Here is a 50,220-nt window from a genome sequence, read left to right as displayed (position 1 = left end):
ATCGATAAGATGAACCAGAAATCCTCCCTTATTCAAATCCTCAAATCTGTCCCAAGGGTGCTGACGTCAGACACCTCAAAGTTCCGGTTGGTCGATGAGGCAACGCGCTCGCCATCCATCGCAATGTCGTCGTTCATCGCCAGACACATCGAACAGCCCGCTTCGGGTCGCCACTCAAACCCTGCGGCCTCAAAAATGTCACGCAGGCCTTCCGCTTCGGCCTTGATACGTGTCATGGCAGATCCAGGCACAACGATTGCCTCGACGCCTGTCGCCACGTGTCGGCCTTTCAGTACTTTGGCGGCCTCCCGTAGATCTTCGATACGACTGTTTGTACAAGAGCCGATAAATGCCGTGTTGATTTTTATCGACCGTGCCGATTGCCCCTCAGACAACCCCATGTACTGCAATGAGCGTTCCAGCGCCGCTTTGGCCTTGGGAGAGGCATAGTCCAGCGTAGAAGGAACATTCCCAGTGATTGGGATTGACTGATCCGGGCTCGTGCCCCACGTGATCAAAGGTTCGATATCGGCCCCTGAAATGGTGAACTTTTTATCAAATACGGCATCCGGATCACTGACCCAGCTTTCACCTTTGAATGCAAATTGACCGCTATGGGGGTGGCCCTGCAAAGCCGCCTCAGTGATTTCATCTGCTGCAATCAAAGCCGCACGCGCGCCCAGCTCAACCGCCATATTGCAAACGGTCATCCGTCCGGCCATATCGAGGCCGCGAATGGCAGAGCCCGCAAACTCTACCGCATATCCATTGGCCCCACCTGCTCCAACGACTTGCACGACCTTCATGATAATGTCCTTTGCCGTCACGCCGGGTGCCGTGTCTCCGTCAACCATAACTCGTATGGTTTTCATGCGTTTGTAGCGCAGCGTCTGAGTTGCAAGGACATGTTCCACTTCTGAGGTGCCAATACCAAAGCCCAATGCGCCGTAAGCCCCATAGGTGGTGGTATGGCTGTCGCCGCAAGCGATCAGCATGCCGGGTGTGACCAGCCCCTGTTCCGGCACCACAACGTGTTCGATGCCCTGTCGCAGGTCGCCAAGGCCGTAAAAGGCGATGCCGTGTTTGGTGCAGTTTGCCTGCAAGTTGTCAATCAGCAGTTTGGACGCCGCATCATGCGGCTCACTGCTTCTGGTGGCGTTTACATGATCGATCACCGCCAGGTGCGCCTCGGGTCGCCAAACGCCCAACCCCTTTGTGTCGAGCCCCGAAAAGGCCTGCGGGCTGGTGTATTCATTCATGATGTGGAAATCGACGTAGATCAGAATGTCGCCATCGGGCAAATCGCACACCTTATGGGCGTCGACCAATTTGTCGTAAAGCGTCCGGCTCATTTGATTGTCTCCGCTTGGATAGGGTTGCGGGCAAAGAAATCGGACATGCGTGCGGCGATATCATCCGGGATTTCTTCGGCCATGTAATGGGTGGTATCGACTGCTTCGGCCTCAACCTGCATGGCCCGCTGACGCCAGAGGCCAAGCGCGTCAAAGCAGGTCTCGATCACGCCGCGTTTCGCCCAAAGCGTCAAGAGAGGCATGTCGAGTTTGCGACCCTGATCTGCGTCGTCATATTCGATGTCGATGTTGGCAGCAACACGGTAGTCTTCGCAGCTTGCATGAATGGCGTCCGGATCGGCAAAAGCGTTCAGGTATTCTGTCAAAGCGTCGGGCGAAAACGGGTTGTTGCCGCCTGCCTGATTAAAGCATTTCAGCTTCCAAAATCCTTCAGGATCAGCGCCGATCATTTGTTCGGGCAGTGGGCTTGGTTGGATCAGGAAAAACCAATGCCAATACGCACGCGCGAATGCAGTGCTGGTGCCAGCATACATTTCGCGGGTCGGTGCGATGTCGAGCAAAGCCATGGCCGCGACGCGATCCGGATGGTCTAGACCCATTCGATGCGCCACCCGTGCGCCCCGATCATGAGCACCAACCAGAAATCGGTCGTGCCCCAATCGCCGCATGACCGCGACGATGTCGTTGGCCATAGCGCGTTTTGAATAGGGCGCGTGGGACGCGTCTGACACTGGTTTGTCTGATCGACCATATCCGCGCAAATCTGGGCAGACGACCTGATACGAGCGTGCCAAAATTGGCGCCACACCGTGCCACATGGCTGACGTCTGCGGATACCCATGTAGAAGAACAAGCGGCGGCGCACCTGCGGATCCGGCGCGGCGAACGAACAAAGTTGCACTGTCGCCTTCAATACGCTCTTCCACGAATTCCTGGAACATTTCGAACTCCCTATGGAAATGAATTCTATCCAGTATCACAGATTAAATCGAAAGCTTTAATCGGAAAAGCTGATCAATAATGCCGGCCAATCCCAGTGGAAACCTCGATAGTCTTTGCCGACATAAGCCGCACCATTGAACCGCTTACTGTAAATTCGACACCTCATCCAAGCTGCCAGCCGAACCAATTACCGTTTTTCGCGCTGCTTGGCGGCATGGAGTTTTCCGCTCATGCCGCATCATTCGCGCTACGGGAGCTCGCAGAAAGGAATTACAATGACTGGATTGGGCTCTTTGCTTCCGTTAGCCGCGGAAGAAACGAAGGTCTGCTTCTTGGTTTGAGACCCCAATTCAGCAACGGTTTTAAATTGAATGATGGGTTTTGGCACCCATATGACACCCGGAGCACTTTTGATGCTTCATCAAGGCTTAAAGAATAGCCATCTAATATATTGATTTAATTAATTAAAAAGTGGTGCCCGGGGGCGGAATCGAACCACCGACACGAGGATTTTCAGTTCACGGTTATCGTTGAACATATCGAACCATACCCTCAACTTTATCGTTGCATTCTCATAGCTTTAGTTGATATTCATCCTCATAGCTGAACATAAGAAACCCTCCGTACACCCCATATTTTAGAGCCTATTGAGAGCCTAACGCAATGCCGAGAGTGAACCTAACCGACCTGACAGTGAAGACCCTGCCGCTACCGGAACGAGGTCAGGTAACCTATTGGGACGATAGCCTGAGCGGCTTTGGTGTTCGGGCTTCACAGGGCGGCTCAAAATCCTTCGTTTTGGTCCATGGTGTTAATCGTCAGAGGGAGACCATCGGGCGATATCCCACCATCAGCCTCAGACAAGCGAGAGACCAGGCAAAGAAGAAACAGGCTGAGATTACTCTGGGGATCGAGAAAAACCGATCTATTTCCTTCAAAAATGCCCGAGAACTCTTTCTGGAAGACTGTCGCTCCAAAAACAAAAAGAACACCGTGGATTATTACCGCAAACGGTTAGACATTCATTTTCGATTTGGACGGAAACGTTTAGATGAAATTTCCCGTACAGATATTCAGTCACGCATTCGCCGAAGCCAGGTTTCACCATCCGAGCAGCATCACGCGTTCGTAGCGATCCGCACTTTTCTCAATTGGGCATTAAGGGAGCAGTACATTGAAATCAGTCCTATCGCCGCGATGAAACCTCCGGGGCCCCCGAAGCCTCGTGAAAGGGTTTTGTCAGACGGCGAACTCAAAGAAGTTTTTGCTAAGTCCATGCAACAACCCTACCCTTTTGGCACCATCGTCTCGTTGTTGATCCTAACCGGGATGAGACGCAACGAGGTTGCGTCTCTCGAATGGGATTGGATCGATCAGAATGACCGCATGATCATCTTGCCGGCTAGCCTAACCAAAAACAATCGCACGCATGCCCAACCTTACGGCGACTTGGTCACTGATGTATTGGAGTTAATTCCCCGGACGTCCAACTACCTATTTCCGAGCCGTTCAGACAAAGGCACCGTATTCAATGGATGGGGAAAGTCTAAAGCCCAGATTGACGCCAAGCTCGAACAAGTTGATCCCTTCACTTTGCACGACCTCAGGCGCACTTTCGCAACCATTCATGCAAAAATTGGCACGCCAATTCATGTCGCTGAAAAGCTCTTAAACCATGTATCTGGAACGATCAGCGGCGTCGCGGCGGTTTACAATCGCCATTCGTATTTGGACGAAATGCGTGATGCAATTGATCAGTATGACGGCTATGTTTCCGGGCTAACCCAGATGCATCTTAGCTGACCCGCCGGTGCTGTCAGAAGAATGCGAACTAGTCTCTCTACAAGGGCAATGTAGCGTAACCGCCCGATTGGCACCGCCTGCCTAATTTTGGCGTGATGGTTTAAGACACGTGCATAGCGACGTCGTTAGTGACGTGTCTTATGCGGAGGATGTTATCAATGACTTGATGGCGCTTTGCCAAAGTGGCGGTGGTGTCAGACAAATGCAAACCAGTCTCTGCAAGGACAGTGAGGCTGTTCCTTATGCCGCACAGCCGCCCTGAATCTCACAGCCTCATGACTGACATCGATGCCGCGTTCCTGGAGCAAATCTTCCACATTGCGAAGCGACAGCGGGAAACGAACATACAGCATAACCGCCAAACGGATTATCTCTCGGCTCGTTTTGAAATAGCGAAATGGGTCAGTTTTGGTCATGGCTGAACGCTACGGGATCGCCATGTCCCGCTCAACCCAAGTTCTTCTGACAATTCCCTGCGAGGCGGTCGAAAAGGATCCAGCTCACAAATCGGCTACGGAAGTCGTGCGCCGGGCAATGTCCGATCCCACGAAAATACTCGACACGCTAGTGTTCCGAGTCCGACACTTCCTACCTGTTTCCGCGGATTTCATCCAGTGCGTCGAGTGCGCGGCGCTCTCGGATGAGGATGTCTTCTGCGCTCTTGGTCCACCTGAAGGGCTTTGGCTTCTCATTGTGCTGGGCGAGATAGCCGTAGATTGCGGTTTCCAGATCATCGGCGCTGGAATAGCTGCCGCGTCGGATGCGTTTTGATGTGATCTCGGCAAAGAAGCGCTCCACAAGGTTCAGCCATGATGCGCTGGTGGGCGTGAAATGCAGTTTGAAGCGCCGGTGCTTGTCCAGCCAGGCTTTCACCTTGGGCGTCTTGTGGGTGGCGTAGTAATCGAGCACCAGATGCACGTCGCGACGCGCGGGCACGGCCTTATCGATCTGTCGAAGGAATTTCAGAAATTCTTTCGCACGATGGCGCGGCATGCAATCGCCGGTGACCGCCCCCGATTTCACATCCAGCGCAGCGAAGAGCGTGGTCGTGCCGTGGCGTTTGTAATCATGGGTCATCGTGGCCGAGCGGCCCTTCTTCAGCGGCAACCCTGGCTAGGTGCGATCCAGCGCCTGTATCTGGGATTTCTCGTCAACACAGAGCACCACGGCTCGGTCAAGCGGTTCGAAGTAGAGGCCGACGATATCCGTGACCTTCTCCTCGAACATCGGGTCATTCGAGACCTTGAACCCCTTCGTGAGATGCGGCTTCAAGCCTGCTTCCGCCCAAATGCGACCAACGCTGGACGGCGAGATGCCCATGGCTTCGGCCATCAGCGCGCGGCTCCAGTGCGTGGCATTGGGCGGGGTTTCCTGCACCGTCTTGGCGATCACCTTCAGCCCTTGTTTCCATGGGCAACGGCGGCACGCGCGAGGGCCGCGTCTTGTCGCGCTTGAGCCCGGCCACGCCCTCATCGAGATACCGCTGCTGCCATCGCCAGACTGTGGGCTTCGACGTGCGCGCGCGCCGCATGATCTCGAAGGTGCCATGACCATCCGCCGTCGCCAGTATGATCTCGGCTCGCCAGACAAGCTTGCGCGACGTGTTGCGGTTGGTGATCAGAGCTTGAAGCTCGGCAAGGGCCGTGGTGCCAAGGTAAAGGCAGATGTCGGAGCGTCTCATGGGCGGACTATGGCACAGCAAGACGCGCCTGGGAATCCTGTGTCAGGCGTGGAACACTAGGAGCGCCAACAGAGCCTGGAACTAAACCCGCTGAATGACCCAGTCTGAGAGGGTGGGGATAAGGTTGTTCAGCACAGCCTGAAAGGAAGAGACAACCGACCTGACATTCTCGTTGGGAGTTGGTTGTGATTGCGAAAAGCTGCGTGTTGCGACGACGCGCTGATCTCGATCGTTGATAATGGTCAGTTCAATATCGACGTGCACCTCAAACGTATCATCAGCCAAGGCATTTACCTCGAAAGCATCCATTCGAACCAGCAGCGCCTTGTCAGGAACGGGGCCTGCATCGCTGCGCCCGACGTATGCAATGCGGTCAGTTGCGGAAATACTGCGGATCAGGAGGGACTGAAATACCAAGGGGAGTTCGTCGCTCCAACGGGCATCGGGCAGATAGGCGATTGACGCGCTGTCCGGCCTGATCATGATCCGGTCGGTTGCGAGCGCCGCTGAAGCCTGTGGACGTGCGATCAGCAGTGTGCGGGATGTTCGTCCGCCCTTTTTTGACCCCGTCACCGGGAGCAGATCGTAGGTATTCAGCGGCTCGGTTGCTGCGTTCAAAGCGTTTAGGGTGCCGCAGCCGCCAAGGACGCTAACCGCACCAAGTAGGGCAGTTCGACGGTTCAGAATGAGCGTTTGCATTGATCTATCTCCTGTATTCCGGGACACGCCCATCCAGCAAAAAGCGTGCCGGGTCACGTTCAATCCGGCGCACCAGATCGCTCAGCGTCGTGACCAGAACGCGTGCATCTGCGGCAAGCCTCGTCATTTCTGGCAGGCCTTTGCGTGCAAAATCGCTAATGCCGGGTGTGCTTTGCGCGACCCCTGTCTGGATCTGTTTGACCACTACATCACTGCGGGCGATCAGAGCCCGGAGTTCGGAGGTAATTTCGGGCATATCTTTGGACACATCGGCGACTGCCTGACTGATTTGAACAGAAGCCTCACGGATGTCTGTCATCATCGGCCCAATATCGGTATCCATTACGGTTGTGGCTGATGCAAATGCGGTTTGCGCTGATCCAAGTGCCCCATCGGCCACCTCAAGTGTCTTGCTCAACGCGTCCAGACTGCCTTGTGCTTTTTCAAACAACGCGTTGGCAGACGCGATGGCCTGTTGTGCTTCATCGGCCATAGGGTCAAACCGATCTGTCATGCCGGTTAGGTTTGCCGCCACATCTTCAACGGCTTTGCTGGCGGTTGCGACCCCTTGGCGGATGTCTGTCATGATGGCGGGGACATCGTCCAACACCACGGCTTCGATGGTTGCAATGGCGGCTTTTGCATCTGCAAGAACCACGCGGGCTTCGGCGACCAGCAATGTCCCGTCTCCCTCGACCAGCGTATCAAAACTGGTTGAGGCCTCAATGACAGCGACAAACGCATCATTGGCAAGCTTGAATGTCTGATCAAGTTCGGCCAGTCGCGCATTCAGCAGGTCTGAGGTCTGGGAAAAACCGTCCAGAGTTGCACCAGAGCGTTCCTGCAGGTCAGAAATGGCAGCGTTGGTCCGGGTTGCCGCTTCGGACACCTGCGCAAGTATGTCGGGCACTTGGTCACTGAGGATTTGCTTCGCCTGATCAAAGACCCCTTTCGCACTGTCGACAGCGTCGACAGATTGCAACAACGCCTTGTCCGCTGTTTCAAACGCGCCTTTTGCAGCGGTCAATGTGTCATCCGTCTGCTCCAGAGTCGCAGAAACAGATGCGCCAATAGCGTCGAGGCGTTCAGTGAACCGTGTGATCTGCGCCGTGGCCTCTCGGACGGTGACGGTGATATCGGAAAAGTCGCTGAGGGCCTGATCCAGATTTTCCGATGATGCATCAAGATTGCGCAGGATATTTCTGACAAATGTTTGATTTTCCGGGCCGGTCAACGTCTGAAACTGCTCCAACAACAATTTCGCTTCGTCCAAAAGATCGGGCGCGTCTTGAACCAGCGTCTGGACGGTTGATCGGCGCGACGGGATGATCAACCAGCCGTCTTCATTGGGGGTCAAAGGGGCGGCGGCGGGTGTGCCACCTGAAAGCGAGATATAGGCCACGCCTGTCACCCCCTGGGCCTGAAGCTGGGCAATGGTGTCAGCTCTGACGGGCGTTTCCGCATCAATCTCAATGGTGGTGAACACCTTTGACGGGTCTTCCGGAGCAATCTGAAAGCCGATGACTCTGCCAACAGAAATACCATTGAAAAAAACATCACCGGACGAGTCTAGGCCCGAAACATCGTCAAACAGAATGCCATATGTGGCGTACTGCCGATCTATCTGAACACTGGCGAGCCAAATGAAAAATCCCAGCGTACCCAGGATGGCCATCAGGGTGAAAACACCGATCAGAATATAGTTCGCACGGGTCTCCATCACACGTTTCCTTTCGGTGTGGCCGAGGCAGAGGCGGCGCGCGCGCGCGGCCCGTGAAAATATTCGCGCACCCAAGGATGATCGACTGCCAACATATCCTGCATCGTACCCACTGCCAGCACGCGCTGGTCTGCCAGCACTGCTATCCTGTCGCAGATTGCGTGCAGGCTATCAAGATCATGGGTCACCAGAAATACTGTCAGACCCAGCGCTGCCTGCAATTGCTTGATCAGTATATCAAAGGCTGCGGCACCAATCGGATCAAGTCCTGCCGTTGGTTCGTCAAGAAATACGATTTCGGGATCCATTGATATGGCCCGCGCAAAACCTGCCCGCTTGCGCATGCCACCTGAAAGCTCAGAAGGATACTTTGCCATTGCATTCTCAGGCAGGCCAACCATACGCACCTTGATGCCTGCCAGCGTCTCGCGCACGTCGTCATCAAGCGTGAGTTGCTCGCGCATGGGGGCTTCAACGTTCTGGCGCACGGTCAACGAAGAAAACAATGCACCATCCTGAAACATCACCCCCCAGCGTCGGCGCAGCGCGCGGTATTGTGCGTCTGAGGTCGAGCGCACGCTTTCACCAAAGACTTCGATCTGTCCTTCGTCAGGGTTTAGCAATCCTACGATGGCACGCAGCAAAACCGATTTGCCGGTGCCAGAGCCACCGACAACTCCGATGATCTCGCCCCGCCTGACATCAAGATCAAGACCGTCATGAACTGTGTGGGTCCCAAAACGCGTGACCAGATCGCGGACACGTATGATGGGGTCTTCTGATGTTTGCGTCATACCCCCACCACTGCGAAAAAGACTGAAAACAAGGCGTCCATCACGATGACCATAAAGATCGACAATACGACCGATGCAGACGTCAGGCGCCCGAGAGATTCTGCATTTCCGCCCACGATCATGCCCTCGTAACACCCGATAATTCCAATGATCAGCGCAAAGAAGGGGGCCTTGATCATGCCGACGCTGAAATGCCAGACGTCTGTGGTGCTGACCAGCCGAGCCTGAAAGACTGCTGGAGAAACGCCCAGATCGATCCATGACATCAGCGCCCCGCCCACCAGCCCGGATATGTCGGCAATAAACCCCAGTGCGGGCAACATGAGCATCAGCGCCAGAACGCGCGGCACAACGAGAATGGTCACCGGATCAAGACCGAGGGTGCGCATGGCGTCAATTTCCTCGCGCATTTTCATCGATCCGATTGCGGCTGTAAATGCCGATCCTGACCGTCCAGCAACGATGATTGCGGTCAAAAGGATGCCAAGTTCGCGCAGGATTGAGATGGCGATCAGATCGACGACGAACACTTCTGCCCCAAATTGACGCAGCTGCGCAGACCCCTGAAACGCAAGTACAACGCCAATCAGAAAAGACATAAGTGCGACAATGGGCACCGCACTGACCCCAATTTCCTGACAGTGGTGCACGACCGACGTCAGACGCAGCCGGCGTGGATGTACTATGATCCCGGCCAGTGTCGCGACCACCTGTCCCAGGAACGAAGTCAATTCGACCGCCATGCGCCATCCGCGCGCGACTTTCCTACCAAAGTTTTCCAACCGGTCGGCAAGTGTCAGAGCGGCTGCCGGCACATGATCAGCGGGTGGCATATTGCGCTGCACCGTCTTGATCAGTTGCGCTTGTGCGGGCGTGGCACCTTCGATATTCAGGGTCACGCCAGATTGTTCGGCCCGTTTCTGATGATCGACAAGAAACCACGCACCAGCCGTATCCATTTGGGACAAGGCCGAGATGTCGATGACCGAAATCGTCCCTGAGACAACGCGTTTTGCCTCATTGGTGATCTCGACCAAGGTATCTATCAACAACTTGCCCTGCAGCGTTAACCTATCGTCAACGATGGACAATGAGACGGCCTTTTCGTTGCTATGCCCTTCGTTGCTCATGCAGGGTCCCTGATCAAATGAGTCATCGGGCATGTGACCATTTAAGACTACGTCCGTGGTGATCAGTTGCCGACATACGTGATTTTCGCAGCGGCCAAATAGGGGTGTTATCTTGGGTCACTTCGGTTCCGTTGCTTTGGGAGTGTTGCTGGCATGTATTCTTAGACTATGTACCTGGCCGTAATTATCGTTGATGCAGATCAATACGTCCATCACCCACATGTGCAACTCTTCTCAAATGGCGCATGACCTGTTGATGAACCAAGCGCCCGCAAACCGGTTACCGACCCCATGGCGGAATTTAAAGCATGCAAGCCCCTTTAGGTATCGTTGCGACCCTGTGCGCGGCCCTGCTTTTGGGCTGCAACGGAGGTATTCCTGACGCGCGTGCAGATGTTGAGAGTGGGCGCGCGATTTATGCCAAAGAATGCGCGCAATGTCATGGCATAAACGGCGATGGAGCCGGGGCCGCTTCGCTAGGGCTTGGCGTGGTACCGCCGGATCTGGTCGGCTTAACCGGCCGAAATGATGGTGTTTTCCCAAGAGAATTTGTGCGGCGGTTTGTTCTGGGTCTTCTTGAGAAAGAAGATCCTGACGCTGCCATGCCCGAGTTTGGAACAGTGGGGTTGCAGCATGTCTATCCCGATGGCGGGGCTGGGGCCGAAGTGTTACACACGGATATCGCCGCCCTGCTCGATTATCTCGAGACAATACAGCAATAATCCCCTGCCCTTCGTTTGCCGATCAGGAAACCATGCCAAACGCGGCTATTGGCTGCCCGTCGCACACCTCTTGCACAAAGGTGCATAAAGGACAGCATTCAGGCGTTCTTCAGAGATCGGTTCGGCGCATTTCTGGCAGATGCCATAGGAGCCGTCCGCAATCCGACCCAACGCAAGCTGCAGCAGTGATACTTCCTTTTGCGCGACAGCACCAAGGCTCTCGAGCACTTCATCATCTTCAAGGTCGATCGCTTGTTCATTCAGGTCAGCGGACTTTGGTTCACCAAGTTCATCATCAATCTCGTGAATGCGGGCCCCAAGTTCCTTGAGGCGATCAGCAATGAGTTTTCCGTAATGCGTCAGGTCAGGCATGTTATGTCCTTTGTCTGTAGGTGGGGAAATGACTAGCAGCGCAGTCGCCGACAGTGTTGACCAAGATCAATGTCCCTGGGCGCGTGTTCGAAGTGCGGCACGGTCCAGTGCCGTCCGTGTGATCAGCATGCCGGCGATCAGCGCCGCAACGAAAATAGCCACGCGGGTATCCAGCGTGCCCAATGCGGGCAAAGCCCCCCCTGGGCAAAAGCCAGCAATCCCCCAACCAACGCCGAAAACACCGGCACCGATCAGCAGCCGGGCATCAAGCTGGCGGTTGGTTGGTACATCAAATGTGGGTTCATACACCGGTGCAGATCTGCTGAAAACCAAGCGGTAGCCGATGAACGTGACGATAACGGCCCCGCCCATCACAAAGGCAAGGCTGGGATCCCATGTTCCGGCAACGTCAAAGAAGTTTATCACCTTTGCAGGGTTTGCCATGCCCGACATTGCGATGCCGGTACCAAAAATGCTGCCGATGAAAAATGTCAGAAGATTGCGCATGATTTATGCCCCCAGGATGTGTCGAATGACATAGACGGTCAGGCCTGTTGTCAGCATGAAAGTCGCGGTTGCGGCGAATGATCTGGGTGACAACCGTGCGATGCCGCAAACCCCGTGACCTGAGGTGCAGCCGCTTCCCAGTGTGACGCCAATACCGACCAGAAAACCGCCTATCAGCAGCAGCGGCGTTGCTGCAGGAACCTGGATATCAGGCAGCTGTCCGGAGATCGCCAAAAAGACCCAAGGTCCGGTAAACATGCCGGCCAGCATCATGACACGCCAGACCCAATCATACCTGCTCGCCGGCAAAAGCACCCCGGCCAGAATGCCGGTGGCCCCCAAGATTCGACCTCGCAAGAGCATCAGAAGAACCGCTGCGAGCCCAATGAGAGCGCCACCGGCCAATGACGCGATTGGTGTGAAAGCTGTTTCCATTGATCAGATCCTGCAGCTCGAGATGCCAAAAATTCTGTAAAGTGGGCAGAACCGAAAAAGGGCAGTGCCAACCAAGACCAACCCGACGACGATGCTGGCATAGAAAAGTGGTGTTGATGACCAGACGGCCGGTAGATTGAAAAGTGGTGAGAGAATGAGCGCCAAGCCAATGATGGCTCTTAGCACACGATCTGTGTTGCCCAGATTGATTGTCATATCCGAATCCTCCTTTAGGTGTTCCGTTTCGCTAAGCGTAGATCAATGGCGGCGGCAGATCAGTGATAATGTCACACGCGATTATCCTTATGGTGCCTCAGCAAGCCGCGCGATCGCGGCGGCATCGCGCAACTCAATCTCACCCCGGCTCAGCCGAAGCCAACCGCGCCGCTCAAATTCCTTGAGTTGGCGGGAAATCACCTCGCGCGCCGTGCCAAGTTCAATCGCAAGCTGCTGATGGGTCAGGTGCAAAACACTTTCTGCATCCTTCAGTTCAAGCAGTTTCTGTGCCACACGGATGTCCATCCGTTTGAAGGCAATTTCTTCGATGACAAGAAACAGATCAGTGATCCGTTTCGAATAGGCCTCAAAGACAAAAGCGCGGAATTCCTTTGACGCAGCCATCAACTCATCAAATGTGTTGCGCGGAATAAGGATCGCTTCGACATCGGTTTCTGCGATGCCTTCTGCGGAGTAATCCTCAAAGGCAAGAAGACAGGCCGTGGTCAAAACACAGCTTTCACCAGCGTGGACCCGGTAAAGGACAATCTCTCTGCCGGCTTCTGATAATTGCTGGACCCGCACCGTTCCCGATACCAACAGCAACAGGTTTTCGGCCGGGTTGCCAGGGCCAAAAATCAGCGATCCCTGCTTGATCTCAACGGAACGCGCCTGCTTATCAAGCAGGCTGGAAACCGTTTCTGAAAGCTCCGCAAGACCTGGAAATTTGTCCCGCCACGGTAGTCTATCTAACATAACATTCACCTTATTTGCTTATTTGCTACCGCGAAATTAACCTTTGCAATTTGATATTAATCAACGCGCTGCCCTGTCCTTTCAAGGCACCTTGTGCTCCGGTTGAAACTGTTATTGCCGATAATAGTCATGGTTCCTGACCAGAATTGAGATCGATCAATTCTGTCTCGCCCTGGATCCTTTATGCGTAACGTCAGCAGGAGAGGTCCGTGGCTGACATCATATTCAAAACTCAAGGCATCACAAAAGTATATGACACCGGTGAGGTGAAGGTTTTCGCTTTGGACGGAGTGGATCTTGAGCTTTACAAGGGTGAATTGACCGTTCTGCTTGGGCCCTCGGGCAGCGGGAAATCAACGCTTCTTAATATTCTCGGCGGTCTTGATCATGCCACCGACGGACGCGTTTGGTTTGACAATATAGAGCTGACTAACATGGCTGACCGGGGCCTCACAAAATACCGGCGTGATCACGTTGGATTTGTGTTCCAGTTCTACAATCTGGTGCCCAGCCTGACGGCACGCGAGAACGTACAGCTTGTCACAGATGTCGCACCCGACCCGATGCCCGCCGAAGAAGCACTTGAATTGGTGGGGCTCGGCAAGCGCATGGATCACTTTCCCTCAGAAATGTCGGGAGGTGAGCAACAGCGTGTTGCCATCGCACGGGCCATCGCAAAACGACCCGAAATTTTGCTGTGCGATGAACCAACCGGCGCACTGGACAGCACCACGGGCGTCCAAGTGCTCGAAGTGCTGCGTGATATCAACGAAAGGTTCGGCACCACGACCGTTGTGATCACTCATAACGCTGAAATTCAACGCATGGCGCACCGGGTGATCTTTTTTCAGGACGGTAAGATCAGCGAAATTCGGACCAACGACAAGCGGCTGGCCCCGTCTGAGATTGCGTGGTGACGGGCATGCAGGCAATTGACATCAAACTGCTGCGTGACTTTAAAAGGCTTTGGTTGCAAGCCGTTGCAATATCATTGGTGCTGGCTTGTGGCGTTGCAATCCTGCTGACGTCGGTCGGGATGTACAAGGCACTTTCCGAGACACGAACAGCATATTATGAACGCAACCGCTTTGCAGATGTCTTTGCCCATACCACCCGTGCCCCATTGTCATTGCTCGCTGAAATTGCCCGCATAGATGGCGTCGTCGGTGTAGAGGCCCGCATTGCTGGGGATGCCACTTTGGATATTCCGGGGCGCACAAGAACGGCGGTTGGTCATATCCTGTCGTATCCTGAAACCGCCATTCCGGTTTTGAATGTCCCATTGCTGGTGACTGGCAGGTTTCCAGATCCTCTCAGCACCGATGAAGTTGTCGTCAACGCACCCTTTGCAAAAGCGAACAAATTTACGACAGGTGACAGTTTCAGTGCCAACCTCAGAGGGCGAAAGCGCAATCTGACGATTGTTGGCACAGTGCTGTCGCCTGAGTTTATCTATACAATCGGCCCCGGTGCCTTGATGCCGGACAATGCATCTTTTGGTATCATCTGGATGTCCGAACGCGCTGCAGCGGCGGCATTCGATATGACCGGCGCGTTCAACGATGTGTCACTGGCGCTGGCCACAGGGACGTCGACGGCGACAGTTATTGACGCGCTGGACACGTTGTTGGAACCCTTTGGGGGCCTTGGTGCCTATGATCGTACCACGCATCAGTCCAATGCTTTTCTGGATGCAGAGATCAGTCAGCTTAAGGGAATGGCCGCCATTCTGCCGCCAATCTTCTTTGGCATTTCGGGTTTTCTGGTCAGCATGGTGATGAGCAGGATCATCACACTGGAACGCAGTGAAATTGGTCTTCTTAAAGCCATCGGATATTCCGATATGGAAATCAGCCTGCATTATTTGATGTTGGCGGCAATGATCGCAGTGGTCGGTGTGGGGGTGGGTTGGATAGCCGGGACGGTGCTGGCGCGGGTCACAGCCGCGCAATATGCGGAATTCTTTAATTTCCCTTATGTGATCTTTCGCGTTTCATACTGGGTTTACGCCCTCACTGGCCTTGCGGGACTGGCCACGACCAGCCTTGGGGCCGCTCAGGCTGCTCTCAAGGCTGCGCGACTGGCACCCGCAATCGCGATGCAGCCCCCTGCCCCGCCGCGGTTCAAAAGATCCTTCATTGATGATGCGATGACACGACTGCGCCTTGCCCAATCGACGGTCATGATCTTGCGTTCTCTGCTGCGCTGGCCAGTCCGCAGTTTTCTGACCTCGCTGGGTCTGGCGCTTGCTGTGGCCTCGATGATTGCGGCCACCTTCATCAATGATGCGCTCGATGAAATTGTCGATCTGGCCTTCTACCGGACCAACCGTCAGGACGCGATACTGCTTTTCGCGGATGATCTGCCTCAAATAGCCCTTGAAGATATCCGCAATTTGCCCGGTGTATTGCAGGCCGAAAACCAGCAATTCCACGCGGCAATCTTGCATCATGGCCATCTGACAAAGCGGGTGGCTGTTGAATCGCGCCCCCCCGGTACTGACCTCAGCCGGGTGTTGGACGTGCAAGGCAAGCCGCTGGATGTGCCGCCAGGTGGGGTGGTTCTGTCCCGGCGATTGGCGGCTCATCTTGATGTGCGAAGTCGGGAAAACATCGACATCGAGTTTCTAAGTGGCAGGCGTGAGACGTTTAGCGTCACGGTCACGGGGTTGGTGGAACAGCATTTCGGATTAGGTGCCTATATGGATTTTGAATACCTGAACGCCCTTTTTCGACAGTCCCCACGGATATCAACCGTGAATGTGACGCTGGATGATCAACAAATAGAGGCGCTGCATGCGGCCATCAAGGATACCCCTCGCGTGACGGGCATTGTTGAGATGAATGAAAATCGCCGTTCATTTCAACACACGATCGAACAAAATATCGTCGTCATGAACACCATCTATATAGTGATCGCCGTGCTGATCACCGTTGGCGTGACCTACAACGCCGCGCGCATTCAACTGTCTGAGCGCGCGCGCGAATTAGCCAGCCTGAGGATCCTTGGCTATGGCCGTGGCGAAGTGTCGTACATTCTGGTGGGTGAGATAATGTTGATAGCGCTCAGTGCGCAGCCGTTTGGCTGGCTCATCGGTGCCTGGATTGCCCAGCTGATGACATCAGCATTCACCAGTGATCTCTATGCGATTCCGCTGGTTCTGAAACCGGCAACCTTTACGTTTGCAAGTCTTGTGGTGCTGAGCGCAGCGTTTGGATCAGCGATGATCGTGCGCCGGCGGCTTGACCGTCTAGATTTGGTCTCTGTCATGAAAACAAGGGAATGATGCAATGGCATATTCAACCCGCACACTTGTTCTAATCGGCCTTGGCGTCACGCTGGTGGCTGGGCTGTCTTATGTCAGCTTCCGGACGGACCCGGTTGCCGTTGATCTGGCCACAGTCGTTCAGGGCCCTTTGGAAGTCACCATCAATGCGGATGGCAAAACACAGGTGCGGAATTTGTATGAGGTCGCGTCACCGATCGCGGGCACGGCCCTGCGGTCGCCCGTCTCGGAAGGTGATGTTGTGCGTTCAGGAGAAACCGTTGTTGCAATCGTACGCCCTTTGTCTGCCGGACTGTTGGATGCGCGCACCCAGTTGCAGGCAGAGGCGGCCCTGCAGGAAGCGTTGGCTGCACGGCATGTGGCACAGGCCGATCTGAAGCAGGCGGAAGAAACCCAGCGCTTTGCGCAGTCGCAGTTGGACCGAACGCAGGCATTGGTAAACCGTGGTGTGGCGTCGATCACCCGGCTTGAAGATGACACCCAAAGGGTGGCTGTTGCGAATGCGGCGATTGATGCCGCTAAGGCGCGGATTGAAATGGCGGATGGCGTTGTTAGGCGTGCGCGTGCCAGTCTTTTATCACCAGGTGAAGCGGGTGCATCGCCTGAAAGTTGCTGCGTTCAAATAACGGCACCCTCGGATGGGGTGGTCCTGTCGGTAGCGGCAATCAGCGAACGACCAGTCACAACAGGGACACCGCTGGTCAGTATCGGCGATCCAGATCAGCTTGAGCTTGTTGCAGACATCCTGTCAAACGATGCGGTCCGTCTCGCACCCGGCGCATTGGCCTATGTCGAACGCTGGGGTGGCCCGCAGGTATTGGAAGCAAAGCTGGACCGCATTGATCCCAAGGCACGCACCAAAATCTCGGCTCTTGGGATCGAAGAACAGCGTGTGGATGCCTATTTCATCATGACCAGCCCCCGTGAAACCCATGCAACCCTGGGCGATGGTTTTTCCGTTTTTCTCAGGATCGTTGAATGGCGTGCCGAGGACGTGTTGCAGGTCCCGCTTAGCGCGATTTTTCGCCACGATACGGGCTGGGCGGTCTTTGTGGCCCAAGACGGCGTTGCAGAAAAACGCGCAGTGACCTTGGGCCGACGTAACTCGCAAATGACTGAGGTGGTGAGCGGTTTGGCGTTATCAGAACAGGTGGTCACCCACCCAAGTGACTCCATTGCCGCAGGTGTCGCTCTGGTGGAAAGGTCGCAGCTATGAGCGGAGACAAGAACAAACCGCATGAGCTGGACGCCCGCTGGCATTCGGCGCTTGGTCAATTGACCGGCGGCCTATCCCCGGCGGCGCTTCTCACGGCATACGTGGATTGGGGACTGCATCTGATCGGGTCCCCCGACAAACAATCTGAACTGGTCAAAGAGGCGTTGTCATCTGTCCCAAACCCCAAGCCGCAGAGCGATCCGCGCTTTGCAGATGCGACGTGGTCTGCCTTTCCATTCAATCTTTATGCACAAAGTTTTCTTGCCACGCAGAATTGGTGGGATACCGCCACCACGAACCTGTCTGGTGTTGATCCTAAACATGCCCAGATTGTCAGTTTCGCTGCGCGGCAATGGCTTGACATGTTCTCGCCCTCCAACTTTGCCGCAACCAATCCGCAAGTGCAGGAACGCACGCGTCAGGAAGGCGGGCAGAACCTAATTCGAGGTGCGCGTTATTGGATGGAGGATTTGAACCGTTTGCTGACCAAAAAACCGCGGCAATCAGGCAATTACAATGTGGGAAAAGAGCTTGCCACTACGCCCGGAGATGTGGTTTTGCACAACGATCTGGTTGAGCTGATACGCTACCGCCCCACAACTGAAAAAGTGCATCCTGAGCCGATTCTGATCGTGCCTGCATGGATCATGAAATACTATATTCTGGATCTTACCGCCCAACGATCACTGGTCGCGTATCTGCGCGATCAAGGGTTTGAGGTATTCATTCTGTCATGGAAGAACCCTGACCAAAAGGACGCCGATCTTTCACTGCAGGATTATGTCGATTTGGGCGTGCGCGCAGCCATTACCAAGATCAAGGCGATGGGATGTACGCGCCTGCATGCGGCAGGTTATTGCTTGGGGGGTACATTGCTGGCCATTGTCACCGCCGCGATGGCGCGTGACGGTGACGACAGTCTGGCCAGTGTCAGCCTGCTTGCGTCACAGGTGGATTTTTCCGAACCCGGTGAACTGGGGCTGTTCATCAATGAAAGCCAGGTGGCCTTTTTAGAAGATATCATGGCAACGCGTGGCTATCTCAAGGCGGATCAGATGGCAGGGGCGTTTCAGCTTTTGCGATCAAATGACCTTGTTTGGAGCAGGGTCATCCGCCACTATTTGCTGGGTGAACGCACCCCCGACAATCCGTTGCTGGCATGGAATGCCGATGCGACCCGGATGCCAGCGCGGATGCATACTGAATACCTCCGGCGCTTGTTCCTGCAAAATGATTTGGCCAAAGGAAGGTTTGAGGTCGATGGAGCGACAGTCGCCCTGAGCGATATCCGCACAAAGGTCTATTGTGTTGGCACGGAGGCAGATCATGTGTCGCCCTGGGTCTCGGTCTACCGACTGTTGCTCTTGACTGATACAGACGTCACTTTTGTGCTGACCAGCGGCGGTCACAATGGCGGTATCTTGTCCGAACCCGGCCGCGCTGGCCGACATTTTCGCTGCGGCTACAAGGCCAAGAACGACACACATATCACCGCATCGGATTGGTTTGACCGCCACCAACCAAAGGACGGATCATGGTGGCAGCACTGGGCCAAATGGCTAACAAAACACAGCAGTCCAGTGGTGCCGCCACGCAAGGTAGATCTTGAGGGATGCGACCCGGCACCCGGCCACTACGTTCTGGGTTAAGATTTGTTTTTGGGGACTTTGGGCACAAAAGCCTTGGTGCTCATTTCGACCAGCTTGCCGGTTTCGTCATGATACTGATCCATGGCTTTCTGAATGAACCGGGCCTGTATGCGCTGAATGTCACCGACGTTTTTGCAGTGCAGTATTTCGTGCTGTGTCTTGACGTCTTCCTTGATCCTTTCAGCTACGAAACTGGCCATTTCAGCGCTCAAATCACTGAGCGATTCAATCCACGCTTTGCTCATCCCCATCATATTTCCGAAACCAGCCTCCTGAAGCTGCTTCAAGGTGTCGAGCGGTTCTGTCGTTGGTGATGTTGGTTTTTTGGCATCTGTCTCGTGCGTCGCTGATTTGTCGACCATTTCTTGTCCTCCGGTTTGTGACGTTACGCCCGTAATCCTAGACGAGAATTTTGAGTTTGGTTTGACATTACTCAATTGTGGAAATGGCATCTGGCTGATGCTGTGGGGATGAAGCAAGAACACGGACACAGCCCGCAAGAAGTTGCCAGCCGTCTGTCGGCTGGACCAAACCACAGCCATCTCAAAGACCTGATCTATGGCGGTATTGACGGTGCAGTGACCACGTTCGCGATTGTGGCGGGCGTCGAGGGTGCGGGGCTTTCGCATACGATTATTGTGGCCCTTGGGCTGGCCAATATCCTCGCGGATGGGTTTTCGATGGCCGCCAGCAATTATTCAGGCACCAAAGCTGAGCTGGACGACCGCAAGCGGATCATCCAGATCGAGGAGCGCCATATCGTCGAAAACCCTGCTGGCGAGTTGGAAGAGTTGCGGCAGATCCTGCATCTGCGCGGATTGACGGGTGAGGTGCTGGAAAGCGCCGTGCACGCAATCTCTCAGAGCAAGAAAAAATGGATCGACCTGATGCTCACCGATGAATATGGGCTAGCCCGTGATGGGCCGGCACCGATACGCGCGGCGATTGCCACTTTCGTGGCGTTTCTGATGGCCGGAGCGGTCCCGTTGATCCCCTTTGTTCTGGGGTTGCAGAATGCTTTTGCGATATCGATCGGTGCAACGCTGCTGACTTTTTTCCTGATTGGGACCGGGAAAAGCCGCTGGTCGCTTGCCAAATGGTGGCGGTCCGGCACCGAGACATTGTTGATCGGTGCCATGGCCGCGCTTTTGGCATATGGTGTCGGCGGGCTCTTCAATGTTGGCTAGTTTGGGTTGAGCGATGTCAATTTGGCCTCAGTTCCATCTGATACCTTGGTCCTTAAAAAGAGGCCGCTGATGTTCTCACACGCTAAAAGGATTCTCTATCTCAATGGCTTTGAAATCAAGGTCGATCCCAGTTGGGTGATTATTGCGGCGCTGATCACCTGGAGCTTGTCGCGGCAATATTTTCCGGATATTTTACCCAATGCATCCGCGGCGACCCACCTGATGATGGCGCTGATTTCTATGCTGGCCCTATTTGCATCGCTGTTGTTGCATGAATTGGCCCACTCGGTCGTGGCACGACGTTTGGGCCTTCCGGTCAAAAGCATCACATTGTTTCTCTTTGGTGGCGTGGCCGAACTTGAGGCGGAACCCGCATCTGCCCGTGTCGAATTCTGGGTCGCGCTGGCGGGTCCGGTGATGTCGCTCTGTCTGGCAGTCGGGTTCTGGACCCTCACGCAGGCCGCTATGTTTTTCGGCAGCGTACCTGCCTTTAGAGAGGTGATTTCTTATCTGGCGCTGATTAATCTGGTGCTCGCGTTGTTCAATATGGTCCCGGCGTTTCCCTTGGATGGCGGCCGCATGTTGCGCGCTTATCTGTGGCATCGGACGGGCGATGCGCTGGCCGCAACCAAGACCGCCGCGCAATCAGGCGCTTTTTTTGCTTACGCGCTGATGGCTTTGGGCGTTATGGCGCTTTTTCAGGGCGCATTTGTTGCGGGGCTATGGCAGTTGATGATCGGGGGATTTTTGCTGATCGCAGCGCGGTCCAGCTACAACGCGCAACTGGCTCGGGTGGTCTTTGAGGGGAAGTCCGTGGATGCGATGATGAAACGTGACCCCATTACAGTTGGGCCAGAAATGACACTGACAGAGCTTGCCGACCAGATCATGCTGCGGCACGGCGTCAGCTTTGTCCCTGTTCTGGATGATGCAGTGCTTTTGGGCCATATTGACACAACCGTTCTGTCCAGCATTGACCGCGAAAACTGGAGCAACACTCGCGTAGGGGATGTTTTTGTTGGATTGGATCAAAACGTGCTCGTCCCCCCTGAGTTGGCTGTTCCGGATCTTTTGGGGATCATCGCAAATACTGGCCGGCGCAAGTTTCTGGTCGTATCGGACCATCGTCTTGTTGGCGTGATTACTCTGGCTGATCTCACACGGTTTCTTAACCTTGGTGATCTTGCGCATCGCGCAAGATAATCAACCAAAGTATCATCGCTACATATCAATAGAGCCTTGCACCTTTGGCGGAACAACTGGCAATCTGAACCCAAAGGGACATCGCATATGAGCAACCTCACCGAAGACAGCGCAGTTCTGCATGCCATTCTGGATGCGGCGGTGGATGCGATGATCGTGTCAGATCATGACGGGACGATACTGCGGGTCAATTCGGCGGCGGCCCGCCTTTTTCAATTTGATGTGGCTGAGATGGTTGGCCAAAACGTGAAGATGCTGATGCCACAGTCATTGGCCAATCTGCACGAGGGTTACATGTCACACCACCTTGAAACCGGCGAAAGGCGGATTATCGGTCTTGGCCGCGCTGTTGAGGGTCGGCGCAAGGACATGTCCGAATTTCCTCTGCATTTGTCCGTTGGTGAAGCACAAGTTGACGGCGAGGCTATTTTTGTCGGGATCCTGCACGATCTGACCAATCGAATAGCTGCCGAAGATGCGTTGGCCCGTTCTCAGCGGTTGGATGCCATCGGCCAAATGACCGGTGGAATCGCCCATGATTTCAACAATCTTCTGACAGTAATTGTCGGCAATCTGGAACTGCTTGAAAAGCGAGGCGCTGATGATCGGCAGGTGCCTTTGATCAAGGACGCCCTTGATTCTGCCGAACTGGGTGCCGAACTGACGTCACGGCTTCTGGTCTTTGCGCGCCGCAGCAAACTCAAACCAGAGCAGGTTGATCTGCGTATCTTGTGTGAGGGCACGCTGGGCATTCTCAAACGGACATTTGGCGCGCGCTATCGCATCAAAACCGATTTTGCCAAGGACGTGGGTTTGGTTAAGGTCGATCCGGTGCAGCTTCAATCTGCGTTGATGAACCTCGCGCTGAATGCGCGGGATGCAATGGGCACCGGGGGCGAATTGCTGATCTCCGTTGCCAATGTGACCATTGATGACAGCTATATGGCGCAGGAAACGGATATCGAACCCGGCGATTATGTTCGCCTTTCCGTCAGCGACGATGGCGAGGGCATGACTGCAGAGGCGCAGCGCCGTGCTTTTGAGCCTTTCTTTACGACCAAAACTGAGAGCGGCGGATCGGGCCTTGGATTGGCGATGGTCTATGGCTTTGTCCGGCAATCAGGCGGGCATGTGACACTTTACAGCGAACTGGGGCTCGGCACGAGTTTCGGCCTCTATTTTCCAATGCTGTCGCCAGCAGATGCAACCGATCAGGCTTCGGATTGGGAAGGTTGGGCAAACGCGGCCGTACCACGCGGTCACGGTGAAACGATCTTGATTGTCGAAGACAACCCAAGAGTGCGCAAGATTTCCATCGAGCGCATCCGCGACCTTGGATTTGTGACCCTTGAAGCGGAGACGGGGGATCAAGCCTATCAGATGCTACAGGATGGTGCGGAGGTCGATCTTGTATTTTCCGATCTGGTCATGCCAGGAGACTTGAATGGGTACGATCTGGCCGCCAAAGTTCTGGCTGAGTATCCCAATCTTAAGGTGCTTCTGACCTCTGGATATGCCAGTGACGTGGTCACGGATGCAATGGCGCATGGCGAACCCTACGAAATCCTTCATAAGCCCTATCGGCAATCAGATTTGGCGCTGCGGCTTCAGATGCTTTTGGCTGAGGGTTCTGACGGCTGAACCGTTTGGACGTCTGAGGCAAAAATATAGCCCACGCCGCGCACAGTCTTGATCAGCTTGGGGTTTGACGGGTCGCGTTCGATTTTTTTGCGCAGACGGGCAATCTGGTTGTCGACAGTGCGATCCAGCGGGCTCCATTCTATGCCGCCCGTCATGTCCATCAGTTGATCACGCGATAACACCCGTTTGGGGCTATTCAGAAAGACCGTGAGCAGTTTGAAATCACCACTGGTCAATCCGCAATCCGCACCGTCGCGGTCTATGAGTTCCATCCGATCCGGTGCCGCGATCATCCCATCAAAGGCAAAATGCGCACTTTCGCCAGATCCATACAGTGCGGATGGGTCTGCTACCCCCTCCTGCTGAATGTTCTCACTGCGGCTGGTTCTGCGCAGGACGCTCCTTACCCGGGCAACCACTTCGCGAACATGGAAAGGTTTTGTGATGTAGTCGTCTGCCCCGACCTCAAGCCCCACGACGCGGTCAATGACATCATCCTTGCCCGTCACCATGATGATGGGGACCTGAGAGACCTGTCTGATCTGGCGTGCCAGCTTGATTCCATTGTCAGCGCCCAGATGAATGTCCAAAGTAACAAGGCTGATCGGGGCTGAGGCAAGTATATCCATGACATTTGAGGCTCTGTCCGCTTCGCGCACGGCGAACCCTTCATCCTCGAATACATTGCGCAAGAGTGATCTGATTTTCTGGTCGTCTTCCACGACGAGGATTATCTCATCACTCATAAGCGCCCCTTTCTCGCCGTTAATAGCAGATACACAGTTTTTTCACATGCACAGACGCGACAGTGGAACGGGACGGATACAAAATGATACAAAAACCCGCCCAAGTAGAACAACCCGCGTTACAATAGCTACATAGGTTAGCCCCAAATCATCACTAGGGGGCCTCAAGATGTATGTAACAATTCCCAGAGACCATACCGCAGAGGCGTATGTTGCGCCACTTGCGAGCAAGTCGCCCAAAACGGCGGCAACACGTCTGAAACCCGGTACATACCTATATTACGAGGGTGATCATGTGGAGTGGCTTTATCAAGTTACCAGCGGCGTTCTGCGCCTGACCCGGCTGCTGGCTGATGGCAGGCGTCAGGTCATCGCATTCGGGTATCCGGGCGATATCGTTGGGTTTCCGTCCAACGGCAAGCATCACGCCGATTGCGAGGCGCTGACAGAAGCACGGCTGCAACCTTATCGACGTTCCGCTTTGGAAAGCGGTGAAGGCGATCCCAAGCTGCATCAGGGTCTTTTGCAGGCGGCCTTGCGTGAAATCAGTGCAATGCAGGATCATTTCATGATGCTTGGGCGCAAATCGGCGAGCGAAAAACTGGCATCATTTCTGTGCGTACTGGTCGATCAGGTCGGGCAGGACCTGGGCGGGTTTCGGCAGGTCACGTTGCCGATGAGCCGCTCGGATATTGCGGATTTTCTTGGCCTCACAACAGAGACGGTCAGCCGGACATTCACGCAGCTGCGCAAAAGCAAAATCATCGCAATTGAGAACATCCAGACAATCATCATCCTGCGACCGACCGCCTTGCTTGGCTTGTCACTGGGTGATCGCGACTGATCCACCGCGTGCCATAGCCCTAAGCATCCAATCGCCACCGGAAAGACAGGCCCTTCTTTGCCCATTCAGTGGTTTCAGGGGGCTGGCCAGAGATCATGTATCTCGGTTGGCAAACTGGCGCGGACATCTTCAACTTCGCCCCGGCTGAGGCGCGCATTCAGCATGTCAAAGACACATTTGATGTCATCGCGCCCTCGGTATTCCGGACTCTCGCCCATTTGAGCATCAACAAATGTCACGAACTCCTGAGCACGGCGTTCCTTGATGGGTGTCTGTTTTGGCACCCAGCCTTCAAAGAAGAATCCGCGGATTATCAGAGGCAGCTGTGCAGACATCTGTGCCAGTTCATTAATCATCAAATGATCGCGGATACGGTGCAAGGTGATCCGCAAGAGGCGCAACGTGCTGCGCTTTGACGACCAGCCAAGCCGGGCTGCAAGTTCGTTGATCCATTCATGAGTCAGATGAACACTGTGGTCGATTACTTCCAAACCTTGAGCGGTCATGGCTATTCTCCTGTTTGATGTCAGTCGTTTATTGGTTTCAGATCAATGTCCAGCGCCGCACCCGGATTTCCGATCAGGGTCTGGAACAACGCATTTGTCATCGCCCCGATGCCCAGCAGGACCAGTGTGTAGTTGGCCACCCAGCCCACGAACGGGATGAAATTCAGCAAAGCTATAAAAATGATCGCACCGGCATAAATCAGAAGGCGTGCAACATTGCTTGGCTCCGGCGCGCCGCCAAATCCCGCCCAGATGCGCATGGCAACACTATAGGCCCCCAGAGCGTATCCGAGGGTCCATGCCACCACGATGGCAAGCACAACGATCGGGACAAAGGGCAACCCCACAATTGTTAGCGCCGTGATCGGCACCATACCAAAAAGAACGGAAAGGCCGATGACACCGAGCATCAGGGTTTGCCCCGGTGCCGCTGCGATGCTCTTGCGCATTTTCGACAGCCGCTTGGGCACAAAACCCAGCATCAAGGCACCCAGCACCAAGAAGAACAAAAGCGAGATGACAAAGCCGAACAGCAGAGAGGCAAAGGTCGGGAATGCGGGCATGTCTTTGCCCATATCCTCCCACGCCTCCCACAGATGCGCATCCTTGATCGCCTCAAACACCACGCGTTCAGCCGGGGCCACCCGTTCAGGCACTGCGATCTTTTCCTGAGTACTGTAGGTCAATGTGCCGCTGACGATTGCATCGGGACCAAATGAGAGTGTTTGTGCGAGAATTCGGGCGTCACCTTTGATCGGAGCATTCAAGATCACATCTCGGCCCATCACAGAGAGGACGCCGGTTATCGGTCCTTCGATCGTGACTGTATTGCCCATTAGGCGCGCATTGCCCTCGGTCTGCGAAGTTTTCTCTGTCCGAACTGAAAATCCGGCAGCTGACAAATCTTCAGCGACGGCACCGCGGATCACGACATTGGCACCAATCGCGTAAAGATCTTCGGTTGCATCGGCGCTGACCGACACATCAAAGCCCGAGACATGCAGATCACCTTGAGTTGCACCATGAACCTGAGCTGATCGCGCCGCTAAGAATGTGTCGCCGCGCGCATCAATCGTTTCACTGACCTGCCCCCCGGCAAAAAACGTGTCATTGCCATTCTGCAAAGAGACGGTTTCAGCCGATGAGGTGGTGCAAATGCACAAAGCGGCCAAGGTGGCCATGGCGATTTGGCGAATAGACATCGGAACACTCCTCGAAAGACTTTGGATTGCCCCAGAGCTACACCACTGCGCCAAAAAAGAATTGACGAGGATCAATCGACCAGCTGCCATATTTGCTAGGCAGCAAAGGTACCGCTCCGACACTTCGCAATAATGAGGATTGCATCATGGGACCCAAAACAATTCTGGTTTGTCTAACCACGGTTGAACACGCCGAAGCCCTTCTGAAAGTGGCTGTACCGCTGGCGCGAAAACATAATGCGCATCTCATTGGACTCCACACCATTGAGGCCTTGCTGGTTTATCCCGGTATTGCGATGCATATTCCAGAACCTGCCTTTGCCGCTTTCAACGCCAGCCAGAAAGAGGAATCGGAAGAGATCAGGGTGATTTTCGAAAAGCACACCAAGAGCGAAGATTTCATCAGCGAATTCCGCCTTGTTCGTGCCGAAGCTGTCTCGGCCAATGAACGGATGGTCGAAAGCGCCCGCGCTGCAGATCTGGTAATCATGGCGCATGAAGATAAGGAAAACGACAGATACGACCAAAGGCAGGCGCAAGCTCAGGTTATCCGCGAAAGTGGCCGTCCCGTTATCGTTGTGCCGACCGATTATGATGGTCCTGAGATCGGTGCAAATATCCTTTTGGGATGGAGCGATACCAAAGAAGCGGCGCGCGCGGCACATGACATGCTGGCCGTTGCAGATGCTGGCGCAGACCTTACCATCTTGCGCGTCGTGAAATCGCATAAAGACGCACTTACAGATAGTGATGGGATTGACCTGGCCGAGATGTTTTCAAGGCATGGGCTAAAGCCCAAACTTGATCATCGCGAAGCAATGGGCGACAGCATTGCCAACGTGCTGAACAAGGCCGCATTCGAAATAGGCGCTGATCTGATTGTCACAGGGGCATTTGGTCATTCTCGGGCCTATGACCTTGTCTTGGGTGCCACATCCTATGCGCTGCTGCGCGACCAGAAACTGCCGGTATTATTTAGCCAGTAACAGATGCAGCGGGGACATCGTTGTACAGATGACGGGCGGATCACTGACACTATTCTCTATACTCCCGAAGTCCGAATTTCGGGTCACCGGTACATTGGCTAAAGCGTTTCGTACTGGCTCAACCTGCGCAAAACGGCGTCCCGTTCCTCAATCAGGTCCAAAACAAGTGCGACGCCTGCGACATTGATACCAAGATCGCGGTTCAGGCGTCGGGCCTTTTTGGCCCGCACGATGTTTGTGCCAATAAACTGCCAGTCTCCCGATCTGCTGCCTTTGGGTTCCAGTACGCCATATTCCACCAATTCTATCACCCAGTCTTCTTCGGCCTGACAAAAGCGGCACAGGTCCTGCAACGACAGCGCGTCAACAACGTCGCTTTTTGAAGTGGTCTTTTTCATGGTGCTATCCTCCTAGATGGGCGCGCGGATCAAACGGCATTTCTTTTGCCATCTTCTCGAAGAATGCGCGCGCTTCTGCGGTGTCGGCTTTGGGATTTACGATCTTCAAAGTGGCATAGATATCCCCTTTTGGAGTGCCGGGCAGGCCTTTGCCTTTCAAACGCATTTTCTGGCCCGTGCGCGCGTTTTTGGGGATGCGCAGGTCAACCTTGCCACCCGGCGTCGGCATCACGACGTGACTGCCCAACGCCGCCTCCCATGGGGCGATGGGTAAATCCAGATAAAGATCCTTGCCTTCCGGGCGATAGACCGGGTGCGGGGCAAAGGTAACCTCAAGAAACAGATCCCCCTCCGTGCCCGGGCCCGCCCCCGGTGCACCCTGCCCTGCCAGCCGGATGTGCTGCCCCTGTGCAATTCCCATTGGTACATGCACTGAGACTTTGTGGTCTTGCAGTCTGACATTTCCGTCCGGGCCAACAACCGGTGTGCGCAAGCTGATGGTGCGATCAGCCCCTCGATAGGCATCTTCAATTGCAATTTCGATCCGCCCATGACTGTCTGCACCACGGCCAGATCGCATGCCCCCGGGTGCCCCGCCCCCTCTGCGGAATAGCGTTTCAAAGAAATCACTGAACGCCCCGTCGCCTTGCGGCCCGCCGCCAGAGAACTCAAAACCACTGTCCCAATCCGGAGGCGGCTGATAGCGTCCCCCACGGCGCTGCGGTTCCTGACCCAATTGATCATACGCGGCCCGCCGTTCGGGGTCTTTCAAGACCTCATAGGCTTCGTTCACGTCCTTGAACTTGGCTTCAGAATCTGCGCCTGCTTTGATATCGGGGTGATATTTGCGCGCAAGCTTTCGAAACGCTTTCTTGATCTCAGATGCACTCGCCTCGCGTTGGACGCCGAGAACCTTGTAGTAATCTTTAAATTCCATCTGACCTTCATCCGCATACAATTTCGAACCAAGATAACACCAGATTCCGAAATTTCACTTGATCTTTATCAGTATGTTCTTCGTGGTGACTGTCAAAATGTAGGAAATCCGCACCGCATAATTGCGGCGATCACAACCAGACTGGAGAATAATATGAACCGTCGCACCGTGCTTTTTCTGATGAACTCAGACACCTCGGACGCCATGATCAGCGAGGCAGCAGAGGCTGCTGCCGCGCAACAAAATCACTTGAGCTGTCTGCTTCTTGCAGCAGCCCCGGTTCTGCCCATGAATGCGTATGGGGCCCTTCCTTATGGCGGCATCACCGTTTCTGACAACTGGGGAGAGCAGCTCGCGGAGGCGCAAACACGGCAACAGGAACGCGTTGATGCGACCGAAGCTCTGTTGGCGCGCAGCAACGTTTCAGGCGACGTCCGGTCTGTTATCTGCGCTACGGTTGACATCAAACGCGCTGTATCTTTGTCGGCGCGGGTCAGTGACGAAGCGGTTCTCGCGGCAAACCTGCGCGACAAGCAAGATATCATGCGCGAGGCAGTCTATGGCGTACTGTTCCATTCCCCCATCGGTTTGCGGCTGAATGGCTCTGCATCACAAAAAATGGGCCGGATATTTGTTGCGTGGGACAGCAGCGAAGCCGCCGCTGCTGCTGTGCACGCGGCCTTGCCTTATCTGAAGGATGCTCAAGAAGTCGTTATCGGCTGCTTTGATCCGGTTATGACCGCAGAGGAAAACGGCCAGGACCCAGGCACTGCCGTGGCTGCGTGGCTCAGCCATCACGGCTGCAAAGTTACGGTCTCGCAGTTTCCAAGCGGCGGACGTGCGATCTCGCGATGTATTCAGGACCGCGCTCAGGAATTCGGGGCCGACCTTGTCGTCATGGGCGGATATGGCCATGCCCGCATTCTCGAAGCAGTCTTTGGCGGCACCACACGGTCAATGATCGAACAGACTGATCTTCCTGTGCTTTTGGCGCATTGATCCACATAGATCAGCGCCCGTTCTAAGTGGCGACAACCGAGATTTTGTTCAACGGTAGCTTTGGCTGAGCGAGCGCACGGAAAGCGTCGAACTGCGAGAGATAAACGTTGCCGGTCAGATGTTTGAGCAGATGACCACGGCGCAATCTGTCCATGACCGGCCCCTTCACTTCTGAAAGCGACAGGTCGATCCCCATCTCTTTCAGCCGGGTATTGACCATTTCCAGCGTTTCCAGCGCACTCAGATCGATTTCATTTACGGCCGAGCACATCAGCACAACATGTGTGAGGTCAGTGTCGTCGATCACACGATCATAGATGTAATCCTCCAAAAACCGAGCATTGGCAAAATAAAGGCTTTGATCAATCCTGAGGCTCAGCACTGTTGGGTCGGTCAGCACCGCGTGACGATGAATGTTGCGGAAATGCTCGGTCCCTTCGACCAGACCAACCTCGGCCACATGCGGGCGCGACGTGTCATACAAGAACAGCAGGATCGAAAGAACAACGCCGGCAGTCACGCCAAGCTCAACCCCAAAACCAAGCGTCAAAAGCATGGTCACGGCAACCGCGCCAAAATCCCTTGTGGAATAGATCCAACTGCGCTTGAGGGTTTGAACATCCACCAATGACAGAACGGCAACGATGATTGTCGCCGCAAGCGTGGCCTTGGGCAGAAAATAGATCAGCGGCGTCAGAAACAGCGCAGCAACAGTCAGACCGATAGCTGTAAACGCACCTGCGGCAGGCGTTTCCGCCCCGGCGTCAAAGTTGACCACAGATCGCGAGAACCCACCGGTCACCGGAAAGCCACCAGTCAAGGATGCACCGATGTTGGCCGCGCCCAAACCGATCAATTCCTGATCCGGGTCAATCCTTTGCCGTTTCTTGGTTGCCAGTGTCTGGGCCACCGAAATTGACTCAACAAATCCAATGATCGAAATCAGCAACGCGGGCCTGAACAGGGCGGACATCAGATCCATGGATAAGTCTGGCCTGGTCAACGGGGGCAGGCTTTGCGGAACCGCACCGACAATTTGAACCCCGCTCGCGTTCAGATCGAATTTCCAGACCAACCAGGTCGTTGCCCCGACAGCGAAAACAGGCCCCGCTTTGGCCAAGAAATCTGCCATACGGGGGCGCAATCCAATCTTGATCAATGCAGGGCGAAGCCCTTTTCTGACCCAGAAAAGAAACCCGATGGCTGTCATACCAATGGCTACGGTCAACAGATTGACAGACGGAACATGCGTAACAAGCGAAGACACAATTTCCAGCAGGTTATGCCCCCCGCCATCTATCCCCATCACATGTTTTAGCTGGCTGGCTGCGATCAACACCCCCGATGCAGTTATGAATCCAGAGATCACCGGATGCGACAGAAAGTTGGCAATAAATCCAAGCCGCAGGACACCCATGGCCATCAAAATCGTCCCCGACAACGCAGCGAGGCTGAGCGCCGCTGTTGCATACCCAACGTCCAACGTGCGGGTCACATCCGCAATCGCGGCAGCTGTCATCAGCGACACAACAGCAACAGGACCAACCGCCAAAGATCGGCTGGTACCGAAGATACTGTAGAGCATAATCGGCAGAATAGAGGCATATAACCCGGCCTCTGGCGGCAATCCGGCCAGCATCGCATATGCCAGCGACTGTGGGATCAACATGATCGTCACAATCAACGCCGCAACCAGATCGTTGACTGCTGTCGCAGCAGTATAGCTGCGGCCCCAAGCCAGAATCGGAAAATAGTGAGAAAATCGAAATCCTGATTTCTTGCGTGACATAGCCATGATCAGCGTGCCGATATTTTTTCAGGAGAAGCCATCCATTCATGGCTCCTCAGCATCGCTTTCCAATAGACCGGCGGTAGGATTTTCTCTTTCAGCAGCCACGCCAGGCGGCTTGGCTTGGTGCCATCGATTAACCAGCGGGGAAAACTGGGTTGCAGGATGCCGCCGTACCCAAATTCAGCGAGCACGATCTTGCCACGCTCGACGGTCAAAGGACATGATCCATACCCGTCATACTGTGATACGGGCGCGCGCCCATTTATGTCTGCGACAATGTTGTTGGCAACCACGGGCGCTTGTTTGCGCGCTGCCGCAGCGGTCTTGGCATTCGGCGCATTCATCACATCACCTAATGACCAGATATTCTCAAACGTTCTGTGGCGCAGCGTGGCCTGATCCACATCGACCCAGCCCGCTGCATCGGCCAATGGTGAAACAGCGATGAAATCCGGGGCGCATTGGGGTGGTGTGACATGGATCATGTCAAATTCAACTTCTACCCGTTCAACCGGGGTGTCGGGCCTAGACACGTCAAACCACGCCTTTTTCGCCGGCCCGTCAACAGCAACCAAATTTTGGAAAAAATTCAGGTCGATCTGATACTTATCTACGTATTTTTGCAATGCCGGGACATAATCCTTGACCCCAAACAGGACACCGCCTGCGCTGTGAAACTGGATGTCGATGTCCTTGATGGTGTTCTGGCGGGTCCAATGATCCGCAGAAAGGTAGATCGCCTTTTGCGGTGCCCCTGCGCATTTGATTGGCATCGGTGGTTGGGTAAATACCGCGCGCCCCGACGTCATGCCCGACACCAGTTCCCATGTGTAGGGCGCCATGTCATAGCGATAATTGGATGTCACACCGTTGCGGCCCAGTGTTTCAACCAGCCCCTCAACACGCCCCCAGTCCAGCTTTAGCCCTGGACAGACAACTAGACGCTTGTATTTCACCACCCGACACCCATCGAGGATCACAACGTCCTTTTCGGGTTCAAATGCCGCCACGGCCGATTTCAACCAATGTACGTTTGGTGGAATCAGCGACCCCATAGTGCGCACCGTGTCTTCGGCGGCAAAAACACCGGCACCAACCATTGTCCAACCCGGCTGATAGTAATGCGCATCGGCAGGATCTATCACTGCAATGTCCAGGCCGGGCAAGCGGCTTTTCAAACTTGCTGCGACTGAGATACCAGAGGCCCCTGCCCCAACGATCACAACATCGTAAGATGCGTCCGCCTGATCCAAGGGCGTCTTGCCGCCATTTGCGATCCTTCGCACAACGCCTTTCATATCATACCCGGCTTTTTTGGCCGCGATGAGAATATCCGCAAGCGGCATGTCTTTTGCATGCGCCAGCGACCATAATGTTGCTGACCGTGTACCCGTCCGGCAGTATGCCAACAGCGGCTTGGGCAGCGCATCCTCTGCACTGCCAAATGCCTCTGTATTTTCATCTTGAACCATCCCGCCCGACACCGGGATATAGCGCATCTCTATGCCAAGTTTCTGAGCTGCGTGAGATAGCTCCGTGAACGTGGGTTGATCTGCGCCCTCTCCATCTGGTCGATTACAAATGATGGACCTGATGCCCTTGTCATGCAGGTCTGCCAAGTCCACCTCAGTGATTTGCGGGGCAACAAAGAACTGATCCGAAATTTTTCGAATATCCATGGAAGTAACTCCTGCTCGGGCGTGCGGTTTGGTCAGATGGCGTTGACGGGGACTTTCAGCATCGCCTTGCCGTCTTTGTCTTTGGGCACTTCCCCGGCACGCATGTTGACCTGCAGCGATGGCAGGATCAGTTTTGGCATCTCAAGTGTGGCATCGCGTGCCTCGCGGAACTTGATGAACTCTTTGCGGCCTTTGCCCCGTCCGACATGGATATTCTCGGCCTTTTCCTCTGCTACTGTAGTTTCCCACATGATATCGCGGCCATCCGGTCCATAATCGTGGCACATGAACAACCGCATATCATCCGGCAAGGCCAGCACCTTTTGAATTGAATCGTACAACTGACCCGCATCGCCACCTGGGAAATCCGCGCGTGCGGATCCGCCATCAGGCATGAACAATGTGTCCCCCACAAACGCAGCATCGCCAAAGGCATGCACCATGCACGCCGGTGTATGTCCGGGCGTGTGCATCACAAACGCGGTCAACCCGCCAACATCGTAAGTGTCACCATCCTTAAACAGCAAATCGAACTGCGACCCATCGCGTTGAAATTCGGTGCCCTCGTTAAAAACCTTGCCGAAGGTATCCTGCACAACGGTTATCTGGTCACCAATGCCGATTTTACCGCCAAGTTTGGACTGAATGTAGGGGGCAGCAGAAAGGTGATCTGCATGCACATGTGTCTCGATCAGCCACTCAAGCTTGAGCTTGTGCTTTTCAATATAGGCGATGATTTCATCCGCATGGTCATGCGTGATCCGACCTGCCGCATAGTCGATATCCATCACGGAATCGATGACCGCACAGGACGTCGATTCCGGGTCCATGACCACATAGCTGATCGTATTGGTCTGAGGGTCGAAAAATGACTCTATTTCAGGGTGAACGTGCATATTTACTGGATATTGTGTCATCATCTTCTCCATTCGTACTTTGCATACATATCTAGGGCCGCCGACCACGGCTTTCAGTGACAAGGTCACATTGGTCTGGAACGCTGTGATTGAAGTTGAGAAATATCAACGCAACGCGTCGGCTGGTGCAATCGATCGACGCGTATAAGCACGAAAAATCTGCAATCCTAACTTACTAAGAAAAGAAGCTTCTAGGTCGATAATACAAAGCGATTTCCCGGGATCGGCTTTCGCAGTTGCGATAAACTAACTATCTAAAAAGGCATGCATCTAGTGAATCAACATTGGCATTGTGGGCCTTAGCATAATTGGCAACATAGTATGTTATCGACCAACTAAATCTTGGCACACAGTCACGCTCTTCAGTGTCTTGTGAAATAAACGCGGACTCACAACTATGCGTTGCTAACAAAAACTTGCACATTATACGTAAGTTGTGCCGACGCAAGCAGATGCAGGTCGTTAACTGCCGCCTGATGAGCTCAGACAACAGTTGCACTGCCCAGCCTCTTAGATGAACCTGAATGAGCGTAGGAAATTTTGCATGTGCGACATCAGGCGCGCGGGGCACCTTGCAGCTCTGCTTTTTCTATCTAGGTGCTAGCGCAGCAATCCCATCAGATATGTGCCATATTCGTTCTTGGCGAACATCTCGGCGCGCGCCTGAATGTCCTTGACTGAAATCCAGCCTTGATTGAACGCAATTTCGTCAGGACTGCCTGTTTGCAGCCCCTGTCGCATTTCCAGCGTGCGCACGAAATTGCCCGCGTCCAGCAGGCTGCCATGGGTACCGGTATCCAGCCAGGCGTATCCGCGCCCCATGCGTTTCACCCGCAGCATGCCTTCATCAAGATAGCTTTCGAGCAGGGTTGTGATTTCCAGCTCTCCGCGCGCCGATGGCGCAACTTTGCGGGCCCGGTCTGATGCTTCTTCATCAAGGAAATAAAGGCCCGTGACCGCATAATTTGACGGCGGCACCTCAGGTTTTTCAATGATCTGGCGCGCGCGGCCCTCGTCGTCAAAATCGACCACACCATAGCGTTCAGGATCGGCAACACGGTACCCAAAGACAGTGCCGCCCCGTTCCTCATTGTCAGCCTCGGCCAGAAGTTCGGGCAAGCCGTGGCCGAAAAAGATGTTGTCCCCCAGCACCATCGCAGAAGGTGCCCCATCCAGAAAATCCTCAGCCAGAATATAGGCCTGCGCCAGGCCATCGGGGCTGGGCTGCACAATATATGTCAGGCTCACGCCCCATTGGCTACCATCCCCCAGAGCGCGTTCAAACTGCGCGCGGTCCTGCGGCGTCGTAATCACCGAGATTTCGCGGATGCCCGCCAGCATAAGCACTGAAAGCGGGTAATAGATCATCGGTTTGTCATAGACCGGCAGCAATTGTTTGGAGACGCTGACCGTGATCGGATAAAGCCGGGTGCCAGAGCCACCGGCAAGAATGATCCCCTTGCGGTTGGTAGTATTGGTCATGAGGAGGATGTCCCGTTTTGTTGCTGGGAAAGTTGGGTCAGGATCGCGGTCAGGCTATTTTGCCATTGCGGCTGCGGAATGCCAAATGTGGCGGTGGTGGCGCTGCACTCTATCCACGAGTTCAAAGGCCGCTTTGCAGGTGTCGGGTATGCACTGGACGGAATGTCGGTGACAGCACAATCCAGCCCCGCCCCGGCAAAGATCGCACGGGCAAAATCGGCCCAACTGGTCGCCGGCGCACCCGAGAAATGGTAAATGCCTGCGACATCTGCATCCTGCGAAAGCTTTCGTGCAATGACAACACACGCCGCGGCAATCTCGGCGGCACCGGTGGGTCCGCCGATCTGATCTGATACGACTTTCAGGGCGTCCCTTTCGGCCCCCAGTTGCAGCATGGTCTTGACGAAGTTGGTGCCATGCGCAGAGAAGACCCAAGATGTGCGCAGCACTGCCCAACGGCCTCCCACATGCGCCACACCCTGTTCTCCCGCCAGCTTGGTGCGTCCATAAGCGCCCTGCGGATCTGGCTGATCTTGTGGTGTCCAGGCCACGTGACCCGCGCCAGAAAATACATAGTCGGTTGAAATAGTGACAAAGGGAATATCGAGCGCGGCACAGGCTTGGGCCATCGCAACGGGCGCATCAGCGTTGACGATTTGCGCTGTCGCCTCGTCTTCTTCGGCACGGTCCACGGCGGTATAGGCCGCCGCATTGATCACTGCATCTGGCGCATGGGCCGCTATTGCCGCAGTGCATGCCGCCGGATCAGTCAGATCAGCCGCGTCCCGGTCCAGCGCAGTGATCTTCAGATCCTCTGCCGCCAGTGCGCGCAAATCCGTGGCCACCTGCCCGTTATACCCAAATACCAGTATATGCACTCTTGGTCCCTTTCGTTGGGCCTTGGATCGCCAACAAATCTATCGCCGTCACAAGTCAGACGTTCATCCTTGTCCCAGCCGCTGCCCCACACCCTCGCGGTTTTGCAGCGCGCGCCACCATGGTTCATTCATCAGATACCAGTCGACGGTAAGCGCCAGACCCTGCCTTACTGTAACTGAGGGTTTCCAGCTAAGTTCATCCCGGATGCGGGAAGGGTCAATCGCGTAACGCATGTCATGACCCGGACGATCAGGCACGAAAGTGATCAATTCGGCATGGGGTGCGCCGGTCGGGCGTCGGTCATCCAGAATTGCGCATATCATTTTGACCAGATCAAGGTTGGTCACCTCGTTTTCACCGCCGATGTTATAGCTGCGCCCAACCTCGCCCTTCGCGGCAACGGTCAGCAAGGCATCGGCGTGGTCCTCAACATATAACCAGTCGCGGACGTTATCACCCTTGCCATAAACCGGTATAGGCTCCCCCGCCAGCGCCTTGAGGATCACCACCGGCACCAGCTTTTCCGGGAAATGGTATGGGCCGTAGTTGTTCGAGCAGTTGGTCAAAACAACAGGCAACCCATAGGTCTCACCCCATGCCCGGACCAGATGATCAGACGCGGCCTTGGACGCGGAATAGGGGCTGCGCGGATCATAGGGCGTTGTTTCGGTAAACTGCCCTGTTGCGCCGAGCGAACCAAAAACCTCGTCGGTTGAGATATGGTGAAACCGAAATGTATCCAGCCGCCCCTCGGCGTGCCAATAGCTGCGCGCGGCCTCAAGCAAAGTATAGGTGCCAGTGATATTGGTATCGATAAAGGCACCCGGACCGTCGATGGATCTGTCCACATGGGATTCTGCCGCCAGATGCATCACCAGATCGGGGCGGTGCGTGCCAAAGATCCGCGTCAGCGCCTCGCGGTCACAGATGTTGGCGTGCTCAAAACTGTAAAGCGGGCTGTCCGCAACAGACGAGACATTATCGAGACATGCGGCATAGGTCAGTGCATCGAGGTTCACGACCTGATGCCCCTGTTTCACAGCAAGGCGCACAACAGCAGAGCCAATAAATCCGGCCCCGCCGGTAATCAAAAGCTTCATCTGTCAGCCCTCATATGCGAAAGGTGTGTCAAGGTCGGCAAACAAGGGTGCCGCGGCATCTTTGTCGGACAGAATGGCCGCAAGGTTCCCCTGCCCCGCCCCCTGTCGCCAATTGATGTCAAGGTCCGGATCATTCCAGCGGATCGCCCCCTCGGTTTCGGGCGCATAATAGTCAGAGCATTTATAGATGATTTCGGTGTCAGATGTGCAGGTGATGAACCCATGCGCAAAGCCAGCGGGCACCAAAATTTGCCGCCCGTTTTCAAAGCTGAGTTCAGTACCGAACCACTGCCCATAGGTGGGTGATCCACGGCGGATATCGACCACCACGTCAAACAACGCCCCGCGACCGCAGCGCACCAGCTTGTCCTGAGCATGTGGAGGGGCCTGAAAATGCAGCCCACGCACGGTACCCATGGTTTTCGAAAAGGAATGATTATCCTGCACAAACGGAATCGTAATACCGTGTTCTGCCAGTACCTTGGCACTGTAGCTTTCAGAGAAAAATCCGCGGTTGTCACCAAACCGCGCAGGGGTCACAATGACAATACCGGACAGAGGCGTGGTTTCGATCTGCATGTAAAATCTCTCTAATTGAACAACTCAAAAACACCCGCTGCTTAACAAGTCGGGAGGTGCCTGTCCACGCTCCTGCTCCCATTCGGAAGTTGATAGGCGGTCCGCTCGCTCAACTATACATGGTACAAGATAAGGGTGTCTAATTTTGCAGGGGTCTGGACGCTCGATGTCCTGAAGGTAGGCCTAGATTTTATCTAGCATTGGTTACCCCCAAAATCCGCAGTGGTCAGTCACACCCAAAACTTGTAGGAGTTTCGGCGATATTCACTTTTCCTGCCCCTTTTCCGCGGGCAGCTCGTCCTACGGAGAGAAACATGAAAATTGCGATTGCTGGCCTGGGTTATGTTGGTGTGTCCAATGCGGTTCTTTTGGCGCAGAAATATACTGTGGTTGCCGTCGACATTATGCAAGATCGTGTGGATGCAATTAATGCGGGTTGCTCTCCCATCGTGGATCCCGAAGCCGAGGCCTATCTCGCGCGTGGCGATCTGAATTTGACCGCAACCAGTGACAAGGCCACAGCCTATGAGGGGGCGGATTTCGTGATCGTTGCAACGCCAACGAACTACGATCCCAAAACCAACTACTTTGACACTGGCACCGTCGAGGCGGTGATCGCTGACGTGCGTGCGATTGCGCCCACGGCAGTCATTGTGGTCAAATCAACCATTCCAGTAGGCTTTGTTGAACGTTTGCGCACCGAACAGGGGATCTATAATGTCCTCTTTTCACCTGAATTCCTGCGCGAAGGTCAAGCGCTGTATGACAATTTGCATCCATCAAGGATCATCGTCGGTGAACGCTCTGACCGGGCGCGCGCATTTGCCGAACTGCTGACAAGTTGTGCGATTGACGAAAATATCCCAACGCTGTTCACCGGCTCAGGCGAGGCCGAAGCGATCAAATTGTTTGCAAATACATATCTTGCGATGCGGGTGGCCTATTTCAATGAACTCGACAGCTATGCCCTTTCAAAGTCTCTGTCGAGCCGCGAGATCATTGAGGGCGTCTGCCTCGACCCTCGAGTCGGCGATCACTATAACAACCCTTCATTTGGCTATGGCGGATACTGCCTGCCCAAGGACACAAGACAACTGCTGGCCAACTACAGCGCTGTACCGCAAAACATGATCAACGCCATCGTAGAGGCCAACACCACCCGCAAAGATTTCATCGCCGATCACCTGATTTCCAAGTCACCACAACAAGTCGGCGTGTATCGGCTGACCATGAAAACCGGATCTGATAATTTTCGCGACAGCTCCATTCAAGGGATCATGAAACGGATCAAGGCCAAGGGTATTGAGGTTGTGGTCTATGAGCCGCAACTGAAAGAGGAACATTTCTTTCACTCGCGGGTCGAACGTGATCTGGCGACCTTCAAGGCAGATTGCGACGTAATCCTGGCCAACCGCATGTCGGACGATCTGGCGGATGTGTCGGATAAGGTCTTTACGCGCGACCTGTTTGGGGCAGATTAGGTCGGTTCGTCTGGGGTAGCACCCGCAGTTGTTTAACTAACATGGGTAGTTCATCTCCACTTCTCAACTTGGAGGGATGAGTCCCTGTGTTTAGTGGAGTTGCTCAGGGCCGTTGTGCATTCAACATCAGAAGTGGTGGGTTCTCGCGATATGGCGCTGGCATGTACAGAACTCATCCGGGTGCATTCAGCGCTCTATTATGTAGTTATCGCTAACACATCCGGCGTACCTCTGCAGCAGGTTGTCCCCACCGCACCAATTGGCACTGCTTTGCATCACTGAAATGGATAGAACCAATCAGAAGTTGCCGGCGCTCTCAACCGGGAACTGGTTGTGGGTCGTAAGGACGGAATTAACACATTCTAAGCAACTTCTTTTTAGGTTGCCATTTTGCATACGCGACCAGCACAGTTGATCTTGGTTTGGACGTTTCCGCACAGACTGTTGGGTGGTCGGTCCTTCTTCATCCCTGCCTAATGAAGTTTTTGATCTAACTGCGCCAGCCCACTGGCTAGCGAAGGTGAAACGCCCCAGCTGATCCGGGGATCAGCATCTTGATATCTGGCAAGTTCACCCAGACCGCGATGGCACCCAGCAGCAGTGCCAGTGGCAGGAATATCAGATCGTGCCGTCCATCCCATGCACCATGCCGACGCGCCAGTGCGGCGTTAAAGGGATAGTACAGCAAGATGGCGCATGCGAGGCCGATCATCGCCCCCAAAAGGCCCATGATCATGACCCCTATCAAGAAACCTCCGAACGTCAGGAGCGCCTTGGTCACGCTGACAAGAAAAAACCCGCGTGAATCCCCGGTTGCTAGGGCAGCCTGATCATAGGTCAGCGACACCACGGTAATCATCTGTACACTGGCTAGGGCAACAATGATGCCGCCCGCAGCAAGATAACGATCATCATAAAGTGTCTGAACAATCCAAGGGCCCATCAACGCCAAGCAAAACAGGCCAAGGATCATCACCCCTGTCAGAACATACCGCAATTGAAACAGGCGATTGCGGGCGGTCAGGTCTTCGTCTTTCAGATGCTCGCGATAAAGCGGGATCAGAATGCGAGATGTGACCGTCATCGCCAACATCAGCGGAAAGCTCGCGAGGAACATACCGATATTATAGATGCCAAGCCCATCTATGCTGAGAAACTTACCCAATATGGCCCTGTCCCCCTGCAACACCAGCAGGCCGCAAATGGAAGACAGAAATATCCAGATCCCGAAATTCAACAGTTCTGATCCGGCACGCTTTTCCCAATAAATACGGTTGCCCGGACCCGGAAGGAACAACCACATCAGCGCCAAACGAACCGCTGCGGTCACCACCCAACCGGCAACCAAAGACCAGACTGAATGGGTGACCCAGGCGATGAGGACCATCGAAACGGTGCCGGTGATTATGGACAAAAGATCCAGCGCCGTCACCCGCCCAAGCACCAAATGACGATTTGCTGTTTCAACGCGTATCGGTTCCAGCGCCGCAAACACCAGCGACACCGCGGCAATTGGCAACATCACTGCGATATCCGGCTGGTCGTAAAACGCTGCCACTGGCAGTGCCAACCCACAGGCTGCCAGCCACAAAACAACCCCTCGAATGATTTGCATGGTCCAGGCGGTGTCCATGAAAGCAGGCTCATCACCTCGTTTACTCTGCATAATCGACTGGGAAATGCCCATGTCAGACACGAGCGTCAGCGCGACCAACAGCATGGTAACAAGCGCCATGATCCCAAATGCCTCTGGGAACAACAGGCGCGCAAGTATCAGGTTTGCAGCAAACCGCACCGCCTGTGAGATAAAAAAGGTGAGAGCCGTCCAAGTAGACCCACGGGCCGCCCGCGCGAGCATTGACGCACCATAAAAACCATCCTCCGCCGGGGGCTTTGACGCATTGGGCGATTTCGACCCTTCAGCCATCAGACTGTGCCAAAGCAGCGCGGCCGACAAAGGCAGATCTCAAAAGGCGTTTGGTCAAAAACATACTCGCGACGGTTACTTTCCAACGGCAGAAAATGGGCAGTTCTCTTTTAGTACCGATCATCGTGGCACATGGTAAGTGGAAAACTGTGTCTGAGATGAGAACCGGCATGCCGATCCCGCGCCCCTACCAAAGACCTCCCTGCCCCGCACTGAACATTCAAAATGCATGAAACACCCCCCATCGCCAAACTGCGGCACTGACAACACTTGTACCCCGCCCTTGGCAAAGTGCATGGTGCGCCAAAATCAATTCCTGGGAACTAGTGACATGACATCTCAAAAAACCATCTTGCGCGCGCTGGCGGGGGAAACGCTGCCCACCCCACCGGTATGGATGATGCGCCAAGCAGGCCGGTACCTTCCTGAGTATCGTGCAACCCGTGCCAAGGCGGGTGATTTTCTATCGCTTTGCTACAACTCAGAACTTGCCGCTGAAGTCACACTACAACCGATCCGCCGCTATGGATTTGATGCCTCGATCTTGTTTGCGGATATCCTTTTGGTCCCACAGGCCTTGGGCGCTGATCTGTGGTTTGTAACCGGCGAAGGTCCGCGGTTGTCGACCATCACCAGCCAAGCCGAATTGGACGCATTGAAGCCCATTGATGACATCCATGACCATCTGTCCCCGATCTATGAGACCGTTGGCATTCTGGCCAAGGCGCTGCCCAAGCAAACAACTCTGATCGGTTTTGCAGGGGCACCGTGGACCGTCGCCACCTATATGATCGCAGGTCAAGGGACCCCTGATCAGGGTCCGGCCCATGCATTGAAAGCCGAAAACAAAGCCGTTTTTGACAGCCTGATTGATCGGATTACTGAGGCCACAATCGTCTATCTGAATGCACAGATTGAAGCCGGTGCAGAAGTGGTAAAATTGTTCGATAGCTGGGCCGGATCACTGCAAGGCACTGATTTTGATGATTATTCAATCGCGCCGATGCGAAAGATTGTGCAAGGCATCAAGGCCGTACATCCCCATACGCCTATCATCGCATTCCCCCGTGGTGCGGGCGAACGGTACAAAGGTGCACATGCTGCGATTGGTGCGGATTGCATCGCCGTCGATGATGCCGTGAGTGCGGAATGGGTCGCCGAGAACGTACAGCCCGATGGATGCGTTCAGGGCAATCTGGCCTCAAAGCATATGGTCACGGGCGGCGACGCATTGGTGTCAGAAACACGGCGCATTGTTGAGGCACTGTCGAATGGTCCACATATATTCAACCTTGGTCACGGGATCACGCCAGATGCGGACCCCGCAAATGTGCAGCTGATGATTGATACGGTCAGGGGCGGTTAATACCACTTGGCCATGGGTGGCAGGCTCATCAACACGGCCTCTGGATCGTGACCTGTTTCCAGACCAAATTTTGTGCCCCGGTCATAGACCAGATTATATTCTGCATAGAGCCCGCGATGCTGCAACTGGATGTCCTTGTCGGCATCGTCCCAGGGCGTCTGATGGCGGCGGTCCACCAGCGGCACAAAAGCCGGCAGGAACGCGGTGCCAACATCCTGGGTTAGCTTGAAATCAGCCGCCCAGTCACCGGTATTGCGGTCATCATAAAATATGCCCCCTACCCCACGCGCCCGTTTGCGGTGCGGAATATAGAAATACTCATCCGCCCACGCCTTAAGCTCAGCATAAAGTGTGCTCCCATGTGGATCACAGGCGCGCTTCATCTCAGTGTGAAAATGTGCCGTGTCCTCAGCGTATTCGATGCAGGGGTTAAGGTCGGCACCGCCGCCGAACCACCATGAATGTGGTGTCCAGAACATGCGTGTGTTCATGTGGACCGCTGGCGAATGCGGGTTCTGCATATGTGCCACCAGCGAAATACCAGACGCCCAGAATCGCGGATCTTCGACCATTCCGGGAATTCCTTTGCGCGCGGCCATCGCCGACTGTGCGCGCGCACCCAAGGTTCCATAGACTGTCGAAATATTCACGCCGACTTTTTCGAAAACACGCCCACCGCGCATCACACTCATTTCGCCACCGCCAGCATCTGTTCCATCATCCGCCGATCGTGTGGTTTTGCGCACCTCGAAACGGCCCGCTGGCGCTCTGCCCTCATGACGGTTTTCCAGCGCGTGAAACGCGGTAACAATTTCATCCCGCAAGGTGAGAAACCATACAGCGGCTTGCGCTTTTTCAGTTTCGAACGTCTCTGTCATGATCTCAACTCAATCTTCCTACAATCCTTGGGCTGTGTCGGCACTGACACCACCAAATATCATGTCACTGTGCTCTGCCAGATAGATCTTTAGCCAAGGGGTAAAGCGGTCAGGATTACCCGCCAATTCCGTGATAAGTTGATCATGTTCAAGCCACCGCGTCGCCATCACCTCGTCCGGGTTCAGTGTGATGCTCAGGTCAAGATCGGCGGACACCAAGAAGACATCAACCAGTTCGTGCTCGATCAAGCCCGCACCCACATCGGCCCGGTATTCGACCTGCCCGCAATGACGCGGAACGATGCCTTTTATGCCCAGCTCTTGTTCAAGACGCCGCAAGGCACAAGTCATTGCATCCTCGCCCCATTCGGGATGGGTGCAGCAGGCATTCGCCCAAAGGCCCGGGGTGTGGTATTTATTGAGTGCGCGTTGCTGGATCAACACGTGCTCACCCGCAACCACAAATACAGATACCGCCTTGTGCCGCAAACCTTGTTGGTGCGCTGCAAGTTTTTCGAAGGGTTGGAGCGTGCCATCCACCCATGTTGGAATCATCGTTGCCATGGCCTTTATGTTCTCGCGTGATTTGACGACATGGTTGCTATCATTTTAAAATTTCATGGGCGTGTTAGCATGCTTCATCTGGGTTTGCACATTGCCACCCAATCGTGGCGTCCTAATGTCGCAGACATCATGCGGTGATATGATCTATGATCATGATGACCAGTCCATCTAGGATGGTGATCCGAAGAATTGAGGAAAGAGAAATGAAATTACTGCCAACCATGGCCCTTGGCCTGTCTACAATCGCCGCACCGTTGTTCGCCGATGGCCACGCAACTGGAGACGCCAGCGCAGGTGAGAACGTCTTCAAGAAATGCAAATCCTGCCATGCGATCATCGCGGATGACGAAACGGTCATTCAGAAGGGCGGCAAAACAGGGCCGAACCTTTATGGCATCTACACGCGGGCTGCAGGAGCCGCCGAAGGCTTCAAATTCGGGAATCACATTGTCGCGGCGGGCGAAGCCGGATTGATGTGGGACGAAGAAAGCTTTGTGAAGTACGTCGCGGACCCAAAGAAGTTCTTGGCAGAATATCTGGATGACAGCGGAGCCAAGTCGAGAATGTCGTTCAAGCTCAAGAAAGCCGAAGATGCAGTGGACCTCTGGACCTACCTTGTTTCGGTTGGACCTGAGGTTGAGGACGAAGGCGAAGAATCCAACTAGCCAGCTGACGGGTTTTTTTCTCAAACACCATTGACGGCCGAACTGTTACGCCGTCAATGAGCCAGACTACGGGGTATCGATGATAGAAGACGCAATGCTCACCGATCGAACATTGCATGATTTCATATTCGCGCAGAAGCGATCCCGTCTGGAAGGCGATGAGTATTAACCAATTATTTGATACTAAGAGACATAAAAACTGAGTTCTGCAATCACACCTTGTACTTTTTTAGTTTCGTCACGGAATGGCTAGGTTGTTTAGGCAACCTAGCTTGATTTCACCCGATGGACTGACCAAGACACGGTCAAGCAAACCGAAGTGATAGTTGTCTACTCAAACTGAATTGAATGCCACAATATCCGCGGATATCGGTGGGCACCTCGACAAATTCATTGCCACCAAGCATTTAACCGCAAACCCACGGAACACATTTGGCGCACAAAAAGCTGGTATCGGAAAATCGACAATTGCGGCCCATTTTGCACACTGTCAATCACCCTTTTGACCGGGTGTGTTCCGATATTCAACGCGGAACCTCTGGAAACTGGAAGTCCCACTTTTTTCCATTTCCGAACTGCCCTATTTCCCCCAAATTATCTAACGCTGGCTGAGTTATGGACATAGATGGCCGCAAAGAACACCAAAACCGAAAAAGGGAGTTTGAAGGTATGCGTGAAAGAGAATACCAAAGGACTCTCTCTGAGACTTTGACCGAAAAAATGAGTCTTCTGAACGCGTCTGCAGAATTGACCGCAAGATCGATTGACGAAAAAATAGAAACCAACACAGGTTACAACTAATGAAACTACTCGGCAATAATCCAGCGTTTTGTTTTATTAACAATGAATGGGTGCCTGGTTGTTCAGCGCAAAGGGTACCGGTGATCAACCCGTCAAATGGCGAGGTATTGTGCGAAATTGCCCGTGGTACAGCAGACGACATAGATATCGCAGTGATGGCTGCGCAGGCCGCTCTTGAGGGTGACTGGGGAAGAGCCAGCGCAGCAGAGCGCGGTCGAGTGCTTCATAATATCGGCGCAATTATTCTTGATCACGCTGAGGAGTTGGCCGAGCTTGAAGCGCATGACGTGGGCAAGCCACTAAAGCAGGCGCGCGCAGATGTAGTTGCCTTGGCGCGGTACATGGAATTTTATGCAGGTGCCGCGGACAAAGTGCATGGTGCGACAATTCCGTATCTGAACGGCTACACGGTTTATACTATGCGAGAACCACACGGGGTTACTGGGCACATCATTCCGTGGAATTACCCGATGCAAATTATTGGGCGGTCTGTTGGGGCGGCACTGGCCATGGGCAATGCGGCTGTATTAAAACCGGCGGAGGAAGCTTGTCTGACCGCGTTGGCATTTGGAGAGCTGGCGCGCCTTGCGGGGCTGCCGAAGGGGGCATTGAATATAGTTCCGGGTTTCGGGGCAGAGGCGGGCAATGCGCTGGCCCAACATCCGCTGGTGCGCCATGTTTCGTTCACTGGGTCAGTTGATGTTGGGAAACTGATTCAGGAATCAACAGCGCACCATGTGGTGCCCTTGACGTTGGAATTGGGGGGTAAGTCGCCGCAGCTGGTGTTTGAGGATGCGGATATCGACGTGGCATTGCCATTCTTAGTCAACGCAGGAATTCAAAATGCCGGCCAGACGTGTTCAGCATCGTCGCGTATTTTGGTGCAGCGGCAGATTTATGATCAGATCGTGGAAGCGATGACGCAAATGTACACTGACCTGCGTGTTGGGCCCGCGATGGATGATCTTGATCTGGGCCCGGTTATTTCAAAGCGCCAAAAAGAAATTGTTGAGGGCTATTTGGATCGGGGTCGCGATTTGAATCTTGTTGCGAAGGGGCAAGTTTCGGCTTCTGCGCCTGAAGGTGGATCTTACGTCGCGCCCGTGTTGTTTGCGGATGTGCCCCCTGATCACGTTCTGGCGCAGGAAGAGATTTTTGGCCCGGTGCAGGTTGTGATCCCTTTTGACGATGAGACGGAGGCCTTGGCCATTGCCAACGGGACACAGTTTGGTCTCGTGGCGTCGGTTTGGTCTCGAGATGGTGCGCGGCAGATGCGGCTGGCCAAAAAGCTGCGCGCGGGACAGGTATTCTTGAACAATTACGGGGCTGGTGGCGGTGTTGAACTTCCGTTTGGCGGGACTGGCTTGTCAGGCCATGGTAGGGAAAAAGGCTTTGAGGCGCTTTACGGGTTTTCATCGCTCAAGACGGTTGCGGCGCTGCATGGCAGCTGACTTTTCTTCGGTGTTTGCAAGGTAAAATAGATCAGCTATATCTTGAGTTTGGTGCTATTGAGTGCCACGTTTTAGGTGAAAGGGCCAAACCATGGATGTAGAGTCCTCAGTTCCATTGTCTGATCAAAAAGAACGCTTTCGTTGCAATTTGGTAGATCATGGTCGGTTTTCAAGCGCTGGTCTCGTAACAAAGATCGGTCTCGACTTTATAGGTCAGGGAACCGAAGCCGCGGGATTGGCTGCACTAAGATCTCTGTTAACTGAACGGCAATCCGCTGAGTTTCTTTCGGGCCCTGTCATGCAAAGCCGTATTTCCGCGATGATGACCAAGAAGAGGCATTCCTTTAGTCTGGATATGTCTGACGTCAGCACCTGCCGGAGAGATTTAGGGGTTTGAGTAACGGAGGATTTCTGGTTCATCGAAGCCATTATGGAGCGAAGATGAATAAGAAATCCGGAACATCGAAGGATGCAGCTGACAAACTGGTCAGGGGCATCAAGCGCAAGACGCGCAAGCATTACACTGCTGAAGAGAAGATCAGGGTCGTGTTGGCGGGTTTGCGTGGTGAGGCGGGTATGCGTGGTGAAGAGAGTATCGCTGCGCTTTGCCGCCGTGAGGGGATCGCCGAGAGCCTGTATTACTCCTGGTCGAAGGAGTTCCTTGAAGCTGGGAAGAACCGTCTGGCGGGTGAAACAGCGCGCCAAGCGACATCACCTGAAGTCAAGAAACTGCGTTCGGAATCCGCAGCCTTGAAGGAGGTCGTCGCGGAACTGACCCTTGAGAACAGATTGCTCAAAAAAAGCATGATCGGGGATGGGGAGGAAGAGGTATGAGATATCCCGCCTCCGAGAAGCTTGAGATTATCCGCACTGTGGAAGCCTCACATCTGCCGGTAATGCAGACACTGGCGATGGTGCTGGCAGACTAATTCGAACCCGTCTCCATAAGGACAGTGAGGTTGTCCCTTATGCCGCGCCGAGTCCTCGCCACTCGGCCAGAGCGGCGGCGCGGCTGAGTTTGAAGTTGGGTCGTGAGTGGAGGCTTCTTTCCGAGTTGAACAAGTTGTAAATCGAGGCGTGGACCGAGGCGAATTTTTGAAATCTCCGTATGGGCCTGAAACGGAGCGTCACCCTCTCCCTTCGTCGAAACGGAAGGTGTGAATTCTCCGCCCTATTGTTCAGCCAGCGGCCAGTTTCTTGCCTGTCCGCTGCGCCCACCCCTTTCAACGCAGCGCCGTGCGAGCGCAGCTGGTCGGTCACGATCACTCGGGGCGGCCGTACTTTCTCATTGCTTTCTTGATAAATTTCAAGGCAGCCTTCTTATCCCGTGTCTTCGTCACGAAGCTCTCCAGAACCTCGCCTTCGTGATCCACGGCGCGCCAAAGATAGTGCCGCTCACCGTTAATTTTCACGAAAATCTCATCCAGATGCCAGCGCCAGCGACTGGATTTCATACCCTCAATCCGGCGCTTTCGTATCTCGGCAGCGAATAGCGGGCCAAACCGGTGCCACCAATATCTCACCGCTTCATGACTGACATCAATGCCACGTTCGTGGAGCAGATCTTCCACATCGCGAAGGGACAGCGGGAACCGGACGTACATCACCACTGCCAGGCGATTAATCTCTCGGTTCGTTTTGAAATAGCGAATTGGATCAGGTTTGGTCATCCGACGAGGCTACGAAACCGCCCTGCCCGCCTCAAGCAGGTTTGCTCTGACAGTACCCCAGATAGCGCCCGACCACATTGGATACATTGATCTTGCTCAATGTTGGAAGTCCCTCGGTCTGCTAATCAAAGCCAATCAAAATGCAATCAAGACGAGGGGGCTATGGAGAGCTCTGACGAATACCAATCAGCAAAGAAACGCGTTGAAGCAAAGATGGGTTTCTATACGCATTTATCGGTATATGCCGCGGTCATTCTGTTTCTTGCGATCATCAACTTCGTGACTTCCTCCGGCACCATCTGGTTCCACTGGCCAATGCTGGGCTGGGGTTTTGCCGTGGCAATTCATGCAGCGCTCGTATTCGTGTTCCCAAGGCGGTTCGCTGTGACAGAACAGATGATCGAAAAGGAGATTGGCAAGGCGCGAGAGCGGTCATGACTGTCGCGCGATCAAAACAGATTGTCTCGACGCCCGCATCCGAACCGCAGATCTCATCCGTTCGGGTCCTGCAATGCGGGCGCGGCGAACAGCACAAGGAACACCGCTTTGGCAGTAAGCTGCCGCAGCTATGGTGGGTGTTCTTTGGACGAAGCTGGGTTCCGCTGCCGCTCCAAGCCTTCTTGATTGAACATTACGACGGTTGGGTGCTGTTCGATACGGGGATCGACCCGCGTGTGATGTCTGACAAAGGGTACATCAAACAAGCGATCGGGCGCTTTCTGCTTCCACGTATCTTTCATTTCGACCTGACCGACAACGATCGTATCGACCATGTGTTGGCGTCGGCCGGTGTCGCGGCAAGCAATATCAAGACAGCGATTATTTCGCATCTGCATTTTGATCATGTCGGGGGCATTGCCCAAATCCCGCAAGCTGATCTGTTGGTGAGCGCACGCGAGTGGCGGATTTTGTCCGAACCCCATCCCGAGCAGGAATGGATTTTGCGCGAACATATCGAGATTTCTGGGGCCAAGTGGCAGCAAATCACCTTTGAGCCAAGCGATGACCCGCTTTTTGAAGAATTCGAAGGCGTCCACGATGTCGCTGGTGACGGGTCCATGATCTTGTTGCCAACGCCGGGGCATACGCCCGGCTCCAT

At 54.4% G+C, this 50,220-nt stretch carries 46 protein-coding genes and 4 pseudogenes; 20 read left to right on the top strand and 30 right to left on the bottom strand.

Features of this window, described 5'->3' with window-relative positions; all coding sequences use genetic code 11:
- Positions 1-32 precede the first annotated feature (32 nt).
- Together ACEWL3_RS17840 and ACEWL3_RS17835 are read right to left on the bottom strand one after the other, a co-directional pair.
- Complete coding sequence (locus ACEWL3_RS17840) at positions 33-1,352, bottom strand: 3-isopropylmalate dehydratase large subunit (RefSeq protein WP_386184729.1); 1,320 nt, start codon at positions 1,350-1,352, stop codon at positions 33-35.
- Positions 1,349-2,254, bottom strand: a complete 906-nt coding sequence (locus ACEWL3_RS17835) for an alpha/beta fold hydrolase (RefSeq protein WP_386184732.1) — start codon at positions 2,252-2,254, stop codon at positions 1,349-1,351. The genes ACEWL3_RS17840 and ACEWL3_RS17835 overlap by 4 nt, the downstream gene beginning before the upstream one ends.
- A 95-nt stretch (positions 2,255-2,349) precedes the next feature.
- Between ACEWL3_RS17835 and ACEWL3_RS17830 the strand changes: the two genes are divergently transcribed.
- Positions 2,350-2,694, top strand: a complete 345-nt coding sequence (locus tag ACEWL3_RS17830; protein ID WP_435001311.1) for a hypothetical protein — start codon at positions 2,350-2,352, stop codon at positions 2,692-2,694.
- 224 nt (positions 2,695-2,918) lie between these two features.
- Positions 2,919-4,058: a tyrosine-type recombinase/integrase gene (locus ACEWL3_RS17825; protein ID WP_386184734.1), complete on the top strand. Its 1,140-nt coding sequence runs from the start codon at positions 2,919-2,921 to the stop codon at positions 4,056-4,058.
- A gap of 263 nt (positions 4,059-4,321) precedes the next feature.
- On the opposite strand, the pseudogene ACEWL3_RS17820 reads toward ACEWL3_RS17825, so the two are convergent.
- The 6 genes and pseudogenes from ACEWL3_RS17820 to ACEWL3_RS17795 all read right to left on the bottom strand — a co-directional run.
- Positions 4,322-4,474 (bottom strand): annotated as a pseudogene (locus ACEWL3_RS17820) (IS6 family transposase); the annotation flags it as partial.
- 172 nt (positions 4,475-4,646) lie between these two features.
- Positions 4,647-5,739 (bottom strand): annotated as a pseudogene (locus tag ACEWL3_RS17815) (IS630 family transposase).
- A gap of 81 nt (positions 5,740-5,820) precedes the next feature.
- On the bottom strand, positions 5,821-6,438 hold the full coding sequence (locus ACEWL3_RS17810; protein WP_386184737.1) for an ABC-type transport auxiliary lipoprotein family protein: 618 nt from the start codon (positions 6,436-6,438) through the stop codon (positions 5,821-5,823).
- A gap of 4 nt (positions 6,439-6,442) precedes the next feature.
- The gene (locus tag ACEWL3_RS17805; RefSeq protein ID WP_386184739.1) at positions 6,443-8,158 is read right to left on the bottom strand and encodes an MlaD family protein; all 1,716 of its coding nucleotides are present in this window, start codon (positions 8,156-8,158) and stop codon (positions 6,443-6,445) included.
- Positions 8,158-8,952, bottom strand: coding sequence for an ABC transporter ATP-binding protein (locus ACEWL3_RS17800; protein WP_386184741.1), 795 nt, complete (start codon positions 8,950-8,952; stop codon positions 8,158-8,160). The genes ACEWL3_RS17805 and ACEWL3_RS17800 overlap by 1 nt, the downstream gene beginning before the upstream one ends.
- On the bottom strand, positions 8,949-10,082 hold the full coding sequence (locus ACEWL3_RS17795; RefSeq protein WP_386184743.1) for an ABC transporter permease: 1,134 nt from the start codon (positions 10,080-10,082) through the stop codon (positions 8,949-8,951). Before ACEWL3_RS17795 ends, ACEWL3_RS17800 begins: the two co-directional genes overlap by 4 nt.
- A gap of 308 nt (positions 10,083-10,390) precedes the next feature.
- Here ACEWL3_RS17795 and ACEWL3_RS17790 point away from each other — a divergent pair, with 308 nt between their 5' ends.
- Complete coding sequence (locus ACEWL3_RS17790) at positions 10,391-10,804, top strand: c-type cytochrome (RefSeq protein WP_386184745.1); 414 nt, start codon at positions 10,391-10,393, stop codon at positions 10,802-10,804.
- A gap of 45 nt (positions 10,805-10,849) precedes the next feature.
- Here ACEWL3_RS17790 and ACEWL3_RS17785 read toward each other — a convergent pair whose 3' ends face one another.
- From ACEWL3_RS17785 to ACEWL3_RS17765, 5 genes are all read right to left on the bottom strand, one after another.
- Positions 10,850-11,176, bottom strand: coding sequence for a TraR/DksA family transcriptional regulator (locus ACEWL3_RS17785; protein ID WP_386184747.1), 327 nt, complete (start codon positions 11,174-11,176; stop codon positions 10,850-10,852).
- A gap of 66 nt (positions 11,177-11,242) precedes the next feature.
- Positions 11,243-11,683 (bottom strand): DUF6691 family protein, encoded by a 441-nt coding sequence (locus tag ACEWL3_RS17780; RefSeq protein ID WP_386184749.1) that lies wholly within the window; start codon positions 11,681-11,683, stop codon positions 11,243-11,245.
- A gap of 3 nt (positions 11,684-11,686) precedes the next feature.
- Positions 11,687-12,118 carry a YeeE/YedE family protein gene (locus tag ACEWL3_RS17775; protein WP_386184751.1) on the bottom strand — a complete coding sequence of 144 codons (432 nt, stop codon included), beginning with the start codon at positions 12,116-12,118 and terminating at the stop codon, positions 11,687-11,689.
- A gap of 3 nt (positions 12,119-12,121) precedes the next feature.
- A complete protein-coding gene (locus ACEWL3_RS17770) occupies positions 12,122-12,334 on the bottom strand; it encodes a YgaP family membrane protein (RefSeq protein WP_114877625.1) in 213 nt (70 codons plus the stop codon).
- 87 nt (positions 12,335-12,421) lie between these two features.
- The gene (locus ACEWL3_RS17765) at positions 12,422-13,090 is read right to left on the bottom strand and encodes a Crp/Fnr family transcriptional regulator (RefSeq protein WP_386184753.1); all 669 of its coding nucleotides are present in this window, start codon (positions 13,088-13,090) and stop codon (positions 12,422-12,424) included.
- Between the two features lie 209 nt (positions 13,091-13,299).
- On the opposite strand from ACEWL3_RS17765, the gene ACEWL3_RS17760 reads away from it, so the two are divergent.
- The 4 genes from ACEWL3_RS17760 to ACEWL3_RS17745 are packed head-to-tail and all read left to right on the top strand — an operon-like array spanning position 13,300 to position 19,241.
- The gene (locus tag ACEWL3_RS17760) at positions 13,300-14,007 is read left to right on the top strand and encodes an ABC transporter ATP-binding protein (RefSeq protein WP_386184756.1); all 708 of its coding nucleotides are present in this window, start codon (positions 13,300-13,302) and stop codon (positions 14,005-14,007) included.
- A gap of 5 nt (positions 14,008-14,012) precedes the next feature.
- The gene (locus tag ACEWL3_RS17755) at positions 14,013-16,376 is read left to right on the top strand and encodes an ABC transporter permease (protein WP_386184758.1); all 2,364 of its coding nucleotides are present in this window, start codon (positions 14,013-14,015) and stop codon (positions 16,374-16,376) included.
- Between the two features lie 4 nt (positions 16,377-16,380).
- Positions 16,381-17,592: an efflux RND transporter periplasmic adaptor subunit gene (locus ACEWL3_RS17750; RefSeq protein WP_386184759.1), complete on the top strand. Its 1,212-nt coding sequence runs from the start codon at positions 16,381-16,383 to the stop codon at positions 17,590-17,592.
- Entirely contained in the window at positions 17,589-19,241 is a 1,653-nt protein-coding gene (locus tag ACEWL3_RS17745; protein ID WP_386184761.1) for a PHA/PHB synthase family protein, read from the top strand. The genes ACEWL3_RS17750 and ACEWL3_RS17745 overlap by 4 nt, the downstream gene beginning before the upstream one ends.
- Here the strand turns inward: ACEWL3_RS17745 and ACEWL3_RS17740 are convergent.
- Positions 19,238-19,603, bottom strand: a complete 366-nt coding sequence (locus ACEWL3_RS17740) for a phasin family protein (RefSeq protein ID WP_386184763.1) — start codon at positions 19,601-19,603, stop codon at positions 19,238-19,240. The two genes, ACEWL3_RS17745 and ACEWL3_RS17740, sit on opposite strands and share 4 nt — an antisense overlap.
- Positions 19,604-19,711: 108 nt before the next feature.
- Here ACEWL3_RS17740 and ACEWL3_RS17735 point away from each other — a divergent pair, with 108 nt between their 5' ends.
- The 3 genes from ACEWL3_RS17735 (at position 19,712) to ACEWL3_RS17725 (ending at position 23,272) form a co-directional block, all read left to right on the top strand.
- Complete coding sequence (locus ACEWL3_RS17735) at positions 19,712-20,428, top strand: VIT1/CCC1 transporter family protein (protein ID WP_386184765.1); 717 nt, start codon at positions 19,712-19,714, stop codon at positions 20,426-20,428.
- 69 nt (positions 20,429-20,497) lie between these two features.
- Complete coding sequence (locus ACEWL3_RS17730; protein ID WP_386184767.1) at positions 20,498-21,631, top strand: site-2 protease family protein; 1,134 nt, start codon at positions 20,498-20,500, stop codon at positions 21,629-21,631.
- A gap of 87 nt (positions 21,632-21,718) precedes the next feature.
- Entirely contained in the window at positions 21,719-23,272 is a 1,554-nt protein-coding gene (locus ACEWL3_RS17725; protein ID WP_386184769.1) for a PAS domain S-box protein, read from the top strand.
- Here ACEWL3_RS17725 and ACEWL3_RS17720 read toward each other — a convergent pair.
- On the bottom strand, positions 23,239-24,018 hold the full coding sequence (locus ACEWL3_RS17720) for a response regulator (protein ID WP_386184771.1): 780 nt from the start codon (positions 24,016-24,018) through the stop codon (positions 23,239-23,241). The two genes, ACEWL3_RS17725 and ACEWL3_RS17720, sit on opposite strands and share 34 nt — an antisense overlap.
- Before the next feature lie 169 nt (positions 24,019-24,187).
- Between ACEWL3_RS17720 and ACEWL3_RS17715 the strand changes: the two genes are divergently transcribed.
- Entirely contained in the window at positions 24,188-24,862 is a 675-nt protein-coding gene (locus ACEWL3_RS17715; protein WP_386184773.1) for a helix-turn-helix domain-containing protein, read from the top strand.
- A 74-nt stretch (positions 24,863-24,936) separates the two neighbouring features.
- Here ACEWL3_RS17715 and ACEWL3_RS17710 read toward each other — a convergent pair whose 3' ends face one another.
- Positions 24,937-25,368 carry a DUF2267 domain-containing protein gene (locus ACEWL3_RS17710; protein ID WP_386184775.1) on the bottom strand — a complete coding sequence of 144 codons (432 nt, stop codon included), beginning with the start codon at positions 25,366-25,368 and terminating at the stop codon, positions 24,937-24,939.
- A gap of 20 nt (positions 25,369-25,388) precedes the next feature.
- On the bottom strand, positions 25,389-26,570 hold the full coding sequence (locus tag ACEWL3_RS17705) for a DUF8173 domain-containing protein (protein WP_386184778.1): 1,182 nt from the start codon (positions 26,568-26,570) through the stop codon (positions 25,389-25,391).
- 146 nt (positions 26,571-26,716) lie between these two features.
- Between ACEWL3_RS17705 and ACEWL3_RS17700 the strand changes: the two genes are divergently transcribed.
- Positions 26,717-27,556, top strand: coding sequence for a universal stress protein (locus ACEWL3_RS17700; protein ID WP_386184780.1), 840 nt, complete (start codon positions 26,717-26,719; stop codon positions 27,554-27,556).
- Positions 27,557-27,654: 98 nt separating this feature from the next.
- On the opposite strand, the gene ACEWL3_RS17695 is transcribed toward ACEWL3_RS17700, so the two are convergent.
- Positions 27,655-27,954 carry a chaperone modulator CbpM gene (locus tag ACEWL3_RS17695; RefSeq protein WP_386184782.1) on the bottom strand — a complete coding sequence of 100 codons (300 nt, stop codon included), beginning with the start codon at positions 27,952-27,954 and terminating at the stop codon, positions 27,655-27,657.
- A 4-nt stretch (positions 27,955-27,958) separates the two neighbouring features.
- Entirely contained in the window at positions 27,959-28,891 is a 933-nt protein-coding gene (locus ACEWL3_RS17690) for a DnaJ C-terminal domain-containing protein (RefSeq protein ID WP_386184784.1), read from the bottom strand.
- A gap of 153 nt (positions 28,892-29,044) precedes the next feature.
- On the opposite strand from ACEWL3_RS17690, the gene ACEWL3_RS17685 reads away from it, so the two are divergent.
- The gene (locus ACEWL3_RS17685; RefSeq protein WP_386184786.1) at positions 29,045-29,890 is read left to right on the top strand and encodes a universal stress protein; all 846 of its coding nucleotides are present in this window, start codon (positions 29,045-29,047) and stop codon (positions 29,888-29,890) included.
- Positions 29,891-29,912: 22 nt separating this feature from the next.
- Here the strand turns inward: ACEWL3_RS17685 and ACEWL3_RS17680 are convergent, their stop codons facing one another.
- The 7 genes from ACEWL3_RS17680 to rfbC form a co-directional block, all read right to left on the bottom strand.
- Positions 29,913-31,685 (bottom strand): SulP family inorganic anion transporter, encoded by a 1,773-nt coding sequence (locus ACEWL3_RS17680; protein ID WP_386184788.1) that lies wholly within the window; start codon positions 31,683-31,685, stop codon positions 29,913-29,915.
- A gap of 2 nt (positions 31,686-31,687) precedes the next feature.
- On the bottom strand, positions 31,688-33,361 hold the full coding sequence (locus tag ACEWL3_RS17675) for a bifunctional protein tyrosine phosphatase family protein/NAD(P)/FAD-dependent oxidoreductase (protein WP_386184791.1): 1,674 nt from the start codon (positions 33,359-33,361) through the stop codon (positions 31,688-31,690).
- Between the two features lie 32 nt (positions 33,362-33,393).
- A complete protein-coding gene (locus ACEWL3_RS17670) occupies positions 33,394-34,278 on the bottom strand; it encodes an MBL fold metallo-hydrolase (protein ID WP_386184793.1) in 885 nt (294 codons plus the stop codon).
- Positions 34,279-34,878: 600 nt separating this feature from the next.
- On the bottom strand, positions 34,879-35,760 hold the full coding sequence (gene rfbA / locus ACEWL3_RS17665; protein ID WP_386184796.1) for a glucose-1-phosphate thymidylyltransferase RfbA: 882 nt from the start codon (positions 35,758-35,760) through the stop codon (positions 34,879-34,881).
- Entirely contained in the window at positions 35,757-36,677 is a 921-nt protein-coding gene (rfbD, locus tag ACEWL3_RS17660) for a dTDP-4-dehydrorhamnose reductase (protein WP_386184824.1), read from the bottom strand. The genes rfbA and rfbD overlap by 4 nt, the downstream gene beginning before the upstream one ends.
- A 24-nt stretch (positions 36,678-36,701) precedes the next feature.
- Positions 36,702-37,739, bottom strand: a complete 1,038-nt coding sequence (gene rfbB, locus ACEWL3_RS17655; protein ID WP_386184799.1) for a dTDP-glucose 4,6-dehydratase — start codon at positions 37,737-37,739, stop codon at positions 36,702-36,704.
- A 3-nt stretch (positions 37,740-37,742) separates the two neighbouring features.
- The gene (rfbC, locus tag ACEWL3_RS17650) at positions 37,743-38,318 is read right to left on the bottom strand and encodes a dTDP-4-dehydrorhamnose 3,5-epimerase (protein ID WP_386184801.1); all 576 of its coding nucleotides are present in this window, start codon (positions 38,316-38,318) and stop codon (positions 37,743-37,745) included.
- 314 nt (positions 38,319-38,632) lie between these two features.
- Here rfbC and ACEWL3_RS17645 point away from each other — a divergent pair, with 314 nt between their 5' ends.
- A complete protein-coding gene (locus tag ACEWL3_RS17645; protein WP_386184804.1) occupies positions 38,633-39,799 on the top strand; it encodes a nucleotide sugar dehydrogenase in 1,167 nt (388 codons plus the stop codon).
- A gap of 511 nt (positions 39,800-40,310) precedes the next feature.
- Here ACEWL3_RS17645 and ACEWL3_RS17640 read toward each other — a convergent pair.
- On the bottom strand, positions 40,311-41,726 hold the full coding sequence (locus tag ACEWL3_RS17640) for an oligosaccharide flippase family protein (RefSeq protein ID WP_386184807.1): 1,416 nt from the start codon (positions 41,724-41,726) through the stop codon (positions 40,311-40,313).
- A 331-nt stretch (positions 41,727-42,057) separates the two neighbouring features.
- On the opposite strand from ACEWL3_RS17640, the gene hemE reads away from it, so the two are divergent.
- Complete coding sequence (gene hemE, locus ACEWL3_RS17635) at positions 42,058-43,092, top strand: uroporphyrinogen decarboxylase (RefSeq protein WP_386184809.1); 1,035 nt, start codon at positions 42,058-42,060, stop codon at positions 43,090-43,092.
- On the opposite strand, the gene hemF is transcribed toward hemE, so the two are convergent.
- Positions 43,089-43,970, bottom strand: coding sequence for an oxygen-dependent coproporphyrinogen oxidase (gene hemF, locus ACEWL3_RS17630; protein WP_386184811.1), 882 nt, complete (start codon positions 43,968-43,970; stop codon positions 43,089-43,091). The genes hemE and hemF overlap by 4 nt on opposite strands.
- 18 nt (positions 43,971-43,988) lie before the next feature.
- Positions 43,989-44,534: an isopentenyl-diphosphate Delta-isomerase gene (gene idi / locus ACEWL3_RS17625; RefSeq protein WP_386184813.1), complete on the bottom strand. Its 546-nt coding sequence runs from the start codon at positions 44,532-44,534 to the stop codon at positions 43,989-43,991.
- Positions 44,535-44,737: 203 nt separating this feature from the next.
- Here idi and ACEWL3_RS17620 point away from each other — a divergent pair, with 203 nt between their 5' ends.
- The 3 genes and pseudogenes from ACEWL3_RS17620 to ACEWL3_RS17610 form a co-directional block, all read left to right on the top strand.
- Positions 44,738-45,199, top strand: a complete 462-nt coding sequence (locus tag ACEWL3_RS17620; RefSeq protein ID WP_386184815.1) for a c-type cytochrome — start codon at positions 44,738-44,740, stop codon at positions 45,197-45,199.
- 800 nt (positions 45,200-45,999) lie between these two features.
- Positions 46,000-47,451, top strand: a complete 1,452-nt coding sequence (locus ACEWL3_RS17615; RefSeq protein ID WP_386184817.1) for an aldehyde dehydrogenase family protein — start codon at positions 46,000-46,002, stop codon at positions 47,449-47,451.
- Between the two features lie 441 nt (positions 47,452-47,892).
- Positions 47,893-48,359, top strand: a pseudogene (locus ACEWL3_RS17610) (transposase); the annotation flags it as partial.
- A 58-nt stretch (positions 48,360-48,417) separates the two neighbouring features.
- Here ACEWL3_RS17610 and ACEWL3_RS17605 read toward each other — a convergent pair.
- Positions 48,418-49,121 (bottom strand): annotated as a pseudogene (locus ACEWL3_RS17605) (IS6 family transposase).
- A 162-nt stretch (positions 49,122-49,283) separates the two neighbouring features.
- On the opposite strand from ACEWL3_RS17605, the gene ACEWL3_RS17600 reads away from it, so the two are divergent.
- A complete protein-coding gene (locus tag ACEWL3_RS17600) occupies positions 49,284-49,559 on the top strand; it encodes a 2TM domain-containing protein (protein WP_386184819.1) in 276 nt (91 codons plus the stop codon).
- A partial coding sequence (locus tag ACEWL3_RS17595) for an MBL fold metallo-hydrolase (RefSeq protein WP_386184822.1) occupies positions 49,556-50,220 on the top strand: 665 nt, incomplete at its 3' end. The genes ACEWL3_RS17600 and ACEWL3_RS17595, both read left to right, overlap by 4 nt.

Source organism: Sulfitobacter sediminivivens, from assembly GCF_042611115.2.
In the GTDB taxonomy this organism is placed as follows: domain Bacteria; phylum Pseudomonadota; class Alphaproteobacteria; order Rhodobacterales; family Rhodobacteraceae; genus Sulfitobacter; species Sulfitobacter sediminivivens.
Note: the sequence above shows the minus strand (reverse complement) of the source record. Positions and strands in the feature narration are given on the sequence as shown.

Excerpts from the sequence above, each read along its gene's own strand:
- ACEWL3_RS17840 (WP_386184729.1), bottom strand. The coding sequence starts at position 1,352 with ATGAGCCGGACGCTTTACGACAAATTGGTCGACGCCCATAAGGTGTGC.
- ACEWL3_RS17835 (WP_386184732.1), bottom strand. The coding sequence starts at position 2,254 with ATGTTCCAGGAATTCGTGGAAGAGCGTATTGAAGGCGACAGTGCAACT.
- ACEWL3_RS17825 (WP_386184734.1), top strand. The coding sequence starts at position 2,919 with ATGCCGAGAGTGAACCTAACCGACCTGACAGTGAAGACCCTGCCGCTA.
- ACEWL3_RS17810 (WP_386184737.1), bottom strand. The coding sequence starts at position 6,438 with ATGCAAACGCTCATTCTGAACCGTCGAACTGCCCTACTTGGTGCGGTT.
- ACEWL3_RS17805 (WP_386184739.1), bottom strand. The coding sequence starts at position 8,158 with ATGGAGACCCGTGCGAACTATATTCTGATCGGTGTTTTCACCCTGATG.
- ACEWL3_RS17800 (WP_386184741.1), bottom strand. The coding sequence starts at position 8,952 with ATGACGCAAACATCAGAAGACCCCATCATACGTGTCCGCGATCTGGTC.
- ACEWL3_RS17795 (WP_386184743.1), bottom strand. The coding sequence starts at position 10,082 with ATGAGCAACGAAGGGCATAGCAACGAAAAGGCCGTCTCATTGTCCATC.
- ACEWL3_RS17790 (WP_386184745.1), top strand. The coding sequence starts at position 10,391 with ATGCAAGCCCCTTTAGGTATCGTTGCGACCCTGTGCGCGGCCCTGCTT.
- ACEWL3_RS17785 (WP_386184747.1), bottom strand. The coding sequence starts at position 11,176 with ATGCCTGACCTGACGCATTACGGAAAACTCATTGCTGATCGCCTCAAG.
- ACEWL3_RS17780 (WP_386184749.1), bottom strand. The coding sequence starts at position 11,683 with ATGCGCAATCTTCTGACATTTTTCATCGGCAGCATTTTTGGTACCGGC.
- ACEWL3_RS17775 (WP_386184751.1), bottom strand. The coding sequence starts at position 12,118 with ATGGAAACAGCTTTCACACCAATCGCGTCATTGGCCGGTGGCGCTCTC.
- ACEWL3_RS17770 (WP_114877625.1), bottom strand. The coding sequence starts at position 12,334 with ATGACAATCAATCTGGGCAACACAGATCGTGTGCTAAGAGCCATCATT.
- ACEWL3_RS17765 (WP_386184753.1), bottom strand. The coding sequence starts at position 13,090 with ATGTTAGATAGACTACCGTGGCGGGACAAATTTCCAGGTCTTGCGGAG.
- ACEWL3_RS17755 (WP_386184758.1), top strand. The coding sequence starts at position 14,013 with ATGCAGGCAATTGACATCAAACTGCTGCGTGACTTTAAAAGGCTTTGG.
- ACEWL3_RS17750 (WP_386184759.1), top strand. The coding sequence starts at position 16,381 with ATGGCATATTCAACCCGCACACTTGTTCTAATCGGCCTTGGCGTCACG.
- ACEWL3_RS17745 (WP_386184761.1), top strand. The coding sequence starts at position 17,589 with ATGAGCGGAGACAAGAACAAACCGCATGAGCTGGACGCCCGCTGGCAT.
- ACEWL3_RS17740 (WP_386184763.1), bottom strand. The coding sequence starts at position 19,603 with ATGGTCGACAAATCAGCGACGCACGAGACAGATGCCAAAAAACCAACA.
- ACEWL3_RS17735 (WP_386184765.1), top strand. The coding sequence starts at position 19,712 with ATGAAGCAAGAACACGGACACAGCCCGCAAGAAGTTGCCAGCCGTCTG.
- ACEWL3_RS17730 (WP_386184767.1), top strand. The coding sequence starts at position 20,498 with ATGTTCTCACACGCTAAAAGGATTCTCTATCTCAATGGCTTTGAAATC.
- ACEWL3_RS17725 (WP_386184769.1), top strand. The coding sequence starts at position 21,719 with ATGAGCAACCTCACCGAAGACAGCGCAGTTCTGCATGCCATTCTGGAT.
- ACEWL3_RS17720 (WP_386184771.1), bottom strand. The coding sequence starts at position 24,018 with ATGAGTGATGAGATAATCCTCGTCGTGGAAGACGACCAGAAAATCAGA.
- ACEWL3_RS17715 (WP_386184773.1), top strand. The coding sequence starts at position 24,188 with ATGTATGTAACAATTCCCAGAGACCATACCGCAGAGGCGTATGTTGCG.
- ACEWL3_RS17710 (WP_386184775.1), bottom strand. The coding sequence starts at position 25,368 with ATGACCGCTCAAGGTTTGGAAGTAATCGACCACAGTGTTCATCTGACT.
- ACEWL3_RS17705 (WP_386184778.1), bottom strand. The coding sequence starts at position 26,570 with ATGTCTATTCGCCAAATCGCCATGGCCACCTTGGCCGCTTTGTGCATT.
- ACEWL3_RS17700 (WP_386184780.1), top strand. The coding sequence starts at position 26,717 with ATGGGACCCAAAACAATTCTGGTTTGTCTAACCACGGTTGAACACGCC.
- ACEWL3_RS17695 (WP_386184782.1), bottom strand. The coding sequence starts at position 27,954 with ATGAAAAAGACCACTTCAAAAAGCGACGTTGTTGACGCGCTGTCGTTG.
- ACEWL3_RS17690 (WP_386184784.1), bottom strand. The coding sequence starts at position 28,891 with ATGGAATTTAAAGATTACTACAAGGTTCTCGGCGTCCAACGCGAGGCG.
- ACEWL3_RS17685 (WP_386184786.1), top strand. The coding sequence starts at position 29,045 with ATGAACCGTCGCACCGTGCTTTTTCTGATGAACTCAGACACCTCGGAC.
- ACEWL3_RS17680 (WP_386184788.1), bottom strand. The coding sequence starts at position 31,685 with ATGGCTATGTCACGCAAGAAATCAGGATTTCGATTTTCTCACTATTTT.
- ACEWL3_RS17675 (WP_386184791.1), bottom strand. The coding sequence starts at position 33,361 with ATGGATATTCGAAAAATTTCGGATCAGTTCTTTGTTGCCCCGCAAATC.
- ACEWL3_RS17670 (WP_386184793.1), bottom strand. The coding sequence starts at position 34,278 with ATGACACAATATCCAGTAAATATGCACGTTCACCCTGAAATAGAGTCA.
- rfbA (WP_386184796.1), bottom strand. The coding sequence starts at position 35,760 with ATGACCAATACTACCAACCGCAAGGGGATCATTCTTGCCGGTGGCTCT.
- rfbB (WP_386184799.1), bottom strand. The coding sequence starts at position 37,739 with ATGAAGCTTTTGATTACCGGCGGGGCCGGATTTATTGGCTCTGCTGTT.
- rfbC (WP_386184801.1), bottom strand. The coding sequence starts at position 38,318 with ATGCAGATCGAAACCACGCCTCTGTCCGGTATTGTCATTGTGACCCCT.
- ACEWL3_RS17645 (WP_386184804.1), top strand. The coding sequence starts at position 38,633 with ATGAAAATTGCGATTGCTGGCCTGGGTTATGTTGGTGTGTCCAATGCG.
- ACEWL3_RS17640 (WP_386184807.1), bottom strand. The coding sequence starts at position 41,726 with ATGGCTGAAGGGTCGAAATCGCCCAATGCGTCAAAGCCCCCGGCGGAG.
- hemE (WP_386184809.1), top strand. The coding sequence starts at position 42,058 with ATGACATCTCAAAAAACCATCTTGCGCGCGCTGGCGGGGGAAACGCTG.
- hemF (WP_386184811.1), bottom strand. The coding sequence starts at position 43,970 with ATGACAGAGACGTTCGAAACTGAAAAAGCGCAAGCCGCTGTATGGTTT.
- idi (WP_386184813.1), bottom strand. The coding sequence starts at position 44,534 with ATGGCAACGATGATTCCAACATGGGTGGATGGCACGCTCCAACCCTTC.
- ACEWL3_RS17620 (WP_386184815.1), top strand. The coding sequence starts at position 44,738 with ATGAAATTACTGCCAACCATGGCCCTTGGCCTGTCTACAATCGCCGCA.
- ACEWL3_RS17615 (WP_386184817.1), top strand. The coding sequence starts at position 46,000 with ATGAAACTACTCGGCAATAATCCAGCGTTTTGTTTTATTAACAATGAA.
- ACEWL3_RS17600 (WP_386184819.1), top strand. The coding sequence starts at position 49,284 with ATGGAGAGCTCTGACGAATACCAATCAGCAAAGAAACGCGTTGAAGCA.